The organism is Methylobacterium sp. CCH7-A2 (assembly GCF_001557075.1).
GTDB classification, from domain to species: Bacteria; Pseudomonadota; Alphaproteobacteria; order Rhizobiales; family Beijerinckiaceae; genus Allobosea; species Allobosea massiliensis.
Genome location: NZ_LSKN01000217.1, coordinates 1 through 43,745 on the forward strand (window position 1 = coordinate 1; position 43,745 = coordinate 43,745).

Sequence of the window (43,745 nt, forward strand, 5' to 3'; positions counted from 1 at the left end):
GAGTATGGGGGATGCGGGGAGGGCGGGGATAAGTTTGTGCAGGGCCGCGACGCCTCTTTCCTTCTCCCCTCGGGGGAGAAGGTGCCCCGGCAGGGGCGGATGAGGGCGGCGCCGCTGCACCGACGCCCGCGCCACCCCGCTCACCCGGTCTGCCCTCATCCGTCTCGGCTTCGCCGATCCACCTTCTCCCCCGAGGGGAGAAGGGAAGCGCGCCTCGCCGCAGCCGCGACGCGCAATGCAGGGTCGCTTCCGGACCGGGCGCGGACACCGCGGGGAACCCTCTCCCGTCAGGAGAGGGCAGGGAGAGGTGTCGGCCCTTCGACACCGTGGCCGTGTCCTCACCGCCGCCGTCGTTGGGTTTGCACCCCGCCGGTCCAGCGGCGGGCCCTCACCCCTGCCCCTCTCACTGATCTCGGGCCTGCCCGAGATCAGCACTCAGAGTGTCGAAGTCGGCAACAGCCGACTTCGATGCGGGAGAGGGGTTCCCCGCGCTCTTTCCGTCATGGTCGCCCTTGTGGCGACCATCCACGCCTTTGCGCGGGATCGACCGGGTTCGCGCTTCGCCGTCGGCGGTCGCCTGCCCCCAGCGTCGCAAGGCGTGGATGGTCGGGACAAGCCCGACCATGACGGCGGTGGCATCACTCCCTGAAAGTAGTCATCCCGGTCGGAGCCGTCGAAACGGCCGCTGGGCATGCAGCACTTCTTGAAATCTGCGCCCGGAGCCGCAGACGCAGAGGTCGTTGCGGCCGAGCTTTTCTTGGCACGTTCGACATCGCCATGGACGATGCGGACGCCGCGCTTCACGCGGGTTTCGGACGGGTAGGACTTCCGACGCTTGCTCGTGACCTCAAAAGGACGGCTGGTCGAAGATGTTGCGCGTGGTCCTGGTCATGGCACCCTCCACGGACGCTTCCCTCTTAGGCGGGTCCGTCCGCGCCAATAGAAACGTCATCGGAAATTATACCGGTTTCGCGCAGTTTTCGAATGAGATCGTCGGGAAGTTGCATTTGTTGTTCGACCTCCCCAAATCTTTTGATCTCCAAGATGCCCCGGCTCACCCCGTCCCACATGACCTCGCTCGGCTGCTTCGGCGCTATTGCTTTTATCGTGCCTGATAGCGCTTCAATCCACTCTGATGGAGGCTGCCGCGGATCGATTAAGTTAGGTAATCGCTCTAAAACGGCGGCAACTTTATCCGCTTTGCCAGCTACCGCGAGGGTTACTAGCATTCCATCGTCTTCCCACGTGACAGGTACCGCAGCGCGCTGAGTGATTCCCGTCTCAACATCGGCAGACAAAGCGTCGGCTAAGACGGTGACAAATCCGTCGAAGGTTGTCTTGAGGTCGCCATCCGGCACGAATGCAATACGGGGAAGATTTAGTATCCCGTCCCGAAAGCCCGTGGTTGGTACGGTACTCAAGTCGAACATTGCGCGAAGGCGTTGGGCCACTTGACCGACGCCTACTTCGAGGTAGTAAATTTCGTGTCCGCCCATTTCAAAAAATTGATCCAAGAAAAATTGAATGGGCGGTCCGCTCAGTGTGCCCTCTGCAAGAGTGACGAGCGCTGCAATATCTGGAGAATCTGATTTGATATCCTTTATGATGTTTTGATCTGATCCTTGTTCTGTAGCGATATCTGTATCTGTTGAGCCGCGAAAATACTCAGGAATAAGATTGTTACCTCGGAAATAGGCTGTAAGAATCTCTTTCCAATCTTTGATGGGCAAAGCGTTATCCAAGCGGAAGAGTTTGGTGTACTCAGAACGCTTGCCCGCTCGATCGATAGAGGCATCTATTCGCTTCAAATAGTCGTCCGCAGGGTAGGCTCTAATGGCCCCATCGAAGTGGGTAATAGCATCTTCTTCGGCGGAGAACTCTGCATGGGCATACCTGCAGCCAAATTGATCATCTCCTAAGCCTGCCGACGGATTTTCTATCAATTCTTCGATTTCAAAGGTCCTGAATTCACTACGGCGCTCTTCATCTCCATCTCGCGTCTCGGGCGATTTCCACCAAACATGGGTGCGATCAATGCCCTCAAACTTTCGAGTGCGCTCGTCAGCTTTGTGTTCGGCAACGCCATTCTTGATATTAGCGATATCGTCATCGTATAGAGGTCCACGCCAATATTCAAGCTCAACTATATTCCTGACGCTGTCAGGGTGCCCAATGATATCTGGATCGAGTCGTAATCTAACTCGAAGACCAGGTTGGGTGGCGGCAATTGTTGCAAATTTCTGAAGAAAATCTACATTGAGCTTGTTGCGATGTGATAGGCTTCGTCGAAAAAAACGATGGGCGAAAAGCAATAAGTCGCGATCTGTATCATGGAAAATGCCTGGTTGTATTTCTATCATACGGTCTATTACATCGCGATAGTCCGCAAGTCCGTCTTTGTGGACCTTGCCTACCCCCGGAATAAAAAGCTCAGGATAAAGTGTGGCAGCGATGCCCTGCTTTTCTACTACTGCCGCTTCAAGCTGAAGCGACCGTGCTCCCAAAGATTCCGCGATCTCCGCTCGCTTCAGGATTTCAGCCTGTAAAGGGACAGCGCCATGGTGAAACGCGGTCCAGTAAGACTCCGCTATGGATCGGAGTTGCGCCCTCTCTGTCTCATTTTCTGGTTCCTCAATTTGTCCTAGGACGCGAACCATCTCGCTGTCGAGGTAGAGCCCCAGCTCGCAGCTCCAACCAATTAATCGATGCATGTCGTGCTGTAGATTACAAGGTGTCCCGCAACGGACGCCTCTTGCTTGACACTCACGCCGATGATTTTGATGAGCCCGCATCAATTCAGAGGCAGGAAATCTCATTTTGCTACGATTGACCTGATCGGTATCGAAAACACCGCGGCTGACACGCATGGATTTATTGCCTTCAAGAGGGCTATTCTGTAGATTTGGTTGTGTACCCTAATGTACACAAATCAACCCTGCCTTGCCATCTGAGCATACCCAGCGGCTCCTGTGTGCGTTTAGTTTCTATTTAGTAACAGGTCTTTTGAAGATCAAATTCAGGCCATTTGTCCTGGATACCGGTCGATTGCGAACTTCGTCGTTTTGGGCGGTAGCGCGATGTCAACCCAGCTTTACTCCGCCGCCTCCCGCACCGCCTTGCCCTTCGCAATCGGCCGGCGCTCCAGCACCTCCTTGAGGAAGCGGGCGGTGTGGCCCTTGCCGGCCTTGACGATGGCCTCGGGCGTGCCCTCGGCCACCACGACGCCGCCGCCGTCGCCGCCCTCGGGGCCCATGTCGATCACCCAGTCGGCCGTCTTCACCACTTCGAGGTTGTGCTCGATGACGACGACGGAATTGCCCTGCTCGACCAGCTCGTGCAGCACCTCCATCAGCTTGGCGACGTCGTGGAAATGCAGGCCGGTGGTCGGCTCGTCCAGGATGTAGAGGGTGCGGCCGGTGGCGCGCTTGGAGAGCTCCTTCGAGAGTTTCACGCGCTGGGCCTCGCCGCCCGAGAGCGTCGTGGCCTGCTGGCCGACCTTGACATAGTCGAGGCCGACGCGGGCGAGCGTCTCCATCTTGTCGCGGATCGAGGGCACGGCCTTGAACAGATCCTTGGCCTCCTCGACCGACATGTCGAGCACGTCGGCGATGGAGTGGTCGCGGTATTTCACCTCCAGCGTCTCGCGGTCGTAGCGCTTGCCCTTGCAGACGTCGCAGGTGACGTAGACATCCGGCAGGAAGTGCATCTCGATCTTGATGACGCCGTCGCCCTGGCAGGCCTCGCAGCGGCCGCCCTTGACGTTGAACGAGAACCGGCCCGGCTGATAGCCGCGCGCCTTGGCCTCGGGCAGGCCGGAGAACCAGTCCCGGATCGGCGTGAAGGCGCCCGTATAGGTCGCGGGGTTGGAGCGCGGGGTGCGGCCGATCGGCGACTGGTCGATGTCGATGACCTTGTCGAGATGCTCGATGCCCTCGATGCGGTCATGCGGGGCGGGGTGGTCGATCGCGCCGTTGAGCTTGCGCGCCACCGCCTTGTAGAGCGTGTCGATGACCAGCGTCGACTTGCCGCCCCCCGAGACGCCGGTGATGCAGGTGAACAGCCCGAGCGGGATCTCGACCGAGACATTCTTCAGGTTGTTGCCGCGCGCACCGACGATTTTCAGCGAGCGGCCCTTCTGGGCCTTGCGGCGGCGCACGGGCACCGCGACCGAGAGCTCGCCGGTGAGGTATTTGCCGGTCAGCGAGTCGGGATTGTCGAGGATCTGCTGCGGCGTGCCCTGGGCGACGATGCGCCCGCCATGGATGCCGGCGCCGGGGCCGACATCGACGACGTAATCGGCGGTGAGGATCGCGTCCTCGTCATGCTCGACGACGATGACGGTGTTGCCGAGGTCGCGCAGGCGGCGCAGCGTGCCGAGCAGCCGCTCATTGTCGCGCTGGTGCAGGCCGATCGAGGGCTCGTCGAGCACATAGAGCACGCCGGTGAGGCCGGAGCCGATCTGGCTGGCGAGGCGGATGCGCTGGCTCTCGCCGCCCGAGAGCGTGCCCGAGGCGCGGGCGAGCGTCAGATATTCGAGGCCTACATCGAGCAGGAAGGTCAGCCGGTCGCGGATCTCCTTGAGGATGCGCGGGGCGATCTCGTTCTGCTTCTGGCTGAGGCGCGAGGGCAGGCGGGTGACCCAGTCGAGCGCGTCCTTGACCGAGAGCCGCGAGATCTCGCCGATATGGCAGCCGTCGATCTTGACCGCGAGCGCCTCGGGCTTGAGGCGGAAGCCCTGGCAGGCCTTGCACGGCGTCTCGGACATGAAGCGGCCGATCTCCTCGCGGGCCCAGTCCGACTCCGTCTCCTTCCAGCGCCGCTCCATATTGGTGATGACGCCCTCGAAGGGCTTCCTCACCTCATAGGCGCGCAGGCCGTCATTATAGGCCATGCGCACCGGCTCGGCGCCGGTGCCGTAGAGGATCGAGATCTTGGCGCTGTCGGGAAGCTCGGCCCAGGGCTTGGTCATCGAGAAGCCGAGATGGCGGGCGAGCGCCTCCAGCGTCTGGCCGTAATAGGGCGAGGTCGACTTGGCCCAGGGGGCGATGGCGCCCTTCTTCAGGCTGAGCGAGGAATCCGGGACGATCATGTCCGGGTCGATGCGCATCTCGTGGCCGAGGCCGTCGCAGGCCGGGCAGGCGCCGAAGGGGTTGTTGAAGGAGAACAGGCGCGGCTCGATCTCGGGAATGGTGAAGCCGGAGACCGGGCAGGCGAATTTCGAGGAGAAGACGATGCGGCGCGGCGAGCCGTCCTCCTCCTTCTCGTCGGCATATTCGAAGACGGCGATGCCGTCGGTGAGGTCCAGCGCCTGCTCCAGCGAGTCGGCGAGGCGGGCGCCGAGATCGGGCCTGATCACAAGGCGATCGACGACGACGTCGATGTCATGCTTGAACTTCTTGTCGAGCGCGGGCGCATCGGGGATCTCGACGAACTCGCCATTGATCTTGACGCGCTGGAAGCCGCGCTTCAGCCACTCCGCCATCTCCTTGCGGAACTCGCCCTTGCGGCCGCGCACGACGGGGGCGAGCAGGTAGCCGCGCGTCTTCTCCGGCAGCTCGACCAGCCGGTCGACCATCTGCTGCACGGTCTGGCTCTCGATCGGCAGGCCGGTGGCGGGCGAATAGGGGATGCCCGCGCGCGCCCAGAGCAGGCGCATGTAGTCGTGGATCTCGGTGACGGTGCCGACGGTGGAGCGCGGGTTCTTCGAGGTCGTCTTCTGCTCGATCGAGATCGCCGGCGAGAGCCCGTCGATCTGGTCGACATCGGGCTTGCTCATCATCTCGAGGAACTGGCGGGCATAGGCCGAGAGGCTCTCGACATAGCGGCGCTGGCCTTCGGCATAGATCGTATCGAAGGCGAGCGAGGATTTGCCCGAGCCCGAGAGCCCGGTGAAGACGACGAGCTTGTCGCGCGGAATCGCGAGATCGACGTTCTTGAGATTGTGCTCGCGGGCGCCGCGCACGGTAATCATGCGCGAGTCGGTGCGGCGGGCCTCGTCGAACATCGCCTCCAGCGCGGCGGCCTGGTCGGCGAGCGAGGTCTTGTTGCCGGACGAGGTCTGGCCCGACGAAGTTTTGGCGCCGGAGGAGGGTTTGCGAGCCATGGGGGCGTCCGGAGAGGGATGAGCCGTAGAGATAGGGCAAATGCCGCGCCACGCCAGACCGGCCGGCAGGCGGCGGCAATGTCTATCACGCACAGCGCCAGCGGCGCGGGGTCGCAGCGGGTGCTGCTGACAGGGGATGGCAGGAGCGGGCGACACCAAAGCCCTCATCCTGAGGAGCGCTCCCGTGGAGCGCTCCTCAGGATGAGGGCTTGGAACTGGGACGCGCGAAGCGCTTCAGGCCGTCGCGGCCCCCAAATAGGCCACCGCCGCATCGACGCCGCCCGCGCCATGAGGCACGCCCTTGGCCTGCAGCGTCATCTCGACGACGGCGAGCGTGCCGAGCACGGTCGGCGCGTTGACATGGCCCATATGGGCGATGCGGAAGGCCTTGCCACCGAGCTCGCCGATGCCGAGGCCGAGCGAGACGCCGCCGACATCGCGGGCGAAGTCCGTGAGGGTGGCGGTCTCGATGCCTTGGACCAGCACCGGCGTCACTGACGGCGCGCGCTGGAGCGGGTCGGTGATGTTGAAGGTCACGGCCTGGCCCTCGGCCCAGCGCGCGACGGCAGCATGGGTCGCGCCGGCGAGCAGGCGGTGGCGCTCCCATACGGCTTCGAGCCCTTCCTCGAAGATCATGTCCAGCGCCGCGCGCAGGCCGAAGAGCAGATGCTCCGGCGCCGTGCCGCAATGCTTCATATAGGCCAGCGTGTTCATGCGGGACGACCAGTCCCAGTACAGCGTCTTCATCGTCGCGGACTTGTGGGCGGCGATGGCCTTCTCGTTCGCGGCCACGAAAGCCAGCCCCGGCGAAGTCATCAGCCCCTTCTGGGAGGCCGACATGGCGACATCGACGCCCCAGGAATCCATCTCAAAGGGCATGCAGCCGACCGAGGCGACGCCATCCACCATGAATAGGGCCGGGTGGCCGGCGGCGTCGATGGCGCGGCGGACCGCCGGCACGTCGTTGACGACGCCCGAGGCGGTGTCGATCTGCACCATCAGCACGGCCTTGATGGCGTGGGCGTCATCGGCGCGCAGACGGGCCTCGACGGCGGCGGGGTCGATCGCGGCGCGCCAGCTGCCCGGCAGCACTTCGACATCGGCACCCATGAAGGCCGCCATCTCGCCCCAGCCGATGGCGAAGCGCCCGCTCGCCAGCACCAGCACCTTGTCGCCGCGCGACAGCACATTGGTCAGCGCCGCCTCCCAGCCGCCATGGCCGTTGGCGGCGTAGACGAAGGTCTCGCCGGTGGTGCGGAAGATGCGCTTCAGATCCGCCAGGACGGACTCGGTCAGATCGACGATCGTCTTCGAGGCGAGCTCCTCCGCGGGGCGCATCATCGCCTGGAGCACGCGGTCGGGAATATTGGTCGGCCCCGGCATCGCGAGGATGTGCCGGCCGTTGGCGACGCTCATCTGACGGGAATCCTGTGTGGAGGCGGGGAGTGGGCGGGTCTGTCGTCGCCATAACGACAGCGCCCGGCCACAAGCAAGAGCCGTGCACGCCGCAGGGGCATTCCGGTGCTGCCGGAGGCGTGCATGGCGCCCCTGCCAATATTTCGCTGGCTTGCGAGCGCGCGCGGGTTCAAAGGCTTGAAGCTCTGGCCTGGCTCGAACCGGACACGCCTCGGATATGACCGCCACCACGCCCACCGCCCGGATCGCCCAGGGCGCCGCCATGCCGGTGCTGATCGCGCTCAGCGCGACGCATCTGCTCAACGACATGATGCAGTCGCTGATCCCGGCGATCTATCCGATCATCAAGACGGCCTATGGGCTGGATTTCGGCCAGATCGGTCTGATCACCCTGACCTTCCAGATCACGGCCTCGCTGTTCCAGCCCCTGGTCGGCGCCTATACCGACAAGAACCCGATGCCCTATTCGATGGTCGTCGGCATGGGCTTCACCCTCATCGGGCTGATCGGCCTCGCCTATGCCGGCAGCTATGGGCTGCTGCTGATCTCGGCGGGTTGCGTCGGGCTGGGCTCCTCGATCTTCCACCCGGAAGCGACCCGCATGGCGCGCAACGCCTCGGGCGGGCGGCACGGGTTGGCGCAGGGCATCTTCCAGGTCGGCGGCCAGACGGGCGGCGCGCTGGGGCCGCTGCTCGCGGCCTTCATCATCGTGCCGCGCGGGCAGGCGAGCCTGGCCTGGTTCTCGGCCACGGCCCTGCTCGCCATGGTGCTGATGACCTGGACGGCCGGGCGCTATGCCGAGCTGCAGCGCCAGAAAGCGGCGGCCGCGCCCGCGGCCAAGGCCGCGACGGGGCCCGCGACGCCGGTGCGCTCGGCGGCAGCGGTCGCCTTCGCGGCGACGGTGCTGGTCATCCTGCTGTTCTCGAAGAACGCCTATTCGCAGAGCTTCAGCTCGTTCTACACCTTCTATCTGATCGGGAAATTCGGGGTCAGCGTGCAGACCTCGCAGGTCATGCTGTTCCTGTTCCTGGCCTCCTCGGCCGCCGGGGCGATATTCGGCGGCATTCTCGGAGACCGGATCGGCCGCAACAAGATCATCTGGTTCTCGATCCTGGGGGCGCTGCCCTTCACGCTGGTGCTGCCGCATGTCGATCTGGTCTGGACCGGCGTCCTGACGATCGTGATCAACCTGATCATGTCGAGCGCCTTCGCGGCGATTCTGATCTATGCGATGGAGCTGATGCCCGGCCGGATCGGCCTCGTCGGCGGGCTGTTCTACGGGCTGTCCTTCGGCCTCGGCGGGCTCGCCGCCGCGATGCTGGGCGAACTCGCCGACCGCATCGGCATCGACGCGGTCTATCATCTCTGCGCCTTCCTGCCGGCGATCGGGCTGCTCGCCTGGTTCCTGCCGCGGCTCGCTCCCGAAGGCCCAACCGCTTCGGGGCACTGAGGCCGGCCGGATTGATCTGCCCCAATGCGCGCCGCGCTGCTCGCGCTAGGCTGACTCCCAAAAGCCAGGCCCCGGCCTCGTGCCGGAGGCGAAAGCGGGGGAGAGGCCATGGACGAGATTCGGAGCGGGAGCGGAGCGGTGGAGCCGCGGCGGCCGGACCCGGTGGTGCGGCGCATCGGCGTCCATGACGTGGTCGAAGCCTTCGTCGCGGGCTTGCGGGATTTCCAGGCGGCGCCGCTGTTCGGGCTGTTCTTCGGCGGGCTCTATGCGTTGGGCGGGCTCGCCATCCTGATGTCGCTGACGCGCTTCGGCCTGCCCTATCTCGCCTATCCGCTGGCGGCGGGCTTCGTGCTGATCGGCCCCTTCGTGGCGGTGGGGCTCTATGAGGTGTCGCGGCGGCGCGAGGCGGGGGAGCCGCTAGGCTGGGGGCCGGTGCTCGGCGTCGTCTTCGCCCAGAGCCAGCGGGAACTGGGCTGGATGGCCTTCGTCACGTTGTTCGTGATGATGATGTGGCTCTACCAGGTGCGGCTGCTGCTGGCGCTGTTCCTCGGATTCCAGTCCTTCTCCAGCTTCATGGGCTTTTTGACCGTCATCACCTCGACGGCGGAAGGACTGATGTTCCTCGCCGTCGGCCATGTCGTCGGGGCGGTGCTGGCGACGATCCTGTTCTCGCTGACGGTGATTTCCTTTCCGCTGCTGCTCGACCGCGAGGTCGATTTCATCACCGCGATGATCACCAGCGTGCGGGCCGTCTCGACTAATCCGGTGCCGATGCTGGGCTTTGCGGCGGCGATCGCGGCGCTGTGTCTGGTGGCGATGCTGCCGGCCTTTCTCGGCCTCGTCGTGCTGCTGCCGGTGCTCGGCCATGCGACCTGGCATCTCTACCGGCGGGTGGTCGAGCCCGCGGCCTGAGCCGTCTTCCGCCTGCTGACATGACGCGACACGCGCCTGCTGTCAGTGTCCGCGGGCAGGAGGACCGACCATGGACGTGTTGCGACCCTACCGGGCGATGGCTTTCAACAATCTCTGGGCCAATCACCGGCTGCTCAGTGCCTGTTCGGCGCTCTCGGCGGCGGAGTGGGTGGCGCCGCGCACCGGGTTCTTCCCGAGCCTGCGGGCGACGCTCAACCACATCCTGATCATCGATCATTTCTATGTCGACGCGATGGAGGGCGGGACGCTCGGCCCCGTCGCCTGGGCGAACCGCGAGCCCTGCGCCACGCTGCCCGAGCTTCAGGCCGCGCAGAAGGCGATGGACCGGCGGCTGATCGCCGTGGTCGAGGCGGCGGCGGGTCATGACGGGCTGGAGCGGATCGTCAGCGTGCATCGCGGCGCGCGCATCCAGCACGAACGGCTCGACCGGCTGCTGCTGCATCTGTTCCAGCACCAGATCCACCATCGCGGCCAGGCCCATGCCATGCTCAGCGGCAGCTCGGCGCCGCCGCCGCAGCTCGACGAGTTCTTTTCGGTGGGCGAGGCGGAGCTGCGGGCCGGGGAGTTCGCCGCGCTGGGGATCAGCGAGGCGCGGGTGTGGGGGGAGGGCTGACGCCGTCTAGCCACTCCGTTCTTGCACGGGACCACGCCGTCATACCGTGGCGCCGCTGCGCGCTTGTCGCTTCTGCGCAACACGCTCAGGCGGGCGCGGCGATCCTGTTGGCTCCGCCGAAAACAGGGGACAACCCCGCGGAGGGCCCTTGAACAAAACAAGAACATCATTGATAGTGAGGCGGTCGGCCGGTAGGGTCCTGCTCCGGTCGCGGGCCGGTTTCGAAGTGCGCAGGAAATGGAGCCTCTCATGGCTGGTAGCGTCAACAAGGTCATTCTGGTCGGCAATCTCGGGCGCGACCCGGAGGTCCGCCGCCTCGGCTCGGGCGAGCCGGTCGTCAATCTGCGCATCGCCACCTCGGAAACCTGGCGCGACAAGCAGTCGGGCGAGAAGAAGGAGCGCACCGAGTGGCACTCGGTCGTGATCTTCAACGAGAACCTCGCCAAGGTCGCCGAGCAGTATCTGAAGAAGGGCTCGAAGATCTATATCGAGGGCCAGCTCCAGACCCGCAAATGGCAGGACCAGTCGGGCGTCGAGAAATACACCACCGAGATCGTGCTGCAGCGCTATCGCGGCGAACTCACCATCCTCGACAGCCGCGGCCAGGGCGGCTCTGACGAATATGGCGAGGGCGGCGGCATGATGGAGGATCGCTCCTCCGGCTCGTCCTTCGGTCGCTCGGGCCCGATGGGCGGCGGTGGCGGCGGTTCGCGCCAGCCGGCGATGGCCGGCGGTGGCGGCGGCGGGCGCTCCTCCTCGAGCCATCTCGACGACGACATCCCGTTCTAGGGCCGGGGCCTCTTCAGGCTCGATCTCCGGTTCGGTCCCGCGCGATGGGCGGCGGGACCCGCCGGCAGCCTTTCAGCCCGCCGCGGCGCGCTCCAGCGCCGCGATATCGAACTTCGTCATCTGCATCATCGCCTGCATGACGCGGCCGGTGACGGCTTCGTCGCCGCCATTGACCAGTTCGACGAAGCGCTCGGGAACGATCTGCCAGGACAGGCCGAAGCGGTCCTTGAGCCAGCCACACTGGCTCGGCTCGCCGCCTTCGCAGAGCTTCTCCCAGTAATGGTCGATCTCGGCCTGCGTGGCGCAATGGACGACGAAGGAAACCGCTTCGCTGAAGCGGAATTGCGGGCCGCCATTCAGCGCCGTGAAGGTCATTCCCTCCAATTCGAAGGACACGACGAGGACGTCGCCGGCGCGGCCCGGTCCGGCGCCGGTGTTGCGCACCACCGGTCCCGGCCGACTGTTCGGGAAGACCGAGCGGTAGAAGGCGGCAGCCTCCTCGGCCTGATGGTCGAACCAGAGGAAGGGCGTAATCTTCTGGAGCTTCATGACGGTCTCCTGGCGATCTCCTGCGAAGCGGGACGCTCGGGTGCGGGTCTAAACTTATCCAAATGGTTTAGTATTAGACCGCAGCTGTCAAGGCCGGCAGCCCGCGCCATGCCATCAGGGCAGGGCGCCAATGCCCGTCTCTTCGCTTGCTCACGCGCACGGGCCCGGCCAAGGTCGCGCCATCATGAGCACATCCGATCCCGTCTCCGCCCTTTCCGTCTGGCTCGCGCTGGAGAGCCACACCCATCACGCCCCCGGCGTCAACGGCATGATGGATCTCGTCGCCGCCGAGGTCGAAGGCCTGCCGATCGCGGTGGAGCGCATTCCCGGCCGGGACGGGCTGGGCGACGCCCTGATCCTGCGGGCCGGCCTTTCCACCGGGACGCCCGGGCTGGCGGTCATGTCGCATCTCGACACGGTCCATCCCGTCGGGACCGCCGCGCGCGACCTGCCCGTGCGGGTCGAGGGCGACCGGCTCTACGGCCCCGGCGTCTACGACATGAAGGGCGGGGCCTATCTCGCGCTGCAGGCCTTCAAGCAGGTCGCGCTGGCCGGTACCGCGAAGCGGCCGCTGGTCTTCCTGTTCACGCCCGACGAGGAGATCGGCTCGCCGACGACGCGCGGGCTGATCGAGGAGATCGGCCGCCAATCGGCGGCCGTTCTGGTCACCGAGCCGGCGCGCGAGGGCGGCAAGATCGTCACGGCCCGCAAAGGGGTGGGGCGCTTCGAGGTGAAGCTCGAGGGCCGGCCGGCCCATTCCGGCGCGCGCCATGCCGACGGACGCAGCGCGATCCGCGAGGCGGCGCACCAGATCCTGGCGATCGAGGGGCTGACCGATTATGCCCGCGGCGTCACCACGACGGTCGCGCTGATGGGCGGCGGCACGGCGGCGAACGTCATCCCGCAGCATGCCTGGTTCAGCGTCGATCTGCGCGTCGCCACGGCCGCCGACGGCGCTGCGCTCGAGCGCGAGATCCTCGGCCTCACGCCCAGGGACCCGGATGTCCGCATCAGCGTGAGCGGGGGCATGAACCGGCCGCCCTATGAGAAATCACCCGAGGGTGCGGCGCTGTTCGAGACGGCGAAGCGCATCGCGGCCGGCATCGGCTTCGAGCTGCAGGACTGCCCGATGACGGGTGGCGGCTCCGACGGCAACTTCACCGCTGCGCTGGGCGTGCCGACCCTCGACGGGCTCGGCATCGACGGCGAGGGCGCCCATACCCTGTCGGAATACGCGCTGATCTCCTCGATCGCGCCGCGCCAGGCGCTGATCAAGGGGCTGCTGGAGACGGTGTGAGGCTTTTTCGCCCATTGGACGAGGCGCGGGTCATCCCGGGCGACCGGAGCGAGACCCGGGATCCATGCCGGAACGGTTCAGGCATGGATCCCGGACCTGCGCTTCGCTCCGTCCGGGATGACTCGTCCTGGTCAGGACGATGGGTCGTCAAGAAGAAGGGGCTGCATTGCTGCAGCCCCTTTCGTGTTTTCGCCGGCCGTGAAGCGCTTACGCCTCGCTTGGGCTCTCCGGCGCCGCAGCGCCCTCGGCCTCGGCGTCCTCGCCTTCGCCATCGTCGCCGATGCGCTCGACCGAGACGACCTTCTCGCTGGCGTCGGTGTTGAACACCGTCACGCCTTGCGTCGAGCGTCCGGCGATGCGGATGCGGTTGCCCGGGCCGGCATCGACCGGCACGCGGATGACCTGGCCGCCATCGGTGACGAGCATGATCTGGTCTCGGTCCTCGACCGGGAAGGAGGCGATGAGCCGGCCGTTGCGCTCGTTGACGACCATCGCGACGATGCCCTTGCCGCCGCGTCCGGTGACCCGGTACTCGAAGGAGGAGCTGCGCTTGCCATAGCCCTTCTCCGACACGGTCAGGATGAACTGCTCGGCGAGCTGCATCTCGAGCCGCTTGGCGCCGAGTTCGACCTCGCCGGCCGTCTCCTCGCCATCGCCATTGGCGGGCGTCTCGGCCGCATCCTCGGCTTCGCCATTGAGCGCACGGCGCTGGGCGGCGGCATCCTTGAGATAGGTGGCGCGCTCCTCCGGCGTGGCGTCGAGATGCTTCAGGATCGCCAGCGAGATGACCTCGTCGCCCTTGCCGAGATTGATGCCGCGCACGCCGGTGGAATCGCGGCCCTTGAAGACGCGCACCTCCGGCACCTCGAAGCGGATGCACTGACCGTTGGCGGTGGTCAGCAGCACGTCGTCGGCCTCGGTGCAGATCTGCACGTCGACGATGTGATCGCCCTCGTCGAGCTTCATCGCGATCTTGCCGGCGCGGTTGACGTTGACGAAGTCGGAAAGCTTGTTGCGGCGGACATTGCCCGACGCGGTCGCGAACATCACGTCCAGCGTCTCCCAGCTGGCCTCGTCCTCCGGCAGCGGCATGATCGTGGTGATGCGCTCGTTCTTCTCGAGCGGCAGCATGTTGTTGAGGAACTTGCCGCGCGAGTTCGGCGCCGCCAGCGGCAGGCGCCAGACCTTTTCCTTGTAGACCTGACCCTCGGAGGAGAAGAACAGCACCGGGGTATGCGTGTTGGCGACGAAGAGGCGGGTGACGAAATCCTCGTCGCGCGTCGCCATGCCGGAGCGGCCCTTGCCGCCGCGCTTCTGCGCCCGGTAGGTCGAGAGCGGCACGCGCTTGATGTAGCCGGCATGGGAGACGGTGACGACCATGTCCTCGCGGGCGATCAGATCCTCGTCGTCGAGATCGGAGCCCCAGTCCTGGATCACGGTGCGGCGCGGCGTGGCGAAGGCGGCCTTCACCGCCGCCAGCTCGTCCTTGATGATCGCCTGGATGCGGATGCGCGAGCGCAGGATGTCGAGATAGTCGGCGATCTCGGTGGCGAGCTTCTGCAACTCGTCGCCGATCTCGTCGCGGCCGAGAGCCGTCAGGCGGGCGAGGCGGAGTTCGAGGATCGCTTTCGCCTGCGCGTCCGAGAGCCGATAGGTGCCGTCGGCATTGATCGGGTGGCGCGGATCGTCGACCAGCGCGATCAGCGGGGCGATATCCTCGGCCGGCCAGTCGCGCGCCATCAGGGATTCATGCGCGGCAGCCGGGGTCGGCGCCGTGCGGATCAGGCGGATGACCTCATCGATGTTCGCCACCGCCGTCGCCAAGCCGCACAGCACATGGGCGCGCTCACGGGCCTTGTTGAGCAGGAAGCGGGTGCGCCGGGAGACGACCTCCTCGCGGAACTCGACGAAGGCGACGATGAAGTCGCGCAGGTTGAGCACTTCGGGCCGGCCGCCATTGAGCGCGACGAAGTTGCAGCCGAAGGAGGTCTGCAGCTGGGTGAAGCGGTAGAGCTGGTTGAGCACGACATCGGCCAGCGCATCGCGCTTGATCTCGATGACGACGCGCACGCCCTCACGGCTGGATTCGTCGCGCAGGTCGGAGATGCCCTCGATGCGCTTCTCGCGCACCATTTCGGCGATCTTCTCGACCATCGAAGCCTTGTTCACCTGGTACGGGACCTCGGTGACGACGATCGCCTCGCGCTCCTTGCGAAGCTCCTCGATATGCGTCTTCGAGCGCATCACGATCGAGCCGCGGCCGGTGTGATAGGCGGCGTGGATGCCGCTGCGGCCCATGATCGAGGCGCCGGTCGGGAAATCGGGGCCGGGCACGATCTCGATCAGCTCGTCGATCGTGATCTCGGGATTGTCGATCAGCGCGATGCAGGCATCGACCACCTCGCCGAGATTGTGCGGCGGAATGTTGGTGGCCATGCCGACCGCGATGCCGCCGGCGCCGTTGACCAGAAGGTTCGGGTAGCGCGCCGGCAGGACCGTCGGCTCCTGCTCCTTGCCGTCGTAGTTCGGCTGGAAGTTGACCGTGTCGAGGTCGAGATCCTCGAGGAGCGGCATCGCCGCCTTGTCGAGCCTCGCTTCCGTGTAGCGATCGGCAGCCGGGCTGTCGCCATCCATCGAGCCGAAGTTGCCCTGGCCGTCGATCAGCGGCAGGCGCAGCGAGAAATCCTGCGCCATGCGCACCAGCGCGTCATAGACCGCGAGATTGCCGTGCGGATGGTACTTACCCATCGTGTCGCCGACGATGCGGGCGCATTTGGTGTAGGGCCGGTCGGGCAGGTTCTTGTTCTCGTGCATCGAGAACAAGATGCGCCGGTGCACCGGCTTCAGGCCGTCGCGGACATCGGGCAGAGCGCGGCTCACGATCACGCTCATCGCGTAATCGAGATAGCTCTTCTTCATCTCGTCGGTGATCGCGATCGGCTTGATCTCGCCGCCGAACTGCGGCTCGTCCGGGCGCTTGTCTTCGGTGTCGTCGCTCAAGGGATTCAGTCCCGATTCCGGTTGTTTTTCAAGCTTCTGGCTAGCCGATTCCGGTGGTTTAGGCCAGCTTCGCCGGCGGCTTTTCGGTGGAAAATAAGCATAGTAATTTCAATGGCTTGCGCCCTTCGACGGCGCCGCCAGCCGTTGCGCTCCACATTGCCGCCTTGTTTGGACGTCGCCGTGAGCAAAAATGGGTTGAATCGCCAAGGCCGCGCGCTGGCGGGCCCTCCAGCCGTCATCCTGAGGCGATCGCTTCGGCGACCGTCTCGAAGCATGCTCCAGCCCAGTTCAGAGCCTCCTGGGGCCATCCTTCGAGACGCTGTTGCGCAGCTCTCAGGATGGGTGCAGGGCGCTGGGCTTTGCAGTGCGGCCTCTTTCCGTGTGACGCGCAGCATGTCTTTAGTGCCCCCATGCCGATCGACTTCATCACCTCAGCGCTGGTCACACTGCTCGTCACGCTCGATCCACCGGGGCTGGCGCCGATCTTCCTGTCGCTGACGCAGGGCATGTCGGCGGGCGAGCGGCGGCAGGTCGCGATCCGCGCCTGCATCATCGCCTTCGGCATCCTCGCCTTCTTCGGCGTGGCCGGCGACATCGTGCTGAAGGCGCTCGGCGTCTCGCTGCCGGCCTTCCGCATCGCGGGCGGGCTGCTGCTGTTCTGGATCGCCTTCGAGATGGTGTTCGAGCGGCGCACCGAGCGCAAGCAGCAGACCGCGACGACCGCGATCACGCAGGATCACATCCGCAACGTCGCCGCCTTCCCGCTGGCGATCCCGCTGATGGCGGGGCCGGGCGCGCTGACGGCGATCATCCTCCTCGCCGGGCGGGCGGAGGGCGACCCGCTGCGGCTGGCGGCACTGGCCATCATCTGCGGTCTGGTGATCCTCTCCTGCCTCGTCGTCTTCCTGCTGGCGACGCCGCTCGCCCGGTTGCTCGGCATCACCGGCAACATCGTGCTGACCCGGCTGCTCGGCGTCATTCTTGCCGCGCTGGCGGTGCAGTTCGTGATCGACGGGGTGAGGGCGGTGGTGCGGGCGGGGTAGGGCCGGCGGAGAACGCGATGGATCGAAGAGCGTCGGGGCGCGTTGCCCGTACGCATCCGAGCGTTCGCTCTACCCCCGGCCACCATGAGCTTCGACCTATCCTCTCTCAGCCCGGCCGCCCGCCATCTTTTGGCGGCCTTCGGCGATGCCATCTCGGACGGCTGGCTGCTGGCGCAACTCGCCGCCATCATCGGCGGCTATGTTCTGTCATCGTGGATTGCGGCGGCGCTCGAGCCGCGGCTCGAACAGCAGGCTCGGCGCATCCGCGGCAATCCGGACCTGCTGCGGGTCGTCATCGCCTTCCTGCGGCGGACGCGGTGGCTGGTCTACACCCTCTGGCTCTATGCCTGCGAGGTGGCGCTGCTGCTGCTATCCGGCCCCTTCGACGTTCAGCTGCTCGCGGCGGCGCGCGCCCTCGCGGCCGCCTGGTTCTTCATCTCGGCGCTGACGCGGATCATCCGATCCGTCACGATCGCCCGCATCGTCGCCATCCTCTGCTGGGGGTATGTCGCGCTGGCCATCGTCGGGCTCGACGAGGCCGTGCTCGCCGCATTCGACCGGGCCGCCCTCACGCTGGGCGCCGTCCGCATCTCTCTGCTGCTGGTGCTGAAGCTGCTGGTCGCGCTGGTTTCACTGGTCTGGTTCGCGGTGCTGCTCGGGAGCGTCCTGTCGCACTGGGTCGAACGCTCGCAGGACCTCTCGGCGTCCTTCAAGGTTCTGATCGCGAAGCTGATCAAGATCGCGCTCATCATCGTGGCGGGCGCAATTGCGCTCGCCGCCACCGGCATCGACCTGACCGCCATCACCGTCTTTTCCGGAGCGGTCGGCGTCGGCATCGGTTTCGGCCTTCAGAAGGTGGTGTCGAACTTCATCTCCGGGATCATCATCCTGCTCGACAAGTCGATCAAACCCGGCGACACGATCTCGCTGGGCGACACCTTCGGTTCGATCCGGGACCTGCGCTCGCGCTTCGTCTCGGTGATCACGCGCGACGGTCGGGAATATCTGATCCCGAACGAAGATCTAATCACCAATCAGGTGATCAACTGGTCCTTCTCGAGCGACTATGTCCGGATCGACGTCGAGTTCGGCACATCCTATGACAGCGATCCGCACGAGGTCAGCCGCATCGCGATCGAGACCGCAAAAGCGGTGCCGCGCGTCAGCACGCACACAGCCCCGGTCTGCTGGCTGACCGGTTTCGGTGCCTCATCGCTCGATTTCAAGCTGCGCTTCTGGATCGCCGATCCCGGCAACGGCCTGACCAATGTCCGCGGTCAGATCCTGCTTGGGCTGTGGGATGCCTTCAAGGCCGCCGGCATCGGCATTCCCTTCCCGCATCGCGAGATCATCATGAAGACGCCGGTGGTGTTGAAGGGGGCGAACGCCGCCCTGGAGAAGGACAGCCGCTGAGCCGTGCGGGAAATGAACAGTCGTGATGGATGACTAACGTCGCGATCCATTGGTGCAGTTCATGAACGCCATGTGAGCGCCTGTTCCAAGCCTTGGCGATCGCCACATTTTCCGTCCGGGACGGTGCGGATCATCCACGACGCGGCCGCCATTGCTCAGCGCGCATGAGCAGGACCGCTGATCGCGCATGCCATGACATTCAGCGAATACACCCTGCGCCGCAGCGGGACCTGAGGAAGTGAAGCACATCAGCATGACACTGCCGATCAAAACTGCCAGACGCATGATGAAATTCCCCGAGCCGCAGTAAAACCTTGCACGGCTCGGGGCGAAGGTCCAGCGATCTCGCCTGCGGGACTCGCAGCCGCGCCAGATTGGTCGGCACGGCTTGCGAGACGCAGTCCCCTACTTCTCCAGGAAAGCCCGGATCGCGCCCTCGGCCTGCTTCATCGAGATGACGCCGTCGAGATGGCCGCGGGAGCCCTGGATGTGGACGTGGGTGACGTCGACGCCGCCCTTCTTCAGCGTCTCGGCGGTGCGGTCGACCGCATCGGCCGTGAAGACGAGGTCCTTGGGCTGGGTGATCAGCAGCACCGGCGCCTTGATCTTGGTGGCTGCGTCGGAGAGCGACGTCCCGCCCGCGGCGAAGAGCTGGTTCGCCTTGACCAGATAGAGGAAGTGGTTGGCGTCCGAGACCTTGGCGCGGGCCTCGCCGGCATTGTCGAGGATGCTCTGGATCTGGAACTTGCTGCCGAGCGACTTCGCCGGATCCTCGCCCTCCTTGGCGGCGCGGCGGGCGAAGGTGGCGTTGGCCCAATCCTGGTGATTGGCCTGCAGCGTCACGACGGTCAGCGCCTTGGCGAGGCCGGCATTGGGCGGCGTCTTGCCGTAATAGTCGCCCTTGTTCCAGTTGGGATCGAGCAGGATCGGCGCGGCCCAGACGTCGAGCCAGGCGATGAGCTGCGCATCGGCCTCGCCGGCGCCGATCACCGGCATCGCCTTGGCGACCATCTCGGGGTAGCGCGCCGCCCATTCGAAGGTCTGGAGCGAGCCCATGGAGGGCCCGGCGACCAGCGCCAACCGCTTGATGCCGAGGCTCTCGACCAGCGCCTTCTGGACGTTGACGAAATCGGCGATGGTGACGACCGGGAAGTCGAGCGCATAGGGCTTGCCGGTGTCGGGATCGATCGAGGCCGGGCCGGTGGTCGTCGTCTTCGGATCGCCGGTGTTGAGGTTCACCAGCGTGTCGGAGGAGAGGACGAAGTACTTGTTGGTGTCGATCGCCTTGCCGGGGCCGATGATCGCGTCCCAATAGCCGGCCGCGGCGTCGGTCGCCGCATATTTGCCGGCGGCATGCGAGTTGCCCGAGAAGAAGTGGCAGATCAGCACGGCGTTGGATTTGTCGGCGTTGAGCGTGCCGTAGCTCTCCCAGCCGACCTTGACGTCCTTGAGCGTGCGGCCGCTCTGCGTGGTGAAGTTCGGCAGGGTGAAGACCTTCTTCTCGGTCATCAGCTCCTGCGCCGCCGCCGGGGCGCCACCATTCAACAGATCCATCGCAACCCATCCCAACAGGCCCGCCGTGGCCGCGATCCAGCGTTTCATCGTCCGTTCCTCCCGTCGCCTCGCTCAGCGGCCGTGCGCTCCGGCCTTGGCGCCATCCAAGCGGAAGTCGGGCGGCGACGGAAGCGGAAAGGCTGAGCCGCTCAGCGCAGCGGCAGCGTCTCGCCCTCAGCGGCGCCGGCCGGGCGCAGCAACGCGTCGGTCTGGAGCTCGAAGGCGGGTGCGGAGAGCGGGCCCTTCAGGCTGAACGGCAGGCGCAGGGGCCCGCTTGCGGGCTGCAGCAGCGCCGCCATGTCGAGGGTCGGGCCGCTCAGCGCGGCGGTGCCGACCAGTGTCATGCGGTAGCCGGCACCGGCCATCTGGGCGTCGCTCAGGGTGAGTTGGCCGTTGGCCACGGTCGCGGTGAAGCCGGCACTGTCGAAGGCGGTGCGGCCCTGGCGCCAGTCGCGCAGGGCCAACCCCGGATTGCGCTCGGCGCGGCGCAGGAGATCGGCGAAGGCGAAGCCGGCGAGTTCGCCCTGGCGCAGCGAGACCGTGCCCTTGCCGGTGAGCGAGGCCAGGATCTCCGGCACGGACCGTCCGAGGCCGTCCAGCCCGAACTGCATCGTGCCGATGCCGGTGAGCCTCGCGAGTTGCGGCAGATCGGCGCCGGCGCGGCCGAGATTGAGCCGCTCGACGCCGCCGACGAGCTTGACGTCGATGCCGCCGGGCACCGTCATGGCCAGCAGCCGCCCCTTGACGCTGCCGCCATAGGCGCTGGCGCGCAGCAGGCCGGTTTCGAACCGACCCTTCTTAACCAGCAGATAGGTGGCGACGTCGGATAGGCGCGCGCCGTCGAGCCGCGCCGACTCGACCGAGATGCGCAGATCGATGTCCTGCGCCGTCCAGGTCTCGAAGGGCAGAGGCGGCGCGTCGGGCGTGGTCTGGAGGGCGGGCAGATCGAGGCGGGCGAGCAGTTTGCCAAGGTCCAGCGTCGCTCCGGCCAGCGTGCCGGAGAGGCTGCTGCGGCCCGCGGCGGTGGCGAGGTTGAGCGCGCCGTCGAGCCGGTCTCCCTCCAGCCGCAGCGCGACATTGGTCAGGGCGGTGTCGTGGGGGCGGATGCGGGCCTCGGCCGTGAGCGAGAGCGGCCCGAGCGCGGCGGCCAGACGCGGCGTCTCGCCGAACCAGGCGAGAAGCTCCGGCATGGAACGCGTGGCCAATGTGAGCTGGCCGGTAATGATCGGCTCAGGCGCGCTGCTGCGCGATCCTTCGAACTGGAGCTTGAGCAGCGGCGCCTCGACGCTCAGCAGCGTGCGCCCGCGCCCGCCGGCCATCGGCCAGACGAGGCTGATCTCGGCCGGGGTGCCGCGCCAGTTCACCCGGCCCGCCAGCGCGAGCGGCGCCTGCGCGTCGCGCTCGTCGATGACGAGGTTGACGTCGCGCAGGATGCTGCGGATCGCGCCCTCCGCGCGCACGAAGACGGAACCGCCACCGATGACGATGCGGCTCTGCTCGCCGAGCTTCTGCAGCGCGTCGAGCGGACGCGAAAGCCATTCGCCCGGATGGTCGCTGCCGGGAGCGACCGCCAGATCGAGCTGCGGCGAAACCAGGTCGATCCGGTCGAAATCGAGGCGTCCGACGAGGAGTGGCAGCAGCCGCGCCTGGGCGCGGAGGCGCAGGGCCCGGCCCGACACGCCGCCATCGGGCTGCGCAAAGGCGACGTCGCTGAGGCTGATGCGCGGCAGCGGCAACAGGGCGATCTCGGCCTTCTCCAGCCCCGTCACGGCGAGCCCCGTGCGCGCCTCGATGGCGCGGATGACGTGCCGCTCGACCCGCGCCGCAGCCAAGTTCCACGACTGCAGGCCGAGGAGCCCGAGAACGAGGAGCAGGCTGTAGGCGAGGATCGAGGCGCGTCGGGTCATGAACTCTCGGGACGGGGTATCCGGGACATCGTGCTGGAGCGGGGGCGAGAGGCCGCGCCCCCGGAGCATGGCGCGCCGCAGGAGGGTGGCGCTGCCGCCATCCCGGGCTTGAACGCGGCGCCCGCCCAACCAGGAGGCGACCGGGCATCGGGCGGGGCGCAGCCGGCTGCGCTCCCATCCCGCGCCCCGTCCTGCGCGGCCACCGGTTTAGGCCGATGGCAGGGACTTGTCGAGCCGGCTAGCCCGCCCGGCCGCCTGCGCGGGCGAGGCGATAGGCCGGGTAGAGGCCGGCCAGCACGATGAGCAGCCCGGCAAGCGCGCCATCCTCGAAGGCGCCGCGCGAGGCATGGCCATAGACGGTGGTGGCGAGGGTCTCGACATTGAGCGGCCGCAGCAGCAGCGTGGCAGGCAGTTCCTTGAGGCAGTCGACGAAGACGAGCAAGGCGGCGGCGGCGACGGCCGGGCGCGCCAGAGGCCAGTGCATCTGCCGCATCACCTGCGGGGCGCTGGCGCCCAGCGTGCGGGCTGCATCGTCGATGCGGGGCGAGATACGCGACAGCCCGCTTTCGACGCCTGAGACCGCGATGGCGAGGAAGCGCACGAGATAGGCCAGGACGAGCGCCGCGCCCGAGCCGATCAGCAGCAGGCCGAGATTGACGCCAAGCCAGCGCCTGGCCGCGTCGGCGACGAGGTTGTCGAAGGCGGCGAGGGGCACGAGCAGGCCGAGCGCCAGCACCGTTCCCGGCACCGCATAACCGAGGCCCGCTACGCGCGACAGGGCCGGTAGCCAGGGTTCGCGCCCCTGCCGCCGGGCGGCGGCGATGCCGACGCCGAGCAGCACCACCAGGCCCGCCGCCAGACCCGAGAAGGCGAGCGCGTTGGCGAGGCTGCGCAGCATGGCGGCGTCAAATTGCTGCCAGAGACCACGCTGCAACACCTCAGATCCGAGGAAGGCGATGGGCAGAACGGCGCCAAACAGAACGGGCAAGGCGCAGGCGGCCGTGGCCGCGGCGGCGCGCCAGCCGGCGAGCGGCCGGCGACCGACGGCGCGCGGCTGGCGCACCGGCAGGGCGAAGCGCCGCTGGCCGCGCAGATGCGCCTCGGCCACCATCAGCAGCACGACGAGCAGCAGCATGACGCAGGCGATCTGGGCCGCGCCGGCCAGCGAGTTGCGATTGATCCAGGTGGTGTAGATCGAGAGCGTCAGCGAGCGAACGCCGAGATACTCGCTCGCCCCGATGTCGTTGAGCGTCTCGAGCAGCGCCAGCGTCAGCCCGGCGGCAAGAGCCGGCCGGGCCATGGGCAGTCCGACGCGCCAGAACAGCCGGCCCGGCGCTGCGCCGAGCGTACGCGCCGATTCCACGATGGCCGCGGCCTGAAGCCCGAACAGGGCGCGGACGCTCAGATAAACATAAGGGTAGAGCACCAGGGCCATGATCACGATCGCGCCCGGCAGGTTGCGCGGATCGGGAAACCAGTAGTCGCGTAGCGATCGCCAGCCGGTCAGCGCGCGCAGCGCGCTCTGGAATGGGCCCTGAAAGCCGAGCATTTCGACATAGACATAGGCGGTGATGTAGGTCGGGAGCGCCAGCGGCAGCACCAGAAGCCATTCGAGCGGGCGCCGGCCTGGAAACTCGTATTGCGTCACCAGCCAGGCCGTGCCGACACCGATCAGGGCGCAGAGCACACCGACGCCGAGCAGCAGGCGACTGGTATCGGCCAGCGCCGCCGGCAGGACATTCGCCGCCAGATGCGGCCAGATCGACGCCGCCTGCGGCGAGAGGGCCGTGTAGGCGAGCGCCAGGACAGGCAGCAGCGCGAGGCCGGCGCCCAGCAGCGCGGCGAAGACCAGAAACGTCGACGGCCGCCACGCGAGTGGCGACCGTCGGGGTCCGGAAAGGGAAATGCCGATGCTCAATTGTCGAAGCCGACCTTGTCAACGAGATCCGCCGCGGCCTTGCGGTTCTTGGCGACGTCACCGAGCGGGGTGGTGTCCGGGGTGATGGTGCCGAGCAGCTTCACTGCCGCGCTCTCCTTCACATCCGCGTTAACCGGGAACTCGAAATTGCCGTCGGCATAGAGCGTCTGCGCCTTCTCGCCGAGCATGTATTCGATCAGCTTGACGGCGCTGTCCTTGTTCGGGGCGTTCTTGGCGATCGCCGCGGCCGAGACGTTCACATGGGTGCCGCCATTGGCGAAGGTCGACTTGAGCGGCTTGATCGCCTCGTACCAGCTCTTCTGCTCGTTCTTCGCCTCGCTCATCAGGCCGATATAGTAGGTGTTCATCACCGCGATGTCGCACTGGCCCGACAGGATGTCACGCGCCACGTCGCGGTCGCCGCCGCCTGGCTTGCGGGCAAGGTTGGCCTTGAGGCCCTTCAGGAAGTTTTCGGTCTTCTCGGCGCCGTTGCGGGCGAGATAGGCGGCGAAGAAGGCGTTGTTGTAGGGGTGCTGGCCCGAGCGGATGCAGACCTTGCCCTTCCATTTCGGGTCGGCGAGGTCCTCATAGGTGATCGCGTCCTGCTTCACCCGCTCCTTCGAGACGACGACGATGCGGGCGCGCTGGGTCAGCGTGACCCAGTTGTCGGCCGGGCCGCGCAGCGCGGCGGGGACCGTCTTGTCGACGAGCGCGGATTTGATCGGCTGGGTGATGCCGGCATCGACCAGGGCGTTGATCTGGCCGACATCGACCATCAGCATGACGTCGGCGGGGCTGTTGGCGCCCTCAGCGGCGACGCGCTCCTGCAGACCGTCCTTCAGGAAGACGGCGTTGACCTTGATGCCCGTGTCCTTGGTGAAGGCATCGAGAACGGGATTGAGCAGAGCGGGTTCGCGCGTCGTGTAGAGGTTCACGCTCTGGGCGAGGGCCGGGACTGCCAGCAGGCAGGAGGCCAGGGCCAGCGTGGAGAGTCGGATCGCGTGGGTCATGGTCGGCTCCTTCGGGTTCAAGGCCCGTTTCTTGATGTTGCCGAGGGAGCGGTAGTGTGCGGGTCGCGGTGCGTCAACCGAAAAACCCTTTGAGATCAGTCTCTTAAAGGCGTTCTAATCTGTTGCGAGATTTGACTTCTTCTAAAGAGCGAGGCGGTCCGGCTTGCGATTTCCGGGGCGTCGTTCGGCACCGATGCAGGGCGGTGGCTCCGATCTCGCTAATCAGTCGGCGATCAGCGAGATCATCCGCACGGGGCCGCGACGGACCGGATCGAGCGTACCGCGCAGCACGAAGCGCTCATTGGCATCGCTGGCGAGGTTGTCGTCGTGCAGGCTGGCCTCGCGAAGCAGCATCTGCCGTCGCACCGTTCGCGCCTGCGCCTCGAGGCGGGAGATGCCGACGCGCTCGTCGATCTCGCGGCGCTGGCTCTTGCTGAGATCCGCCGCGCGGAAGTCGCGAAAATCGCGCGGGCTGTAGGGAAAGCGCGAGCCGCCCATGAAGGTGCGGACCTTGCCGTCGAGGACGACGCTGTCGCCGGGCCGCAGCGTGAAGTCGCGCAGCAGGGAGACGCGGCGCTCGCCCGCCTGGACGATGGCGGGACGGCAGGCGGCGGCGTCCTTCGTCGTCTCGAAGGCATAGGCCATCGGCAGCGACCGGTAGCGCTTGCCGTCGGCCGACTGGGCCTCGCCGATATCGCTGACGCCACCGGAGAGGCGGAAGACCTTGACCGGGATGCCCGGATTCATCGCCTGGCAGAGCGCCTCATGGGCCGGAAGATCGGCGCTGCCGCGCAAGCGGCCGATCGGCGCGTGAAAGCCGTCGCAGAGCCTCACGCAGAATGTGCGGCTGCCATCGTTCATCGCGGCGAGCCGGGATTCGGGGGTACGCCGCGAGCGGGCGGCGGCAGGGTCGGTCGCCGGACGCTGACGGAAGGGGTTGAGATCGACCGGCGGATGGGCGAGCCGGCCATCCGGTGCCGTCTGCAGCAAGGGGATCTGCCAGCCCGAGCGGGCCGGCGCATAGGCGGTGGGGCGGGCCATTGCCTGAGGGGCGTAGCCGGCGGACTGGGCGCGTCGCGCCTCGCGGTTCGCGGCCTCCTGGAGGTGGAAGGCACGGATGCCGGCGTCGTCCTCGGCCTGAACGAGCGAAACCGTGAGAACCGTCGCACCGACGCCGAGGGCGACACCGAGTGCACCGAGCGCTGCGAGGCGGGCCGAACGGCGGGGTTGCGCCGCCGCGACCGGCGGCAGACCCTCGCGCAGACCGGCCACCGGTCTCGCCACCTCACGGACACGCAACATCGCGTCAACTCCACTCTACGCTCGATGACCCGTCCGCCGCCGGATCGGTGTAGTTTACTTTCTGTTAAGCTTCAACGACCGGGCCAAGGTCGCGAGCCGAAACAGGCGGGGATGCTTAACGCCTCCGGCTCGCGCGGAACTGACGTCAGAGAACGGCGAGGAGCACGCCGATCCACATGCCGAACAGTGCGACGACGCCCAGCGCGAAAACCGGAGCGCGCAGCCGCAGATCGTTGGAGCCGACATGGATGACGGTGTGGACGACCCGGCTCGCGACATAGAGCCAGGCCAGCGCCGCCATGATGTAGCTGGTCGCACCGACCTCCATCGCCAGCATGATCAGCGCGAAGAAGATGACCGGCGTCTCGAACTGGTTGGCGAAATTCGCAGCCGCCAGGCGGGCCGGCTGGGGATAGGCTTCCGTCGAGACCGCGACATCCGCCATCCGGACCTGCTTGGCGGCGAAGGCCTGCTTGCGCCGCAGGAAGAGGATGCCGAGCACGACGAACATCCAAAGGATCAGGGCGAGCGCGGGATAGACCAGCTTGAGCGACATCCTGCGTCTCCGACCGCCTCGCATGCGCCGCAGACCATCCGGCGCGCGCGCACCAAGCGAAGCAACCCGGCCCGCCGAAAGCAAGCATGGCGGCCCCGCGAAGGGCCGCCATGGATCAGAAGTCGGTGGATAGCGGCTGGAGCCGGCGTCAGGAGCGTGTCGGGTAGTTCGGGCTTTCGCGCACGATCGTCACGTCATGGACATGGCTTTCGCGCAGGCCGGCGCTGGTGATGCGGATGAAGCGCGCCTTGGACTGGTAATCCTTCAGGTCCTTGCCGCCGACATAGCCCATCGCGGCGCGCAGACCGCCGGCGAGCTGGTGCAGAACCCCAGAGACCGGACCCTTATAGGCGACCTGGCCCTCGATGCCCTCGGGCACGAGCTTCAGAGCGTCCTTGATGTCCTGCTGGAAGTAGCGGTCGGCCGAACCGCGCGCCATCGCCCCGACCGAGCCCATGCCGCGATAGGATTTGTAGGAGCGGCCCTGGTAGAGGAAGGTCTCGCCGGGCGTCTCGTCGGTGCCGGCCAGCAGCGAGCCGACCATGGCGCAGGAGGCGCCGGCGGCGAGCGCCTTGGCGAGATCGCCGGAATATTTGATGCCGCCATCGGCGATGACCGGGATTCCGGCCTTGGACGCAGCGGAAGCCGCGTCCATCACCGCGGTGAGCTGGGGCACGCCGACGCCCGCGACGATGCGGGTGGTGCAAATCGAGCCCGGGCCGATGCCGACCTTGATCGCATCCGCGCCGGCATCGATCAGGGCCTGGGCGCCGCCGGCGGTGGCGACGTTGCCGGCGATGACCTGGACGGCGTTGGAGAGCCGCTTTACCCGCGTCACCGCTTCCAGCACCTTGGCGGAATGGCCATGAGCGGTGTCGACGACGATGAGATCGACGCCGGCGTCGATCAGCATCTCGGAGCGCTCGAAGCCGAGATCGCCGGTCGTGGTCGCCGCCGCCACCAGGAGCCGGCCCTTGGCGTCCTTGGCGGCGCTGGGATGGGCGACCTGCTTTTCCATGTCCTTGACGGTGATCAGGCCGATGCAGCGGTGGTGATCGTCGACGACGAGCAGCTTCTCGATGCGGAACTGATGCAGGAGGCGGCGCGCCTCCTCCTGGGTGACGCCCTCGCGCACCGTGATCAGCCGGTCCTTGGTCATGATCTCCGAGACGGGCTGTTCGGGGTTCGCGGCGAAGCGGACGTCGCGATTGGTCAGGATGCCGACGAGCTTGCCCTTGTGGCCCTGCGGGCCGCGCTCGACCACCGGAATGCCGGAGATCGAATGGTGCTTCATGATCGCGAGCGCATCGCCCAGCGTCTCGTCGGGGAAGATCGTGATCGGATTGGCGACCATGCCCGATTCGAACTTCTTGACGAGGCGGACCTGAGCGGCCTGCTGATCGGCTTCCAGGTTGCGGTGGACGACGCCGAGGCCGCCGTTCTGGGCCATGGCGATCGCCATCTTTGCTTCCGTCACCGTGTCCATGGCGGAGGCGATGATCGGCAGGTTCAGCGAGATCGTCCTGGTGAGCTGGGTGCGGATGTCGACATCCGCCGGCATGACCTCGGAGGGGCCCGGCTCGAGCAGCACGTCGTCGAAGGTGAGACCGTCGCGAATCAGGCCGTCGAGCATTTGGGACATCGTCAACTCCGACACCGGACTGGCCGGCTCTGCTGCGGTCTTGCGGGAGGCGCCCGCGACCGGGTTGACGAGGCCCGTTAGCACGGGCTCCCCGTGGCCGCTAGACCACCGCGCCACAAATTTTGCTGCGGCGCGGCGAAGACATCGGCGACCGTGGCGCGGGCCTATCCCTGGCGCTGCGGATTCGAGCGCACGGCGCCGGCGGGCAGCCGCGGCGGGCTCGGCGCGACGCCGAAACAGCCGGCCTCGAAGACCGTGCGGCCCTCGCGATTGGCGATCTCCTGGCAATCCTTCTGGCGCATGCAGTTCATCACGCGCAGGCCGTCGCCATAGCCGGGCGAAACCACGGTCTGGGCACAGCCGATCTCCCAGCTCGTCGAGGGTTTGGGCGCCGGCTGGGCCTGGGCGGCACGTCCGCCCGTGCCGGCCAGGCCCAGCCCGGCGAGAAAGCAGAGCCCGGTGAGCCGGGCGGCCCGGCGCAGGGCGGGGAAGGGAAGGCGGTCGAACATCGGAGGTCTCCGGAACGGTGTGGGTTGAGCCCCTGTGCCGTTCAGATGGGGACCGGGCGGGACGGCCGGCACGGTGCGAAACGCATGGCGGGGCTGCTCTGGTGCCCGCCCCGCGAACGAAACGCATGGCGGCCTTGCGCGTTGCGCCCGGTCTGGAGGCGATTCCGCACCGATCCTGCCCTCGTCTTGCCCGGCTCCGGGCGTTAAGGCTGCCATTTCCCGCGAGGACATCCGTCTTGCAGCGCGCTAAGCTCCTGCCCCTGATCGTCGCCTGTGCGCTGTTCATGGAGAACACCGATTCGACGGTGATCGCGACCTCGCTGCCGGTGATCGCGCAGTCGCTCGGCGAGGACCCGATCGCGCTCAAGCTGGCGCTGACCTCCTATCTCGTCAGCCTCGCGGTCTTCATCCCGATCTCGGGCTGGATGGCCGACCGTTATGGCGCGCGTACGATTTTCCGGGCGGCGCTGGCGGTGTTCATGCTCGGCTCGGTGCTGTGCGCGCTGTCGAACTCGCTCGGCGCCTTCGTCGGCGCGCGCTTCGTGCAGGGCATGGGCGGGGCCATGATGGTGCCTGTCGGCCGGTTGGTCATCCTGCGCAGCGTCAGCAAGGCCGAGCTCGTCGGCGCGCTCGCCTATCTGACCGTGCCGGCACTGGTCGGCCCGGTCGTCGGGCCGCCGCTGGGCGGCTTCATCACCACCTATTTCGACTGGCGCTGGATCTTCTTCATCAACATCCCGATCGGGATCGTCGGCATCGTCCTGGCGAGCCTGTTCTTCGAGGATGTGCGCGAGGAGGACGTCGCCCCGCTCGACATCCGCGGCTTCCTGCTCTCGGCCTTCGGTTTCGCCAGCCTGATGCTGGGGCTGGCGACGGGCGGGCGCCATCTCGTGCCCGAAGCGGTGTCCTATGCCTGCGTCGCCGCGGGCATCGCGTCGCTCGTCGCCTACTGGTTCCATTCGCGGCGGGTCGCCCATCCCGTGCTGAACCTGTCGCTGTTCAGGATCCCGACCTATCGGATCGGCGTCGTCGGCGGCTCGATCTTCCGGACCGGGATCGGCGCGATTCCCTTCCTCCTGCCGCTGATGCTGCAACTCGGCTTCGGGCTCGACGCGCTGCAATCGGGGCTGATCACCTTTGTCTCGGCGGCGGGCGCGCTTTTGATGAAGACGGCGGCCAAGACCATCCTCGCCCGCTACGGCTTCCGGCGCGTGCTGACCGTCAACGCCGTGGTCGGCGCGGCCTTCCTCGCGGCCTCGGGGCTGTTCACGCCGTCGACGCCGCACTGGATCATGCTGTCGGTGCTGTTGGTCGGAGGCTGTTTCCGCTCGCTGCAGTTCACCGGCATCAACGCGCTGAGCTATGCCGACGTTTCCAACCGGGACATGTCGGGCGCGACCAGCCTGTCGAGCGTGGCACAGCAGCTCTCGCTCAGCATGGGCGTCACCATCGGCGCCTTCGCGCTGGAGGCGGCCAATCTCGTCCATGGCGGGGGCGCGCTCGGTGCGGCCGATTTCTGGCCCGCCTTCGTGCTGGTCGGACTGATCTCGGCCTCGTCCGTGCTGATGATGGCGCGGCTCGCCCCCGATGCCGGGGCCGAGGTCTCCGGGCACATGCTGGCCGAGCCGCCTTCCAGCGCCCGCAAGGCGACGGCCCAGGCGATCGCCGACCAGAAGCCGCTGGAGTGAGCTGTGATCGTTTGAATGTAATGCAACCTTGCATTACATTCGCTTCTGGGAGGGCGGCTGGATGGCGACATTGACCGTGACCGAGCGCGGACAGGTGACATTCCGCAAGGAGGTCCTGCAGCATCTCGGCATCAAGCCGGGCGAGAAGATCGAACTCGAACTGCTGCCCGATGGCCGGGCCGCCCTGAGCGCGGCGCGGCCGCCCGGAACCATCGACGGCTTTCTCGGGCTTCTCGCCGGGAAATCGACGACGGTCGCCACGATCGACGAGATCAACGAGGCCGCCGCCCGAGGCTGGGCCGGTCAGGAATGAGGATCACCGTCGATACCAACATCCTCATCCGCGCCGTCGTCCGCGATGACGCAGAACAGGCGAGACGCGCCGAGCAATGCCTGAGGGAAGCGACCGTGATCGCGGTGACGCTGCCGTGCCTGTGCGAATTCGTCTGGGTGCTGCGCCGGCTTTATCGCTTTCAGCCGGCCGAGATTTCCGCAGCGATCCGGGCCCTGCTCGCCGTTGCCGCCGTCGAGACCAACCGGCCCGCCGTCGAGGCCGGCCTCGCCATGCTCGATGCGGGAGGCGATTTCGCCGATGGCGTGATCGCCCAGGAGGGCGCCTGGTTGGGTGGATCGACCTTTCTGTCCTTCGACCAGACGGCGGTGACCCTGCTGACGGCTCAGGGCAGAGAGGCGCAGCGACCCTGAGGCTCTCGGGGTTGGGCGCAGAGCATGGGCCAAGGACCGATCTTGCCATCTGCCGCCGCGGCGGGCGAGCATGAGCCATGGACCCGGCGGAACCCCGCGCCCCGGCTGATTATGACCTCGCGATCGGCGATGGCGCGATGCGCCGCAAGCTGGCCGAGGCGCGTCTGACGCTGAGCGACGAGGGCATCAGCTATGCGCTCGACGGACGGGACGGGCTGCGCCCCTACTCGCAGTTGCGCTCGGTGCGGATCCAGGCCATCCACGGCGCCAAGAGCAACCCCTGGGAGGCGATGATCGAACTCGTTTTCGATCGCGGCCTGCCGCTGCAGGTTCATTCCGGCACGCCGCTGGGCGGCAACGATCCCGAGCGCGATCCCGTCTTCATCGCCTTCGTCGAGGATCTGCACCGGCGGATTCCGCCGCAGGACGCCGCGCGCATCCGCTTCCTGCGCGGGGTGCCGGAGGGCCGGCACCGCGTGCTGCAGATCGCGCTTGTCATCGCCCTGATCGTCTTCGGCGGCGCGGGCGGCTTCATCCTGCTGAAGACGGCGGGCGGCACCATCCCCGTTGCGGAGATGATGTTCCCGATGCTCGGGCTGATCGGCTTCGGGGTGTGGATCTGGCACTCGGTGGAGAAGAGCAAGCCAGGGACCTACAGACCCGACAGGCTGCCGACAGACCTGTTTCCGGAGCGGGACTGAACGGCCGCCGCCGCGCCGCTGCCGGACCTCTGGCTCAGGCCGCGTCCTCGCCCGGTTCTTCGGTCTTCCGACGGAACCCTGTCGCCAGCACATAGAGTTCCGAGGAATCGGCGCGGCTCGATGCCGGCTTGATGTTGCGCACGGTGGTGAAGTCGCGCTTGAGCCCCGCCAGCAAGGTCGCGCTGTCGCCGCCCTGGAACAGCTTGGCGAGGAAGAAGCCGCCGGGCGCCAGCACCGCATGGGCGAAGTCGAGCGCAGCCTCGGCGAGCGCGATGATCTTGATGTGGTCGGTCTTCTTGTGGCCGGTGGTGTTGGCGGCCATGTCGGACATGACGCCGTCGGCGCGGCCGCCGAGGCGCTCGGTCAGGAGGGCGGGGGCCTCCTCCGCCATGAAATCCATCTCGATCAGCTCGACGCCGGGGATGGGATCGACCGGCAGCAGGTCGATGCCGACGATGCGGCCCTTGCCCTTGTCGAGGCCGATGCGCGCCGCGGCGATCTGGCACCAGCCGCCCGGGGCGCAGCCGAGATCGATCAGCTTCTGGCCCGGCTTGAGGAAGCGGAAGCGGTCGTCCATCTCCTCGAGCTTGAAGGCGGCGCGGGAGCGATAGCCCAGCTCGCGCGCGCGCTTCACATAAGGGTCGTTGAGCTGGCGCTCGAGCCAGAGCTGCGAGGAATGCTTGAGCTTGCCGGCCTTCTTGACCTTGACGCGCAGGTCGCGCGAGCCGCCGCCGCCGGCGGCGCTCTTGGGAGCCTGCTTGCCGGGCACGCGCGCGCTGCCGGCCTTGGTCGAGCCGATTTTCGCGGAACCGCCGCCCTTGCCTCCGGTTTTGCCGCCGCCGCTCATGCCGGGGTCCGGATCGTGCGGGCGCTGCGGGGGGAGGGCGTCATCTCATCTCCGGCGCCACCAGGCGCGGTCCTCATGCATCATCCTGAGCAGGATGCCCTCGCGCAGGCCGCGATCGGCAATCCGCACCCGCTCGCTCGGAAAGGCGCGGCGGATGGCCTCGAAGATCGCGCAGCCGGCCAGGACGAGATCGGCGCGCTCGCGACCGATACAGGCATTGGCCGCGCGGGCTGCATAGTCCATTTCGACGAGCCGGTCGATCACGGCGAGGATATCCTCCTGCCGCATCCACAAGCCGTCGACCTCGCGCCGGTCGTAGCGGGCGAGGCCGAGATGGATACCGGCCACCGTCGTCACCGTGCCGGAGGTGCCGAGAAGGTGAAAATTCCGGGCGCCGCGGGCGGCGGCCGCCTTCGTTGCGAAGCCCTCGAGCTCGCGGCCGCAATCCTCGACCATGGTCTCGAACAGGGCCCGGCTGACGTCGACGCCGCCATAGCGCTCGGCCACCGTGACGACGCCGATCGGCAGGGAGGCCCATTCACGGATGCGGGCGGCGGGGTCGCGCGCCTCGCTGCGCCCGCCCATCCAGACGATCTCGGTCGAGCCGCCGCCGATGTCGAAGACGATGACGCCCTCCGCCGCCGGATCGGCCAGGGCGGCGCAACCGGAGACGGCGAGCGTGGCCTCGGTGCGCTGGTCGATGATCTCCAGCTCGAGTTCCGCCTCCGCGGCAACACGGCGGACGAAATCCGAGCCGTTGACGGCGGCGCGGCAGGCTTCCGTCGTCACCAGCCGGGCGCGGGTGACATTGCGGTGGAGCATCTTGCCGCGACAGATCTTCAAGGCCTCGACGGCACGGTCCATCGCCGCGTCGCAGAGGCGGCTGCTGGCGGCGAGCCCTTCGCCCAGCCGCACGATCCGCGAGAAGGCATCGACGACGCGGAAGCCGTGCTGCGCGGGGCGCGCGATCAGCAGGCGGCAATTGTTGGTGCCGAGATCGAGCGCGGCATAGGTCGCGGGCGGGCTGCGCGGAAGGGCGCGCGGGTCGAGCGCCGCGTCCTCGGCCGCAAGTGCTGCGGCGGGCAGGATCGCGGCCGGCATCACCGCATCCGCCAGGGAGGGGAGCGGTGCCGTTTCGGGAGAGGCGAGCGAGGGCCCACGGAGCGCGACGCCGGGCTGCGGGCGGGCGCCATGCAGAAGCGGCAGCGCCGTCGCCGCGACATTGCGTTCCTGCCGGTCCTCGACCTCCACTCCGCCCGTTCCTCCGGCTGTCGCCGCGCCGGCCGGCTCATGGGCCGGCCCTTTGGAATCAAAGCGTAACAACAGCGGGACCGCAGTGCCAAGCGGAACCTTCGGTCGCAGGCCGATCGGCGGTGGAGGCTCAGCCCTTGCCCTGGCGGGCCGGCATCGGCCAGTCTCCGCCGCCAACGGGCGCGGCAGACGGGCCGCAGCCGCAGACAGGGAGGCCGAGCATGGCCGTCGCACGCCATCTTCTCGCGATCGACCAGGGCACGACCTCGTCGCGCGCCCTCGTCTTCGATTCGGGCCTCGGGCTCGTGGCCAGCGCGCAACGCGAGTTCGCCCAGCATTTCCCGGCCTCGGGCTGGGTCGAACACGAGCCCGAGGACATCTGGGAGAGCGTGCTGGCGACCTGCCGGGAGGCGATCGCCAAGGCCGGACTCACGGCCGCCGACATCGCCGCCATCGGCATCACCAATCAGCGCGAGACGACTCTGGTCTGGGACCGGACGACCGGCCGCGCCATCCACCGCGCCATCGTCTGGCAGGACCGCCGCACCGCGCCGGCCTGCGCGGCGCTCGTCGCGGCCGGCCATGAATCGCTGGTCGCGTCCCGCACCGGCCTGCGCATCGACCCCTATTTCTCGGCCACCAAGATCGCCTGGCTGCTCGACAATGTGCCGGGCGCGCGACGCCGCGCCGAAGCCGGCGAACTCGCCTTCGGCACGGTCGACAGCTTCCTGCTCTGGCGGCTCACCGGCGGGACCGTGCATGCCACGGACGCGACCAACGCCTCGCGCAGCCTGATCTTCGACATCCATCGCGGCATCTGGGACGAGGACCTGCTCTCGCTGTTCGACATTCCGGCCTCGCTGCTGCCGGAGGTGAAAGATTGCGCCGGCCTGTTCGGCGAGACCGACCCGGCGCTGCTGGGCGCCGCCATCCCCGTGCGCGGCATCGCCGGCGACCAGCAGGCCGCGACGATCGGCCAGGCCTGTTTCGCGCCGGGCATGGTGAAATCGACCTATGGCACGGGCTGTTTCGCGCTGCTCAACACCGGCGAAAAGCCCGTCGCCTCGCAGCACCGGCTGCTCAGCACGGTCGCCTATCAGCTCGAGGGCCGGCGGACCTATGCGCTGGAGGGCTCCATCTTCATTGCGGGTGCGGCGGTGCAATGGCTGCGGGACGGGCTCGGCCTGATCAAGGAGGCGAGCGAGACCGGCCCGCTGGCGCGTGCCGCCGATCCGGCGCAGGAGGTCTATCTGGTACCCGCCTTCGTCGGGCTGGGCGCGCCGCATTGGGATGCGCAGGCGCGCGGCGCGATCTTCGGGCTGACCCGCAATTCCGGCCCGCGCGAATTCGCCAGGGCCGCGCTGGAGAGCGTCTGCTACCAGACGCTCGACCTGATCGAGGCGATGCATGCCGACTGGGGGCAGGCCGCGGGCGGGGCCGGGCAGGGGACCCGCTCCGTGCTGCGCGTCGATGGCGGCATGGCGGCCTCGGACTGGACGATGCAGCGCCTTGCCGATCTCCTCGACCTGCCGGTGGACCGGCCGAGCCTGCGCGAAACGACGGCACTGGGCGCTGCCTATCTCGCCGGGCTCGATGCCGGCCTCCTGCCCGAACCCGACCGCTTCGCCGATCTCTGGCGGCTCGAGCGCCGCTTCACGCCCGGCATGGCGGAGAGCGAGCGCAGCCGCAAGATCGCCGGCTGGCGCGACGCCGTCCGGCGCACGCTGAGCACGGGCTGAGCGGCGGGCGGACCCGGGAGGGAGCGCCTCGTGGCGCGCTGCGATTCGGTGCTCTGCCTGGCCAGGTCCGTGCGGAAGTGCGGCGAGCAGTGGCCCAAGCCACAGCGGCCGCAACAGTCACTGCAGCGCCGGGAACCGACCCGCGCTGGAACCGGCATTTCGGGGCTTGCCATTCGCCGAAGCTTTGATTAGACCCCGCGACACCAAAGGCGGGCGCGCTTCGCGCTCCAGGCCATTGGGGGATCGTCTAACGGTAGGACCCCAGACTCTGACTCTGGTTGTCTAGGTTCGAATCCTAGTCCCCCAGCCAAGTTCCTGAAAAGCGGGATTTGGCAACAGTTTAGGCGAGACCCCTCTCCTGGGGCGCGAAATCGGTCCACATTGGTGGACCACATGCGGCACGGACATTACCTCCAACGGCGCGGCGACAGGTATCGGTTTCGAGCCCGTATTCCGAAGGGCATTGTCGAATTCGAACTTCCGGGTGAGCTTATCGTCAACCTCAGGACGAATTCGCGCACGCTCGCCATCTCGCGAGCGCGCGCCGTCCGCGTTGCGATGGAGAGCCTGTTGACCGACCTTGCCACCACCATGAGCCGCAGCGAGGCCGAGCAGCGCGTCCGCATCTGGGTGGACGTCTGCTCGGAGCGCTTCGAGGCCGACCTGTCGGCATCCGGCGGCTACGCCTACTTCAGCAAGGCCGAAGCCGATCAGATGGGATCGGTCCCGACCCGCGAATTGGACGACTTGTTCCGCATCATCGGCGATACCGTGGTGCGCCCCCGGGAAAAGCAGGCGATCTCTGCGGCTTTGTCGGGGCGTGATCCCGAGGCCGCGAGCAGCATGGAGCCGATTATCGGCGGCATGATGAAGGTGATCGCCCCTGCCACTGACCGTGCGTCGCCTGATGGACAGCTTCTGGCCCGCACCATGCTGCGCGGACTGGCCGCCATCGCCGAGGAACGTTCGCGGATCGCGGCAGGCGAGATCGCGCCAATCCCGCCGAAGGCGTCAGGGCCATGGATGCCGAAAAAAGCGAAGCCGATGCCGGCTGCACCGTTCCTTAGCCACTGGAATGACTTCGAGGCATCGAAGCTCTCTAACGGCCTCTGGAAGGCCGATACCGCTTCCAATGGCCGATCCTCCCGGAAGCTGTTTCAGGAACTGGTCGGGAACAAGCCGGCAGCTGATATAGACCGAGCGCAGGTCTCGGAGTTTCGCAGGCTGCTGTTCGCCCTCCCCAAGTTCTACGACAAGGCGAAGTGCTGGCGCGGCATGCCGTTGAGAGAGGTCATTCAGGACGCCAAGGTCATCGACGACACCCGACCGCCCAAGGCGGCCATGATCCCCAGATTGAAGGTCAAGACCGTCGACAAGCACACGGGCAATTTGATCGAGTACTGGAATTGGTGCCAGATCAATGGTCGGCTGCCGAAGGAGGCGGAGAGCCCGTTCACGGGCTTCATCCAGCCGAAACCCAAGGGCAAGCAAGCGCGTCATGAGCGGAAGGCATGGCCGCCCGCGATGGTGGAGACGCTGTTCACCTCGCCGGTCTGGACCGGGAGCAAGAGCTTTCATCGCCGTGCCACCGCCGGCACGATGATCTTCAAGGACGCGCGGTTCTGGGTGCCGCTGCTCGGACGGCATACCGGCGCTCGCGAGGATGAAATCTGCTCACTCAAGGTAGGCGACATCATCATGATCGACGGTATCGCTTGCCTGAGCATCAGGGATAGCAAGACCCCGGAATCGGATCGCGATCTCCCGATCCCGGAGGCGCTTCTGCGTATGGGGTTCCTCGAATACCGGTATTGGGGCCGGGCAGCAGACGAACCGCTGTTCCCCGAGTTGATTCCTCAGGGCGTAGGAAGCCGTAGGTCGGCAGCCTTCAGCGGTTGGTTCACGGAGTATCGTCGGGGTATCGACTGCTACGTTTTGTTGGTCGATTTCCATAGCTTCCGACACAACGTTTCGACCGATCTGCAGAACATGCCAGGGCTCAATCTCGGCTGGGCAGACGAGATCACCGGCCATGACAGTGGCGTCCGTTCGAGCGAGAGGTCGCGCTATTCGAAGGGCGTGTTCATGAAACATCTCAAGACAACCCTCGATGCCATCTCTATCGGCGTAGACCTCGATCATCTCAACTACCACGGAGCGCGCGGTGAGCCCGCTCCCGGTGCTGCTGAGGATCGGGCGATGTTTGTAGCCGTCGCCGAGCGCGACATGAAGGCGAAGGCTGGCCGCCGCCGCGCCGGAGCCCCCCATGCTTGATGCCGGCCTACTCGCGCTTTTCGAAGACGACTTGCCCGACGAGTTGCTGAACGCTCGCCCGGAGAACCGTCAAGATGTGCCCGAGAAGCGTCCTCCGCTGACACCAGACGAACGGCATGCGTTCGACGAGCAGACCGCCCAGCGGCTGCTTCGCCTCGGTCGCGAGCCGTTCCGATCAGATCGCCGGGTCTTTCAGGACGTGGAAGTCGAACCGGGACGCCTGTTCGAGCCGCCGGCCTATCGCGAGCGCTTGGCCTTCGCCCGCATACTCGGGAAGCGCGCTGCGCGTACCAGCGCCGAATTCGACCTCTTCAAGGAGGGCCGCGATCTCTCCAATACCCGCCATTTCCTACTACGGCCCAGACCGGCCAAGGCGGCTCCGGGTAAAGCCCAGGCGGCCAAGGCTGCCATCGGAGAACTCGCGGCTGAGTTGGAGCGCTTCGCCGACAAATACAACACGTTCACGAAGCGGCTGGTGTCCGAAGGTTTGCTGCGCCCGCTACTCACCGTGGTGCATATCCGTTTCGATTTGAAGATGGGTAGGTGGGATGTCCATGCCCATTGCCTTTGGGATGTTGCAATCGGCGACCTCGATACTGTTCGCCAGCGCATCGGAACCAAATTTTCGACGCCATGGAGCGGCGAAAAGCCGCTGATAAACCCTGCCTCCGTGGTCAATTACATGACGCAGTGGGTCGTAGACCATCGTGAAATGCAGCGCTGGCCTGACGATGCCCTTTTAGAGCTGTGGGACCTGGACCGGCCACGGCTGGTCCGTCCCGCCGGCGAGTTCGCCGTCTTCCGTCGCCAGATCGCGGACCACCAACTTGAACGCAGCGGAAGCACTGTGACCGTCCTGCCCAAGAAACCGCGCCAAATGCGCCGGGAGGCACTCTGGAGGGGGGCTGGCAGCGACGGCGTCGTTGGATACGTCCGGCTCCGCTTGGACGGCTGTAGAAGGCTCTGCGCCGTCCTGGCGCCGGACCCTAGGAGCGTCCCCGCGCCTCACACGGGTAGCGGCGAGCCTGCCACGACGCCCGAGGCCACCTCGCGGGGGTATTCTACAACGAATCTCGGGCTAACTCTCCCCTCGACTGGACATCCCGTTCCCAGCGTCACCCCATCGTCCATCGAGGTCGACCGCGATACCCATGCCTTCATGCCCAAGCGCATACCGTATCGAATGCGATGGATGTGGCAAGCATGGCCATACGGCGGCAAGCGTCCGCTCAGCCGTCGAGAAGGCAACGGGAAGCCCGCCAGACCCATTCAACGACGCATTCGGCGCTTCCTTGAGGATCAGGCGCGAAGAGCGTTGGAGAAGCCTCCTGACGGATGATGTGGGCGGTCATCTCAGGCCGATCAGTCAGCATCAGCGCGCCGTCTCAATCGGGTATACCCTAGCGGGTCAATCTCATGAGACAAGAAAGCCGTCTCTTTAGGGTTGTTCAATGCGTTCTGAGACGGCAAGCTGGCTATCTCTAGACCCAAACGAGACAAGGTGTTTCATGTCGCAGCCCGATGCCCGCCTATACGGTTATGCCCGTGTATCGACCACCGACCAGCATCTGACCGTCCAGCGCGAGGCTCTGATCCGCGCCGGCTGCACGACGATCCGCGAGGAGAAGATCACCGGGACAACGACGGAGGGGCGCAAGGAGTTGCGCATCCTCATGGACTTCGTGCGGTCCGGCGACACTCTTGTCGTAACCCGGATCGACCGGCTCGCCCGCTCGGTTGGCGACCTGCAGGACATTGTCCGCGAGTTGAAGGCCAAGGGCGTTGCGCTGAAGGCGACCGAGCAGCCTATCGACACCAGCACCGCCGCCGGCAAGGCCTTCCTCGACATGCTAGCGGTCTTCGCCGAATTCGAGACGAGCCTTCGGCAGGAGCGGCAGTTGGAGGGCATCGCCAAGGCGAAAGCGGCGGGAGTCTACCGGGGGCGAAAGCCGTCCATCGATGCCGGCGAGATCGCTCGGCTTCGCCAGGATGGCCTAGGGCCATCGGAGATTGCCAAGAAACTGGGGATCGCCAGGGCAAGCGTCTATCGGGCATTGGCCGCCGACGATGGGCCAGCTGCCGCTTGATCTCATGTCGCTGGCAGCCCGCACGGTCGTAGGAGCGCGGCACAGCGTCCCAGCAGGCTTTCGACGCAGTGGAAGCCACCCGCCCCACCCCGGCGGCGCAACCCGGCCAGCTCTGCCGGTGCGGGGCTGATCGTCACGGCGATGCAGGCCGTGACGCCTACTGCCGGGAGAAGGTGGGGCGCAGAGCGGGTCCACCGCCACCCTCCGGCTCGTCGGCATCGATCTCGGCTAGGATCGCATCGGCATCGAACTGGGATGCAGGGCGATCCAGGCCATATGCCGGCATGAAGGGCAGATCGGCATCGAGGTCTTCCAGTCGCGGCAGCGGATCGCCGGCTGCTACGGAGACGGCAGCCACGCACCAGGCCAGGACGAGGAAGTCGCGCATCCCGATCTCCATGTGCTCGACGAATGCCGCCACCGCTTGGCTGTCGGAACTGGCTACGAACAGTCTGGACAGCAATTCAACCCGCTGGGACATCGGCGCTGCGGTGGGCGCGGCACCTCGCACTACGAGCAGACTGAAATCCCTCAGGAGGCGGCCTATTGCCCTCTGCTCTTCCCGGCTGGTGCGCAGCGCGAAGAGGCGGCGCAGTGCCGCCCGCCGCTCCGGCGGATCAAGTTCGCTGCGAGCCAAAATCCTGCCACAGGCGGCGATCGTCAGCCTGACGAATGCCTCGGCGTCTCCGTCCCAGACAACGGTTTCCGTCGTTGGAGAGAACACGGAAGGAGCGGGCGTGTATTCTGGATTCCAAGTCATGTGCAGCCCCGTAGGTTGGCGGTCGCACAATTGTCTGGTTAACGCGAATCTAACGCAACGGTATTACCGGCGGGGGCGGTTGCGGGAGGAAACGAATCGGTTACGGACGCGCAAGAAACGCCGCACGGATTCCGAATCGAGTACTACCATTGACCCTTTCGAGAGCGCGCATAATCATCAGGTAGCCTTTGAAAGCCAGCAGTGCGCGGTAGTACGCGCAGACTGGCCAAGGGGGCAAGCCCCCTGTGGAACCCCCGAGGCAAGTCATGGCCGTCGTCCATCGTCCGCTCTCCTACAAGCTGCGCCCCGACGAGCTTGCCGCGCTTCGCGAGGCGGCAACGGCGGCAGGCATCGGGACCTCCACCTATGCCGCCGAGGCTGTGCGCCGCGCCATCGGGACGACCCGCCGCCGCCCGATGCCTCGCCAGCAAACCGAGCTGACCGTCGCACTACGAGAGGCCACGGTCGCGGTCAGCAGGGTCGGTGGGCTCGCAAATCAGCTCTGCCGGCATGCGCATACTGGCGGGCGCGTCGATGCCGACGCGCTTGATCGCCTTCGCGCGCAACTGGCCCTGATCGATGCACGCTTGGAGGCGTCGGCCCGGTGATCATAGCGCATGCCCGACACGGTCGGACACGACGCGATGCCCGAAATCTCGCCAAGCACCTCATGAAGCCGGATGCCGGAATTCCTCCACGGGTGCATTCCATGGTCGGCCTCGCCGCTATGGGTGTCGAAGCGGCGCTTAACGCCATGCGCCGTCTCGCGCCACCAGGCGCAGCGGCCTTCCATCACATCTCACTTTCTCCGTCAGCGGAATGGGCCGCAGGTGATCTCGTAGTGGCCGCAGCGTCCGTCGTTCGGGAACTGGGCGGCGATCCGGCGACCCATCCTCACGTCATCGTCCTGCATCACAAGCCAGGCGCAGCCGGACGCGGGTCGCTGCACGCTCATGTGGTCGTATCGCACTGGCTCGGCCCCAGTCAGCGCCTTGACGATGCCTGGTCACATCTGCGGCTTGAGCGCCTGGCGAGGGAACTGGAATGGTCCCATCACGAACCCCTGACACGTGGCCGGCATGACAAGGCCGTCGCCAAGGCGCTTCGTGCGCGGGGCCTTCCCGAGATCGCCGATGCGCTGCTGACGACCGAGTGCGTTGAACCGGTCCCGCGATCCGTCGTGACGGCCTCTGCAAGGCAAGCCCTGACCCGTCAAGGCATTGATGATGTCGCGGCGCGCTCAGTCGTGACCGCCGCATGGTCGCAGGGCGACACACCGGCATCCTTCCGCGCCGCCTTGGCCGAGGCTGGCCTGCTCGTCGTGCCGGGTCAGAAGCAGGGTGTCTGGGTCGTGCAATCGTCAGGCGGCGTCGTCATCGGCGCTCTGGACCGGATTGTCAGGCAGAAGCGCGGCGATGTCGTCGCCCGAATGGAGGTAACCGATGAGCACTACAATGCCGCCCCTCGAACAGGAGCTTTTGATCCGCACCCGGAAGGTCGACAGCAAGACCGAGACCTTGCTCCGCCTACTCGATTTGCTGGAGGATCGGGAGGGGCCGACACCGTTGGATCTGATCCGCGAGGCCCTAACGGACATCCTGGTGGAGCAGCGGAGCATCCGCGGCAGCCTGCACCGCATCGAGCAGGTGATCCTGCCTCGGCCCGTCGCCGTGTCCGGGATCGTGCCGCAGCGACAGCGCTAGCTTCCGCGATCTCGATGCCTGAGATCAAGGCCGAGGTCGAGCGCCGCTATCTGCAACGCCGGCTCGATGAACTCCGGGAAGTTCATGACGCTGCTCGCGAAAAGCTCGCCCTTGCGAGAGTCCCCTTGCCGATGCCGGACAGCCTGATCCAGGCACGGCTCCGCGCCGACCGCGCGCGGCAGGCGAGCAGGGCGACGCGGGATGCGATGCACGCGGCCAGTGCGCGCCTCGACGCGATCAAGGCCGCCGAACCAAGAGGCTTCGCAGTTCTAGCAGCATGGATCGGCGGGCGGGCACGCAGGCTTCGCCAGGAAGCCGCTGAGGCGGCTGAGGATGATCGCCGCGCCAGAGAGCGCCATGAGGACGCCAACCGCCTCTCAGGCGTCTTCCAGGCGGCTTTAGAGGCAGAGGCCGAGCGCGTTTCAGCCAAGCGGGTTCAGGCGGTTGCGGCCCGGCGTCAGCTCGCCGAAGTTGCGGAGCACGAGGTGGCCGTCGTGGTATTGGCCGCGAACTCGTTAAGAACCAATCCGTTGCTAGTCAGCCTGTCGGCCACGGAGCTGCTATGGCGAGCCAATGAGGAACTGCGACGCCAAAATGGTATCAGCGAGCACCATCGCCACGCGGCGCGTCCGATGTCGCCAAGATACTGCTAAGAGGAGCTGTAGGGGGCACCGATAGGCTGAGGCCCCACCTCCTGCTCATTCGACGTGGGGGGTAGTTCTAACCACGGCGGTTTCTTAAGGAGGAATCGAGCGCCGCCTATATCGATGTCGCGTTTGAACGCTCGGGAGGCCTGGCTAACAAATGCCAAGGCGGCATCGTAGGCGTTCGTTACCTCGGTAATTGTCGGCGTGCCGCCCAAACCATAGCGATCAGACATCACCTGTGGCTCTCGGGGCATCCTCTTCAGTAAATGCCGTTTTGCAGCTATACCTAGGCCTCGTGGACAAAGCTTGACCTGAGACACGCGGATTGATTCAAGGCTT

General features: G+C 66.7%; 35 protein-coding genes, 1 tRNA gene and 1 pseudogene. 19 read left to right on the forward strand and 18 right to left on the reverse strand.

All coding sequences use genetic code 11. The features are described 5' to 3' along the window. Positions 1–655: 655 nt before the first annotated feature. The 4 genes and pseudogenes from AX750_RS26935 to AX750_RS15910 form a co-directional block, all read right to left on the reverse strand. A pseudogene (locus tag AX750_RS26935) lies at positions 656–727 on the reverse strand (hypothetical protein); the annotation flags it as partial. Positions 728–917: 190 nt separating this feature from the next. Next, complete coding sequence (locus AX750_RS26175) at positions 918–2,867, reverse strand: hypothetical protein (RefSeq protein WP_156446500.1); 1,950 nt, start codon at positions 2,865–2,867, stop codon at positions 918–920. A 224-nt stretch (positions 2,868–3,091) separates the two neighbouring features. Then, positions 3,092–6,004, reverse strand: a complete 2,913-nt coding sequence (gene uvrA / locus AX750_RS15905) for an excinuclease ABC subunit UvrA (RefSeq protein ID WP_066719509.1) — start codon at positions 6,002–6,004, stop codon at positions 3,092–3,094. A gap of 333 nt (positions 6,005–6,337) precedes the next feature. Then, entirely contained in the window at positions 6,338–7,519 is a 1,182-nt protein-coding gene (locus AX750_RS15910; protein WP_066719469.1) for an aminotransferase class V-fold PLP-dependent enzyme, read from the reverse strand. A 217-nt stretch (positions 7,520–7,736) separates the two neighbouring features. Between AX750_RS15910 and AX750_RS15915 the strand changes: the two genes are divergently transcribed. The 4 genes from AX750_RS15915 to ssb all read left to right on the forward strand — a co-directional run bounded on the left by AX750_RS15915 (position 7,737) and on the right by ssb (position 11,304). Then, positions 7,737–8,969, forward strand: a complete 1,233-nt coding sequence (locus AX750_RS15915; protein ID WP_066719472.1) for an MFS transporter — start codon at positions 7,737–7,739, stop codon at positions 8,967–8,969. Between the two features lie 108 nt (positions 8,970–9,077). After that, the gene (locus tag AX750_RS15920; protein ID WP_066719475.1) at positions 9,078–9,881 is read left to right on the forward strand and encodes a DUF2189 domain-containing protein; all 804 of its coding nucleotides are present in this window, start codon (positions 9,078–9,080) and stop codon (positions 9,879–9,881) included. 70 nt (positions 9,882–9,951) lie between these two features. Then, positions 9,952–10,515, forward strand: a complete 564-nt coding sequence (locus AX750_RS15925) for a DinB family protein (protein WP_066719476.1) — start codon at positions 9,952–9,954, stop codon at positions 10,513–10,515. A gap of 249 nt (positions 10,516–10,764) precedes the next feature. Further along, entirely contained in the window at positions 10,765–11,304 is a 540-nt protein-coding gene (gene ssb, locus AX750_RS15930) for a single-stranded DNA-binding protein (RefSeq protein WP_066719479.1), read from the forward strand. 72 nt (positions 11,305–11,376) lie between these two features. Here ssb and AX750_RS15935 read toward each other — a convergent pair whose 3' ends face one another. After that, a complete protein-coding gene (locus tag AX750_RS15935; RefSeq protein ID WP_066719481.1) occupies positions 11,377–11,853 on the reverse strand; it encodes a VOC family protein in 477 nt (158 codons plus the stop codon). Positions 11,854–12,037: 184 nt separating this feature from the next. Between AX750_RS15935 and AX750_RS15940 the strand changes: the two genes are divergently transcribed. Further along, positions 12,038–13,150 (forward strand): M20 family metallopeptidase, encoded by a 1,113-nt coding sequence (locus tag AX750_RS15940; RefSeq protein WP_066719483.1) that lies wholly within the window; start codon positions 12,038–12,040, stop codon positions 13,148–13,150. A gap of 207 nt (positions 13,151–13,357) precedes the next feature. Here the strand turns inward: AX750_RS15940 and gyrA are convergent, their stop codons facing one another. Then, a complete protein-coding gene (gene gyrA / locus AX750_RS15945; protein WP_066719485.1) occupies positions 13,358–16,150 on the reverse strand; it encodes a DNA gyrase subunit A in 2,793 nt (930 codons plus the stop codon). A gap of 410 nt (positions 16,151–16,560) precedes the next feature. Here gyrA and AX750_RS15950 point away from each other — a divergent pair, with 410 nt between their 5' ends. Beyond that, positions 16,561–17,193 (forward strand): MarC family protein, encoded by a 633-nt coding sequence (locus AX750_RS15950; RefSeq protein ID WP_066719487.1) that lies wholly within the window; start codon positions 16,561–16,563, stop codon positions 17,191–17,193. An 84-nt stretch (positions 17,194–17,277) separates the two neighbouring features. After that, entirely contained in the window at positions 17,278–18,606 is a 1,329-nt protein-coding gene (locus AX750_RS15955) for a mechanosensitive ion channel domain-containing protein (protein ID WP_082734983.1), read from the forward strand. A gap of 405 nt (positions 18,607–19,011) precedes the next feature. Here the strand turns inward: AX750_RS15955 and AX750_RS15960 are convergent, their stop codons facing one another. From AX750_RS15960 to AX750_RS15995, 8 genes are all read right to left on the reverse strand, one after another. Next, positions 19,012–20,208 carry a homoserine O-acetyltransferase gene (locus tag AX750_RS15960; protein ID WP_082734984.1) on the reverse strand — a complete coding sequence of 399 codons (1,197 nt, stop codon included), beginning with the start codon at positions 20,206–20,208 and terminating at the stop codon, positions 19,012–19,014. A 101-nt stretch (positions 20,209–20,309) separates the two neighbouring features. Next, positions 20,310–22,067 carry an AsmA-like C-terminal region-containing protein gene (locus AX750_RS15965; RefSeq protein WP_066719490.1) on the reverse strand — a complete coding sequence of 586 codons (1,758 nt, stop codon included), beginning with the start codon at positions 22,065–22,067 and terminating at the stop codon, positions 20,310–20,312. Positions 22,068–22,305: 238 nt separating this feature from the next. Continuing rightward, a complete protein-coding gene (locus AX750_RS15970) occupies positions 22,306–23,985 on the reverse strand; it encodes an iron ABC transporter permease (protein WP_066719492.1) in 1,680 nt (559 codons plus the stop codon). Then, the gene (locus tag AX750_RS15975; protein WP_066719518.1) at positions 23,982–24,995 is read right to left on the reverse strand and encodes an extracellular solute-binding protein; all 1,014 of its coding nucleotides are present in this window, start codon (positions 24,993–24,995) and stop codon (positions 23,982–23,984) included. The genes AX750_RS15970 and AX750_RS15975 overlap by 4 nt, the downstream gene beginning before the upstream one ends. A 222-nt stretch (positions 24,996–25,217) precedes the next feature. Further along, positions 25,218–26,297 (reverse strand): DUF2865 domain-containing protein, encoded by a 1,080-nt coding sequence (locus AX750_RS15980; RefSeq protein ID WP_156446501.1) that lies wholly within the window; start codon positions 26,295–26,297, stop codon positions 25,218–25,220. Positions 26,298–26,442: 145 nt separating this feature from the next. Then, positions 26,443–26,853 carry an MAPEG family protein gene (locus AX750_RS15985; RefSeq protein ID WP_066719495.1) on the reverse strand — a complete coding sequence of 137 codons (411 nt, stop codon included), beginning with the start codon at positions 26,851–26,853 and terminating at the stop codon, positions 26,443–26,445. Between the two features lie 148 nt (positions 26,854–27,001). After that, a complete protein-coding gene (guaB, locus tag AX750_RS15990) occupies positions 27,002–28,495 on the reverse strand; it encodes an IMP dehydrogenase (RefSeq protein WP_066719496.1) in 1,494 nt (497 codons plus the stop codon). Between the two features lie 164 nt (positions 28,496–28,659). Continuing rightward, a complete protein-coding gene (locus tag AX750_RS15995) occupies positions 28,660–29,004 on the reverse strand; it encodes a hypothetical protein (protein WP_066719497.1) in 345 nt (114 codons plus the stop codon). A gap of 236 nt (positions 29,005–29,240) precedes the next feature. Here AX750_RS15995 and AX750_RS16000 point away from each other — a divergent pair, with 236 nt between their 5' ends. The 4 genes from AX750_RS16000 (at position 29,241) to AX750_RS16015 (ending at position 32,098) form a co-directional block, all read left to right on the forward strand. Beyond that, positions 29,241–30,692: an MFS transporter gene (locus AX750_RS16000; protein WP_066719499.1), complete on the forward strand. Its 1,452-nt coding sequence runs from the start codon at positions 29,241–29,243 to the stop codon at positions 30,690–30,692. A gap of 61 nt (positions 30,693–30,753) precedes the next feature. Further along, on the forward strand, positions 30,754–31,005 hold the full coding sequence (locus AX750_RS16005; protein WP_066719521.1) for a transcriptional regulator: 252 nt from the start codon (positions 30,754–30,756) through the stop codon (positions 31,003–31,005). Next, the gene (locus tag AX750_RS16010) at positions 31,002–31,397 is read left to right on the forward strand and encodes a type II toxin-antitoxin system VapC family toxin (RefSeq protein WP_066719501.1); all 396 of its coding nucleotides are present in this window, start codon (positions 31,002–31,004) and stop codon (positions 31,395–31,397) included. Before AX750_RS16005 ends, AX750_RS16010 begins: the two co-directional genes overlap by 4 nt. A gap of 77 nt (positions 31,398–31,474) precedes the next feature. Further along, positions 31,475–32,098, forward strand: coding sequence for a hypothetical protein (locus tag AX750_RS16015; protein ID WP_066719503.1), 624 nt, complete (start codon positions 31,475–31,477; stop codon positions 32,096–32,098). Positions 32,099–32,132: 34 nt separating this feature from the next. Here AX750_RS16015 and AX750_RS16020 read toward each other — a convergent pair whose 3' ends face one another. Both AX750_RS16020 and AX750_RS16025 read right to left on the reverse strand, forming a co-directional pair. Continuing rightward, on the reverse strand, positions 32,133–32,945 hold the full coding sequence (locus AX750_RS16020) for an RlmE family RNA methyltransferase (protein WP_082734987.1): 813 nt from the start codon (positions 32,943–32,945) through the stop codon (positions 32,133–32,135). A 45-nt stretch (positions 32,946–32,990) separates the two neighbouring features. Next, positions 32,991–34,196 carry a Ppx/GppA phosphatase family protein gene (locus AX750_RS16025; protein ID WP_245282414.1) on the reverse strand — a complete coding sequence of 402 codons (1,206 nt, stop codon included), beginning with the start codon at positions 34,194–34,196 and terminating at the stop codon, positions 32,991–32,993. 221 nt (positions 34,197–34,417) lie between these two features. On the opposite strand from AX750_RS16025, the gene glpK reads away from it, so the two are divergent. The 5 genes from glpK to AX750_RS16050 all read left to right on the forward strand — a co-directional run bounded on the left by glpK (position 34,418) and on the right by AX750_RS16050 (position 40,296). Beyond that, positions 34,418–35,935, forward strand: coding sequence for a glycerol kinase GlpK (gene glpK, locus AX750_RS16030; protein WP_066719505.1), 1,518 nt, complete (start codon positions 34,418–34,420; stop codon positions 35,933–35,935). 236 nt (positions 35,936–36,171) lie between these two features. Further along, positions 36,172–36,245 (forward strand) — tRNA-Gln (locus tag AX750_RS16035). 260 nt (positions 36,246–36,505) lie between these two features. Then, complete coding sequence (locus tag AX750_RS16040) at positions 36,506–38,209, forward strand: tyrosine-type recombinase/integrase (RefSeq protein ID WP_197432834.1); 1,704 nt, start codon at positions 36,506–36,508, stop codon at positions 38,207–38,209. Then, positions 38,202–39,548, forward strand: a complete 1,347-nt coding sequence (locus AX750_RS16045) for a hypothetical protein (RefSeq protein WP_066735479.1) — start codon at positions 38,202–38,204, stop codon at positions 39,546–39,548. Before AX750_RS16040 ends, AX750_RS16045 begins: the two co-directional genes overlap by 8 nt. A 169-nt stretch (positions 39,549–39,717) precedes the next feature. Further along, entirely contained in the window at positions 39,718–40,296 is a 579-nt protein-coding gene (locus tag AX750_RS16050) for a recombinase family protein (RefSeq protein ID WP_066735476.1), read from the forward strand. Positions 40,297–40,453: 157 nt separating this feature from the next. Here the strand turns inward: AX750_RS16050 and AX750_RS16055 are convergent, their stop codons facing one another. Further along, positions 40,454–41,056 carry a hypothetical protein gene (locus tag AX750_RS16055; protein ID WP_156449786.1) on the reverse strand — a complete coding sequence of 201 codons (603 nt, stop codon included), beginning with the start codon at positions 41,054–41,056 and terminating at the stop codon, positions 40,454–40,456. Between the two features lie 266 nt (positions 41,057–41,322). Here AX750_RS16055 and AX750_RS16060 point away from each other — a divergent pair, with 266 nt between their 5' ends. Further along, positions 41,323–41,664 carry a hypothetical protein gene (locus tag AX750_RS16060; protein ID WP_066735469.1) on the forward strand — a complete coding sequence of 114 codons (342 nt, stop codon included), beginning with the start codon at positions 41,323–41,325 and terminating at the stop codon, positions 41,662–41,664. A gap of 203 nt (positions 41,665–41,867) precedes the next feature. On the opposite strand, the gene AX750_RS26595 is transcribed toward AX750_RS16060, so the two are convergent. After that, positions 41,868–42,011: a hypothetical protein gene (locus tag AX750_RS26595; RefSeq protein ID WP_156449787.1), complete on the reverse strand. Its 144-nt coding sequence runs from the start codon at positions 42,009–42,011 to the stop codon at positions 41,868–41,870. Positions 42,012–42,510: 499 nt separating this feature from the next. On the opposite strand from AX750_RS26595, the gene AX750_RS16065 reads away from it, so the two are divergent. Both AX750_RS16065 and AX750_RS16070 read left to right on the forward strand, forming a co-directional pair. After that, complete coding sequence (locus tag AX750_RS16065; RefSeq protein WP_066735468.1) at positions 42,511–42,759, forward strand: hypothetical protein; 249 nt, start codon at positions 42,511–42,513, stop codon at positions 42,757–42,759. Between the two features lie 14 nt (positions 42,760–42,773). Continuing rightward, positions 42,774–43,412, forward strand: a complete 639-nt coding sequence (locus tag AX750_RS16070) for a hypothetical protein (RefSeq protein WP_067254706.1) — start codon at positions 42,774–42,776, stop codon at positions 43,410–43,412. Positions 43,413–43,745 lie beyond the last annotated feature (333 nt).

Bases quoted from the DNA above. Each gene is read 5' to 3' on its own strand.
- AX750_RS26175 (WP_156446500.1), bottom strand. From the start codon at position 2,867: ATGCGTGTCAGCCGCGGTGTTTTCGATACCGATCAGGTCAATCGTAGC.
- uvrA (WP_066719509.1), bottom strand. From the start codon at position 6,004: ATGTTCGACGAGGCCCGCCGCACCGACTCGCGCATGATTACCGTGCGC.
- AX750_RS15910 (WP_066719469.1), bottom strand. From the start codon at position 7,519: ATGAGCGTCGCCAACGGCCGGCACATCCTCGCGATGCCGGGGCCGACC.
- AX750_RS15915 (WP_066719472.1), top strand. From the start codon at position 7,737: ATGACCGCCACCACGCCCACCGCCCGGATCGCCCAGGGCGCCGCCATG.
- AX750_RS15920 (WP_066719475.1), top strand. From the start codon at position 9,078: ATGGACGAGATTCGGAGCGGGAGCGGAGCGGTGGAGCCGCGGCGGCCG.
- AX750_RS15925 (WP_066719476.1), top strand. From the start codon at position 9,952: ATGGACGTGTTGCGACCCTACCGGGCGATGGCTTTCAACAATCTCTGG.
- ssb (WP_066719479.1), top strand. From the start codon at position 10,765: ATGGCTGGTAGCGTCAACAAGGTCATTCTGGTCGGCAATCTCGGGCGC.
- AX750_RS15935 (WP_066719481.1), bottom strand. From the start codon at position 11,853: ATGAAGCTCCAGAAGATTACGCCCTTCCTCTGGTTCGACCATCAGGCC.
- AX750_RS15940 (WP_066719483.1), top strand. From the start codon at position 12,038: ATGAGCACATCCGATCCCGTCTCCGCCCTTTCCGTCTGGCTCGCGCTG.
- AX750_RS15950 (WP_066719487.1), top strand. From the start codon at position 16,561: ATGCCGATCGACTTCATCACCTCAGCGCTGGTCACACTGCTCGTCACG.
- AX750_RS15955 (WP_082734983.1), top strand. From the start codon at position 17,278: ATGAGCTTCGACCTATCCTCTCTCAGCCCGGCCGCCCGCCATCTTTTG.
- AX750_RS15960 (WP_082734984.1), bottom strand. From the start codon at position 20,208: ATGAAACGCTGGATCGCGGCCACGGCGGGCCTGTTGGGATGGGTTGCG.
- AX750_RS15965 (WP_066719490.1), bottom strand. From the start codon at position 22,067: ATGACCCGACGCGCCTCGATCCTCGCCTACAGCCTGCTCCTCGTTCTC.
- AX750_RS15975 (WP_066719518.1), bottom strand. From the start codon at position 24,995: ATGACCCACGCGATCCGACTCTCCACGCTGGCCCTGGCCTCCTGCCTG.
- AX750_RS15980 (WP_156446501.1), bottom strand. From the start codon at position 26,297: ATGTTGCGTGTCCGTGAGGTGGCGAGACCGGTGGCCGGTCTGCGCGAG.
- AX750_RS15985 (WP_066719495.1), bottom strand. From the start codon at position 26,853: ATGTCGCTCAAGCTGGTCTATCCCGCGCTCGCCCTGATCCTTTGGATG.
- guaB (WP_066719496.1), bottom strand. From the start codon at position 28,495: ATGTCCCAAATGCTCGACGGCCTGATTCGCGACGGTCTCACCTTCGAC.
- AX750_RS15995 (WP_066719497.1), bottom strand. From the start codon at position 29,004: ATGTTCGACCGCCTTCCCTTCCCCGCCCTGCGCCGGGCCGCCCGGCTC.
- AX750_RS16005 (WP_066719521.1), top strand. From the start codon at position 30,754: ATGGCGACATTGACCGTGACCGAGCGCGGACAGGTGACATTCCGCAAG.
- AX750_RS16010 (WP_066719501.1), top strand. From the start codon at position 31,002: ATGAGGATCACCGTCGATACCAACATCCTCATCCGCGCCGTCGTCCGC.
- AX750_RS16015 (WP_066719503.1), top strand. From the start codon at position 31,475: ATGGACCCGGCGGAACCCCGCGCCCCGGCTGATTATGACCTCGCGATC.
- AX750_RS16020 (WP_082734987.1), bottom strand. From the start codon at position 32,945: ATGAGCGGCGGCGGCAAAACCGGAGGCAAGGGCGGCGGTTCCGCGAAA.
- glpK (WP_066719505.1), top strand. From the start codon at position 34,418: ATGGCCGTCGCACGCCATCTTCTCGCGATCGACCAGGGCACGACCTCG.
- AX750_RS16045 (WP_066735479.1), top strand. From the start codon at position 38,202: ATGCTTGATGCCGGCCTACTCGCGCTTTTCGAAGACGACTTGCCCGAC.
- AX750_RS16050 (WP_066735476.1), top strand. From the start codon at position 39,718: ATGTCGCAGCCCGATGCCCGCCTATACGGTTATGCCCGTGTATCGACC.
- AX750_RS16055 (WP_156449786.1), bottom strand. From the start codon at position 41,056: ATGACTTGGAATCCAGAATACACGCCCGCTCCTTCCGTGTTCTCTCCA.
- AX750_RS16060 (WP_066735469.1), top strand. From the start codon at position 41,323: ATGGCCGTCGTCCATCGTCCGCTCTCCTACAAGCTGCGCCCCGACGAG.
- AX750_RS26595 (WP_156449787.1), bottom strand. From the start codon at position 42,011: ATGAGCGTGCAGCGACCCGCGTCCGGCTGCGCCTGGCTTGTGATGCAG.
- AX750_RS16065 (WP_066735468.1), top strand. From the start codon at position 42,511: ATGCCGCCCCTCGAACAGGAGCTTTTGATCCGCACCCGGAAGGTCGAC.
- AX750_RS16070 (WP_067254706.1), top strand. From the start codon at position 42,774: ATGCCTGAGATCAAGGCCGAGGTCGAGCGCCGCTATCTGCAACGCCGG.